The sequence below is a fragment of the Aureimonas sp. AU40 genome, from assembly GCF_001463785.1.
Classification (GTDB): Bacteria; Pseudomonadota; Alphaproteobacteria; order Rhizobiales; family Rhizobiaceae; genus Aureimonas.
The window spans coordinates 109,055-151,124 of the sequence record NZ_BBWL01000029.1 but is presented as its reverse complement, the minus strand read 5'-3'; the positions used below and the strand labels follow the sequence as shown (position 1 = coordinate 151,124).

Here is a 42,070-nt window from a genome sequence, read left to right as displayed (position 1 = left end):
CTTTCTACCTTGCGGAGCCTGTGAGAACCGGGCCGCGACATAACGAGTGCGATCGGGAAACACAAGCACCGGCCGAATCGCGACCCGAGGCGAAAGGTAAAAACTCCGTTGAGAACGACTGCGAAAACTGCGCAGAGCCGACCGCGACGTCGGCCCCGGCGATCAAGCGTCGGATAAACCGTGAGATCACGCTTTGCGACCGCCATGCTTCACTGAAGACGCAATGACTGCGACCCGGTCGGACAGCTTGATCGGATAGATCAGATTTGTCGAAGCGGAAGAAAAGGTTCTGGAGCGGGTAGCGGGAATCGAACCCGCATATTCAGCTTGGAAGGCTGCTGCTCTACCACTGAGCTATACCCGCGTCAGAAATTCCCTGGAAAACATATGGTGGAGGGAGTTGGATTTGAACCAACGTAGGCTAAGCCAACGGATTTACAGTCCGTCCCCTTTAACCGCTCGGGCATCCCTCCATACTGCTTTCAGGGTCTGGAAGCAGGAAGCAATCGGCTAGCCGTCGCTTCGTGGGGGCCTTATGCAGCGGGTCGGCGCGCCTGTCAACACGCCATCACAAACATCCCCTATCGTTCCTGCGGCCTCTCTTTTCGGCTCCCATTCGTTGCCCTCCGCCCCGCCAAATCCGGCCTTTCCGCGGTTTCTCAAGGCGTGTTGCGCGAGGCTTTTCGTGAAATGCCGCTATCCCTCGCTCGGCCGGATGCTCTAGAAAGCGGCATGACCGACGAGAAAAATCCGACCCACACCCCCAAGGACGCGCATTACGCCAACCTGCGGCGCGCCCATCGCGAGCGCACGCGGGGGCCTGCAGCGCCCGAGCCGCACAAGAAGCCGCCCGTTCGCCCGGGCAAGCCCGGCCCGGCCGACCGCGTGCGCCTTTATGGCCTGCACACGGTCGAGGCTGCCCTGCGCAACCCCGAGCGCAAGCTCCATCGCCTCTTCGCCACGCGCAACGCGCTGAACCGACTGGAGTTGAGCGAATCGGACCTGCCCTGCCCGTTCGAACTCGTCGAGCCGCGCTTTCTCGACACGGAGCTCGGCAGCGACGCGGTTCACCAGGGCGTCATGCTGGAAGCCGATCCGCTGGGCACCAAGCGCCTGTCAGATCTTGGGGCGAGCGATCTGATTCTGGTGCTCGATCAGGTGACCGATCCGCACAATGTCGGCGCGCTTCTGCGCTCGGCCGTCGCGTTCGGCGCCGGCGCTGTCGTGACGACGAGCCGCCACTCGCCGCAAGAATCGGGCGTGCTCGCCAAATCCGCGTCCGGCGCGCTGGAGCTGATTCCCTATGTCCAGATCACCAACCTCTCGGACGCATTGAGCGAAATCGCCTCGCTCGGCTTCCAGACGATCGGCCTCGATTCGGACGGCGAAGGCGAGTTGGAAACCTCCTTCGACGGTCCGCGAATCGCCCTCGTTCTCGGCTCGGAAGGCAAGGGCCTGCGGCAGAAGACGCGCGAGACCGTTTCGATTCTCGCCCGCCTGGAAGTTCCCGGCGCGATCCGCTCGCTCAACGTCTCCAACGCGGCGGCCGTCGCGCTCTATGCCGCGCGCCGCTTCATGAAGGCCCCTTGTTCGGCCTGACGCCAACCCCTACCGGGCGGCCCGTGATCGGGCCGCCCGGTAGACATCCCCGATCGAGACAAGCGAGCCGACGGGCTCCCGCTTCGCACCTTGGGAGTTCGCCTCCCCGGCGCCTCGCGCCTCCAATCGACCCAGCACCAATCTCTCGAAGACGAGTCGCCGTTCGAGCGTCTCGACCAAATGGCGCTGGCGCTCGATCCGTTTTTCCAGTCGCATGTCACTTCCACGTCAGATCCGGCCAGCCCAGCTTCTTGCGCACCCGCGCATGGGAAAAGGACTGGCTTTGTCCAGTGCTTATGTCATAGGCGAAGAGTGAACGCAGCGAGCGAGGCGCGGCGGATCGTTTCGCCTCCCGCGTGTCGCTTCGTCCTTTGCGTCGTTGGGGGAGACGATGAACGCATTTCTGCTCGTCAGTCGCGGCATAGACCGCCTTTCCGCGGGCTTCGCCGTGATCGCGGACTATCTCGTTCTCATCGCGGTTCTGGTCAGCGCCGGCAATGCGCTTCTGCGCTACACGCTGAACATCAGCACCAACGGGCTGCTCGAAGTGCAGTGGTACATGTTCGCCGCGATCGTCTTGCTGGGCGCGTCCTACACGCTGCGCATGAACGAGCATGTCCGGGTCGATCTCGTTTATTCCATGATGTCGGCGCGTGGGCGGATACTGATCGACATCTTCGGCTTCGTGGTTCTGTTCCTGCCGGTGATCGGCTTTCTGTTCTACCTGACCTTTCCGTTCTTCTGGCGATCCTTCGTCATGGGCGAGGCTTCGATGAACGCGGGCGGCCTCATCCTCTGGCCGGCCAAGCTGACCCTGCCGCTCGGCTTCGGGCTTCTGTTCCTGCAGGGCCTGTCGGAGCTCATCAAGCGTGTGGCCGCTCTGAACGGGCTGCTGACGCTCGAGACCAAATACGAAAAGCCGCTTCAGTAATCCGGCGTCCGGGGGGACTTCTTCATGTTCGAATACGGTCCGATGCCGCCGATGATGTTCGGCGCGATGATCGTCTTTCTGCTGCTGGGCTTTCCGGTGGCCTTCACCCTCGCCGCCGTCGGAATGCTGTTCGGCGTTCTCGGCATCGTGTTCGAGCATTTCAACCCGTCTCTGCTGAACGCCCTGCCGCTGCGTTTCTACGGCGTGATCTCGAACGACCTCCTGCTCGCCATCCCTTTCTTCACCTTCATGGGCGCGATTCTGGAGCGCTGCGGCCTGGCGGAAGATCTATTGGAGGGGTCCGGCCAGCTCTTCGGGCCGATCCCTGGTGGCCTCGCCTATGCCGTGGTGATCGTCGGCGCGGTGCTCGGCGCCATCACCGGCACGGTCGCCGCCTCGGTCATCGCGATGGGCGTCGTCTCGCTGCCCGTCATGATGCGCTATGGCTACGACATGCGCATCGCGACCGGCGTCATCGCGGCCTCGGGCACGATCACGCAGGTCATTCCGCCCTCGCTCGTGCTCATCATCCTGGCCGACCAGCTCGGCCGCTCGGTGGGCGACATGTATGCCGGCGCGATCGGCCCTTCGCTCCTGCAGATCGCGCTGTTCCTCGCCTTCATCTTCGTGGTCTCGAAGCTGCAGCCGCACCGCATGCCGCCGCTGCCGCCCGAGGCGCGCACCAAGAGCGGGCGCGAGCTTCTCTGGCAGGTCGCCAAGGGCATGGTGCCTTCGCTGGCGCTGATCTTCCTCGTGCTCGGCACCATGTTCATGGGCCTCGCGACGCCGACGGAAGCGGGCGCCATGGGCTCGGTCGGCGCCATCGTTCTGGCCGCCCTGCACCGCCGCCTGTCCTGGTCGCTGACCCGGCAGGCCATGGCCATGACCATGCGTCTCACCGCCATGGTGGTGTTCATCCTTATCGGCTCCACCGTCTTCAGCCTCGTGTTCCAAGGCATGGATGGCGGTCACTGGATCGAATATCTTCTGTCCCACATTCCCGGCGGGGTCGTGGGCTTCCTGATCTTCGTCAACATCTTCATCTTCTTCGTGGCGTTCTTCCTCGACTTCTTCGAGATCGCCTTCATCATCGTGCCGTTGCTGGCCCCCGTGGCGAACTCGCTGGGCATCGACCTCGTCTGGTTCGGCGTCCTTCTCTGCGTGAACATGCAGACGGCCTTCATGCACCCGCCCTTCGGCTTCGCGCTGTTCTACCTGCGCGGTATCGCGCCGCCCAACGTGAAGACCTCCGACATCTATCTCGGCGCCATTCCCTGGCTCGGCCTCCAGCTCATCCTGGTTCTGGTGCTGATCCTCTGGCCGCAGTCGGTGACCTACTTCATCAAGAAGGAAGCGGTGGTGGATCCCAGCACGATCCAGCTCAACATCCCGATGCCGGGCATGCAGAGCGCGCCGGGCGGCGCGCCCTCGGCCGGAGCTGCGCCGAGCTTCGGCCAGCCCGCCGCCCCCTCCTTCGGGCAGCCGGCGGCTCCAAGCTTCGGCGCGCCCGCTGCGCCCAGCTTCGGCCAGCCGTCGGCCCCGGCAGCGCCGTCCTTCGGCCAGCAGCCATCGCCCGCCCCCACACCGGCGGCGCCCAGCTTCGGCGCCCCGACCCAGCCCTGAACGCAGAAAGCCGGCGGTGTCCCGCCGGCTTTTCAATTCGAGGAGAGGCTACGAACCGTCTACTTGCCCGCTGCCTGCTGCGAATAGCCGTAGGTATCGTAGGAATATTCGGCGACACGGAACCACTCGTAGACCTGGGACCGGAAGGTCTTCCAAGGATCGTAGATCGCCTTCCACTTCGGATTGCTCTCCGACAGCGATGCGTACAGCTTCATCGCCGAATCGTAGGACGCGTCCAGAATGTCGCGCGGCAGCGGACGCAGTTGTACGCCCTTGCCGACGAGCGAGCGGATCGCCTGCAGGTTTTTCACGTCGTAGAGCGCCAACATGTTGATGTTGACGGCCTTGGCGGCCGTGTCGAGCGCGGCCTTGTAGCCGGCCGGCAGGGCCTCGTAGCGTTCCTTGTTGAAGAGGAAATGCACGGTCAGCCCGCCCTCCCAGAAGGCGGGGTAATAGTAGAACGGCGCGACCTGATAGAAGCCGAGCTTCTCGTCGTCATAGGGTCCGATCCATTCCGTCGCGTCGATCGTGCCGCGCTCCAGCGCGGGATAGATGTCGCCGCCGGCCAGCTGCTGAGGCACGACGCCGAGCGGCTCCAGCACCCGGCCGGCGAGACCCGCGATGCGCATTTTCAGTCCCTTGAGATCGGCGACCGAGTTGATTTCCTTGCGGAACCAGCCGCCCATCTGAACGCCGGTGTTGCCGCCCGGCAGCGCCTTGACGCCGTAGTCGGCAAGGAACGTGTCGAACAGCTCGTTGCCCCCGCCATGATAGAGCCAGGCGTTCTGCTGGCGGGCATTGAGGCCGAAGGGGATGGTGGCGCCGATGGCGAAGGTCGGGTCCTTGCCGACATAATAGTAGCAGGCGGTATGCGCCGCCTCGACCGTGCCGCCCTGCACGGCGTCGAGCGCCTGCAACCCGGGCACGAGTTCGCCGGCCGGAAACACGTCGATCTTGAACTTGCCGTCCGTGATGTCGGACACGGCCTTGGCCAGAACCTCGGCGCCGCCATAGATCGTGTCGAGCGTATTGGGAAAGCTGGAGGTCAGGCGCCAGCGAACCTCCGGCGCGCTCTGCGCCAGGGCCGGCGCCGCCAGACTCGACCCGGCTGCGGCGGCTCCCCCCGCCATGCTTGCTTGAAGAATGAATTTGCGACGATCCACGTCACGTCCTCCCTAGCTGCCCCCTCCTCGGGGTGCGGCATTCTGAGAGGACACAAGCGACGCGCGCAAGACGCGCGGCGCCTATCACGAAAGCGTGTGGAGGGGCGACCCGTCGAGCCGCTACTCCCAGTGCTCAGGCCTTACTTGCCGGCCGCCTGCTGCGAGTAGACATAGGTGTCGTTGGTGTATTCCGCGACGCGGAACCACTCGTAGACCTGCGTACGGAACTGGCTCCAGGGATCGTACATCGCCTTCCACTTCGGGTTCGAGGCGTCGAGCTGGGCATAAAGCGTTTTTGCCGAATCATAGGCGGCGTCGAGAACGTCGCGCGGCAGCGGGCGCAGCTGAACGCCCTTACCGACCAGCGAACGGATGGCGCGCATGTTCTTCACGTCATAATCGGCCAGCATCCGCGTGTTGCAGACGGTCGAGGCCGTCTCCAGCGCAGCGCGGTAGGTCGCGGGCAGTTCCTCCATCTTCGCCTTGTTGAAGATGTAGTGGACCGTCGGGCCGGCCTCCCAGAAAGCGGGGTAATAATAGAAGGGCGCAACCTGATAGAAGCCGAGCTTCTCGTCGTCATAGGGGCCGACGAACTCGGTGGCGTCCAGCGTGCCGCGCTCCAGCGCGGGATAGACGTCGCCGCCGGCCAGCTGCTGCGCCACGACGCCGAGCGGCGCCAGGACCTGACCGGCGATGCCGGCAATGCGCATCTTCAGGCCCTTGAGATCGGCCAGCGAATTGATTTCCTTGCGGAACCAGCCGCCCATCTGCGTGCCCGTGTTGCCACCGGGATGGGCGACCACGCCATAGTCGGCGAGGAACGCGTTCACCGCCTCGTTGCCGCCGCCATTGTAGAGCCAGGCGTTCTGCTGGCGGGCGTTGAGGCCGAAAGGAATGGCCGAGCCGATGGCGAAGGTCGGATCTTTGCCGACATAGTAATAGAGAACGGAATGGGCCGCCTCGACCGTGCCACCCTGCACGGCGTCGAGCGCCTGCAAGCCGGGCACCAGCTCACCGGCCGGGAACACGTCGATCTTGAACTTGCCGCCGGTGAGGTCCGACACGGTCTTGGCGAAGAGTTGCGAAGACCCGAACAGCGTGTCGAGCGTGTTCGGGAAGCTCGACGTCATGCGCCAGCGCAGGTCCGGCGTGCTTTGGGCCAGCGCGGGCGCCGCGAGCGTCAGGCTGGCGCCCGCCGACAAGCCGGCCGTTTGGATGAAACGACGACGATCCATGTAATTCCCCCCCAGGAGGCCTGCCTTCTCGCTCGAAGGCTTCGGCCGAATGCGATGCTGCTTAAGGCTTGAATGATGCGAAGGCTCGGCCGTGGACGCAAGGCACGAGACCGTCTCGGCCTCCCCCCGCCCCCGCGCTTCGAGACTTCCCTACACGAACTTACCCGAAACGAAAATTTAAAGGTGCAGCGCTCGCCGCAGCGTGATATCAACCGCCCCGGTCGCCGGCTTAGCTCAGCTGGTAGAGCACCTGATTTGTAATCAGGGGGTCGCGGGTTCGAGCCCTGCAGCCGGCACCATTCCTCCTTCCGATCCTCGATTTATGCGCTCATTGATAGCGCGCTCCGTCTCGTCTCAGGCGAGTTGCGGGCGCCGCGATGGCGCGAGAACGCGCTGTGCAGGAACCTCGACGAGGGCGCGGACGGCGAAAGCCAGGAGACCGACGACGAGCAGCGCCGCAAGAATCGAGAGAGAGGCTGAGACGCCCGCCTGTTGAAGCTGTCGGATCACGAAGAAGCCGATCGTCTCGTGGACGAGATAAAGGGCGTAGGACAGAGCGCCTAGACCGAGGCAGACGCGATTGTTCAGCGGACGAAGCATGCCTTTGGCGCAGGCGAAGACGAGAGCGGCATAAAGCAGCGTCTTCGCCGGGGCCGTAAGATCCAGCCGTTGCAGGACGAGCCATTCTGAAACGGCGGACGCCACGAAGGCAAGGCCGATGCCGAGGATGACCAGCGGTGTCCCCTGCCCGCGATAAAGCCGGCAGGCGAAGAGGCCGAGCGCGAAGAGATAGGAAAACTGAACGTTCAGGACGATCGAGAGAACGTCGATCGGCGTCTGCGGCGCATAGAAATTGCGCCCGGCGACACTGAGATTCGCCGCGACGGAGAAGAGCAGCCAAGCCACCACGAAGCGATCGAAATGCCGCGCCCCGAGCCCGAAGAAGGCGCAGCCCGCCAGGGCGTAGAAACAGATCTCGCGCGTCAGGGTCCAGTAGGCGGCCTCGACATGGCCGAAGCCGATCAGGGTCGGCGCCATGGTTAGGCTGGCCAGCGCGTCCTCACCGCTGACGGACCGTGGGTTGAAGCCCGTCGCGGCGATGAGGCCGAAGGTGAGAAGGAGGCAGGCTGCATAGGCGGGATAAAGGCGGGCGAAGCGAGCGCGCATGAAGGCGCCGAGACCGGCCGAGCGCTCCAGCGTCATGAGAATCACGAAGCCGCTGATGACGAAGAAGACGCGCACCGCGAAACCGCCCCAGGGCACGCTTAGCGCCGGCGGCGCGCCCAGCCAGTCGAATCGCAGGGGATAGCCGACGGTGAAGTGATAGAGCACCACGCTCGCCGCCGCGAGACCGCGCAAGGCATCGAGCTGCCGCAACCGAACCACCGCCATGGACCGAACGCTCCGTGCCGGCGGCGCGCATCGACGCGCCAACAGCCGGAAGCCGCGACAATGCCGCGCGGTACCGCTCCTGTCGATGACGGGGAGGCGAGAACCTCAGGTGGTTCTTCTCAGGGTTGCGCCGCTTGCGGAGGATTCAATTCGAGATAAATCGCGCGCCCTGTGGTTCCGAGGCTTTCACCATGCAGCGATGCAACCCGACCTCGGCAGGCCGGGACGTGCCGTATGGCCGCGAATGGTTCGCAGTTTAACGAGTTTCTCCATTCGTCCTGCACGCGGCCCGCCCATCCTCGCCCCATGTTCGAACCGCGAATGGAGCAGACGGTGGCGAAGAAGACGAAAGCGGCGACGGTGCAGACCGCAGAGGGCGGCAAGCCGGCCAAGCGCGGCCTGTCGCGCAAGGTCAAGATCATGGCGGGCGGCGCCCTCGCCTTCGCCCTCGTGTCGGCCGCCGGCGGCACCTACCTCCTGACGCAGGCCTCCAGCCACGCGACCGGCCGCACGGCCGAAGCCGAGGCTCCCGCAAACGAGGGCATCCCCGTTCCCATGCCGGTGGTCAGCGTCGCGTCCGTGGCTGATGCCAAGCCCAGCGACTACCAGATCGTCCAGATCTTCAAGGGCGAGGCTCTCCTGGCGACGCGCGACAATCTCGTTCGCGTCAAGGTCGGCTCCTCCGCGCCGGGGATCGGGACGGTGACCGACATCCAGACCGGAACCAACGGCGGCGGCGCGGTGATCGGAACCGACGCGACGCTTCGCAGCCTCTGACGAAACCGAACCCGCAACGTTCGGACAGGCCGGCCCTCGTGCCGGCCTTTTCTATTTGCGGGTGCGGGATTCTTCGCTGCCCAGCCGGACCCGTCTTTCCCGCCGAAAATTCCCGCTATATCCAGATCGACATATCGGGACGGGGAATCACGCATGTCGATTCGGGAATGGCTGGCGAAGGGTTTCGTCGCTTGTGGTCTTGAGGACGCGCGCGCCTGTCTGGCCTTCCTGAAGAGCGAGAAGCCGAAGGCCCTGTTCCGCCAGCAGGGCTTCAGCATCCTGCCGACGAACCGCTAGCGCACGCAGCGGCAAGCGCGCTCATGGAACCCTGGTGGGCCTTCAGCCCGGAAGAATGGACGGCCGTGCGGCTGAGCCTTCTGGTGGCCAGCGTCGCGACACTGGCCAGCTTGCCCTTCGGCTTGCTGGTTGCCTGGCTTCTGGCGCGGGTACGCTTCCCCGGCAAGACGGTGCTCAACGGGATCGTCCATCTGCCGCTGGTTCTGCCGCCAGTGGTCACCGGCTATCTGCTGCTGATCCTCTTCGGTCGGCGCGGCCCGCTCGGCGCTTTCTTCGAATCCTGGTTCGGCCTCGTCTTCTCGTTTCGCTGGACCGGGGCGGCGCTGGCCTCGGCCATCATGGGCTTCCCGCTCATGGTGCGCGCGATGCGCCTGTCGCTGGAGGCGGTGGACCGCAAGCTGGAGGACGCGGGCGCAACGCTTGGCGCGAGCCCCGCTTTTGTGTTCCTCACCGTCACCCTGCCGTTGGTCGCGCCGGGAATCCTTGCGGGCATGATCCTCGCCTTCGCCAAGGCGATGGGCGAGTTCGGCGCGACGATCACCTTCGTCTCCAACATTCCCGGCCAGACGCAGACCCTGCCCGCCGCCATCTACACGCTGACCCAGGTTCCCGGCGGCGACGGCGCCGCGCTGCGCCTGACGGCGCTGTCGGTGGCCCTGTCCATGGGCGCGCTCATCGCGTCGGAATGGCTGGCGACGCGGCTCGGCCGCCGGGTCGCCGCCGCATGAGCCTCGACATCGACGTTCAGCAGAGGCTCGGCGCCTTCGATTTCGACATCCGCTTTCGCGCCGAGGGGCGGCTGACCGTTCTGTTCGGCCAATCGGGCTCGGGCAAGACCTCGCTGGTCAATCTCGTCGCCGGTCTCGCCAAGCCTGACGCGGGACGGATCGCGATCGACGAGCGCGTTCTCTGCGACACGGCGAGTGGGCTTTTCGTGCCCGCCCATCGCCGCCGCATCGGCTACGTGTTTCAGGACGCCCGGCTCTTTCCGCATCTCAGCGTGCGCCAGAATCTCCTGTTCGGGCGCTGGTTCGCGCCGCGCGCCGAGCGCCGGACGGAGCTCGACGCCGTGGTGGATCTCCTAGGCCTGTCGGTCCTGCTCGGGCGGCGGCCCGCCGGCCTCTCGGGCGGGGAAAAGCAGCGGGTGGCGATCGGCCGGGCGCTCCTCGCCAGCCCTCGGCTTCTCCTGATGGACGAGCCGCTGGCCGCGCTGGATGAAGCGCGCAAGGCCGAGATCATCCCCTATATCGAGCGGCTGCGGGACGAGGCCGGCGTGCCGATTCTCTATGTCAGTCACTCCGTGACCGAAGTGCGCCGGCTCGCCTCGCATCTCGTCATGCTGGCGAATGGCCGAGTCGTGACCGAAGGGCCTGCGCGCAGCGTCATGGACCGGCTCGATCTCTTCCCTTTGGCAGCGGATCAGGAGCCCGGCAGCGAACTCGCCGGAAGGGTCCTGTCGCAAGACCGCCCCTATGGGCTGACGGCCGTCGCGCTTGCGGGAGCGGTGTTCCAGCTTCCGAGCCTCGATGCCCCGATCGGCGCGTCGCTTCGCCTGCGCATCCGGGCGCGGGACGTGATGATCGCAACACGGCCGCCGGCGGGCTTAAGCGCGCTCAACATCGCGCCGGGCCGCATCCTTTCCATCGACGCGGCGGACCCGACGAGCGCGGATCTGCGGTTGGACTGCTCGGGCGACATCGTCCTCGCCCGCATCACCCGTCGCTCCGTGGAAGAGCTGAACCTCGCCGTCGGGCGCACCGTTTTCGCCATCGTCAAAGCGGTGTCGTTTCGCCGCCTCCCCCCGAGCGAACCGGAGAGGCCGCATTAGCCGCGAAGCGTCCGCGCGAACGGTGCCAACGAGGCTTCGTACCGGATTTGCTCATCGGCGTGCAGACGCTTCGTTCCGCGAAGCGCGACGACGCAGCAGGCAAGTTCCGGCACCAAGCCGAGAAGCGTTGCGAGGCGATCTAGCGCCAAAGCCGTCGGCGGGGGCGCGATGGACCAAGGCGCGGTGATTTGAGCGGGCCCCGGCTCGGCGAGCAGGCGGGCCAGCCTTTCCGGCGGCAGAGCGATCAAGGCGGCGGGCGTGAGAAGCCGCCCCGCAAAGCCGGCCGGGCGCGCGCCTTCCGCGACGAGGAGATCGACGGCGCCGACCCCGAAGCCATCGCCGGCCAGCAAGGGGGCGGCCTGCGCCAGCGCCGCCTCCGCCGAAACAGGACCCGCCGTCTCCAGGGTCAGAACCAGCCGACCTCTCGCGCCCTCCAGCGCGCTCGCTCCCACGCCCGTCGCGCCGATAAGGCCCGCCCCCGCCAGGGCAAGGCCGCCGGCGAGAACGTCCCGCCGGGTCGGTTGAAACCGGCGATCCCGCTTCGTCTCCGGCATCACGCCCCCCCTTCCTCGACATGGACGACCTGCCGCAGGAGCTGCGCCCGGTCCGCCGAAGGCCCGACGAGGATTTCATAGTCTCCAGGCTCGACAGCGGGCCGAAGGTCCGGGCCGGGAAAGGCCAGCGCCGAAACGGGCAGCGCCATCACGGTGCGCGCCCGCTCGCCGGGAGCAAGGCTGAGCCGGCTGAAGCCTTTCAGTTCGAGCAGCGGCCGGGCGACGCGCGCCACGGGCTTGCGAATGAAGAGAAAGATTGTTTCCTCGGCCGGGTGCTCGCCGTCGTTGAAGAGGTCCACCGCCACCGTGATCGTGTCCCCTCGCCTCGGTCTCGGCGGCTCGACGCCGAGCGCGGAATAGGAGACGCGGCCATAGGTCAGGCCGTAGCCGAAGGCGAAGAGCGGCGTCGTCGGCAGGTCGATATATTTGCTGGTGTAGTGCCCGTCCGATGCTGGGCGCCCGGAGGGACGCTCGCCGAAGAAGATCGGCACCTGACCGACCGAGCGCGGCCAGGTGATCGGCAGTCGGCCGGAGGGCGAGGCGCGACCGGTCAGGAGGTCGGCGACGGCATGGCCGGCCTCGCTGCCGAGAAACCAGGTGGCGAGCACCGCGCCCGCCCGCTCGAATAGCCACGGCACCGCGAGCGGCCGGCCGGAGGACAGGAGGACAACGGTCGGCCGGCCGAGGTCCAGCACCGTGCGGGCGAAATTGGCTTGATCCCCCGGCAGGTCGAGCCCGGTCCGGCTCGCCGCCTCGCCGCTCATGTCGCGCGCTTCGCCAATGGCGAGAATCACCAGATCGGCCTCGCGCGCCAGGGCCAGAGCGGCGTCGGGGCCTGATTCGTCCGCTTCGTCCACGCCGACGCCGCGCGCATGGCCGATGTCGCAATCGGGCCGCGCCGCACGCAGACCCTCGAGAAAGGTGACGCTGTCCCGTGCCTCGCCCGCGCCCGACCAGCTGCCCATCATGTCGGTCGGCGCATCGGCCAGCGGGCCGATCAGAGCGATGCGCTGGGGCAGCTCCGATAGGGGAAGAATGTCGCCGCGATTGCGCAGGAGAACGGCGGAGCGCCGCGCGGCCTCGCGCGCCAGCTCGCGATGCGCCGCCATCAAGGACGCCGCCCCGTCCGAGCCCAACCCGCGCATGGGATCGTCGAACAGGCCGAGCCGCTCCTTGAGCTCCAGCACGCGCCGCACGCTCGCCTCGATCTCACCGAGCGTCACCAACCCGCGCTCCAGCGCCAGCGGCAGGCCCTGCTCGTAGGCGCCACTCATCATGTCGATGTCGACGCCCGCCCGCAGCGCCAGCGCGGCCGCTTCCGCCAGATCGGTGGCGACGCCATGCGCGACGAGTTCGGCCACGGCGTTGTAGTCGCTGATCACGACGCCCCGGAAGCCCACCTCGCCCCGCAGCCAGCCGTTGAGAAGCGGCCCGTTGGCGGTCATCGGCACGCCGGACAGATCGGAAAAGGCGGGCATGACGGCGGCGCAGCCGGCCGCGATCGCGGCTTGGAAGGGCGGCAGGTAGGTTTCCCGTAGCGTGCGCTCGGACATGTCGGTGGAGGCATAGTCGCGGCCCGCCGACGCCGCGCCATAGGCGACGAAATGCTTGACCGTCGCGGCCACGGTGCCGCTTTCGCCAAGGCTCTCGCCCTCGAAGCCGCGCACCTTGGCCGCGCCGAACAGGGACTGGACGAACGCGTCCTCGCCCGCCCCTTCCACGACCCGGCCCCAGCGCGGATCGCGCGACACGTCGAGCATGGGCGCGAAGGTCAGGGCGACGCCGTCCGCCGCTGCCTCCCGCGCGCTGGCCCGCGCAGTCTGTTCCCAGAGCGTGGGGTCGAAGGCCGCCGCCTCGCCGAGCGGCACGGGAAACACCGTGCGATGCCCATGCACCACGTCGAAACCGAGGATCAGCGGGATCTTGAGGCGCGACTGCTCGATCGCGACGCGCTGAATGTCGCGCACGGCGCCGGGGCCGAAAACGTTGAGCAGGCTCCCCGCCCGCCCCTCGCGCACCGCGCCGGACGCATCACCGCCGATGATCGGGCCGGTCACGGAAAAGCCGGCGGCCAGCATGACGAGCTGGCCGATCTTCTCGCTCAGCGTCATCTGCGACAAGAGCGCTTCGATGCGCGGTCCCGACATGGCGAGGTCTCCGACAGGGGCATGGGGCCTGCGGCGATTGTGCAATCGCGAAGGCGATGGTGGCAACGCCTATCGGCCGAGGCTGCGACGAGAATGAGGCTGGCGCCCCCCGCTCTTGCGGGCCGCCGGCTTGCCGGGCCGGCCTCGCAACCGCTAAGCAAGGTCTTTCGACTTCATGGAAGGAGCTGGAATGACCGTCTTCTCGGTTCGCCACAAGACGGTGTTCTATTATGCCCGCCCGGTGTCCTTCGGCGAGCATCGGCTTCTGTTTCGCCCGCGCGACAGCTACGACCAGCGTCTGATTTCCTCCACGCTGGAAATCGAGCCAAAGCCGAGCGACACGAGGTGGATTCACGACGCCTTCGGCAATTGCGTCGCGCTCTACAGCTTCGAGGGTACGGCCAAGCGCCTGTCCTTCGACGCCCGGCTGACGGTGGACCATTCCCCGCAGGCCGCGCCGGACTTCCGCATCGACCCAGAGGTGCTGACCTATCCGTTCGAATACGGCGCGGACGACCGGATCGATCTCGGCCGCACGATCGAGCGCCATTATCCCGATCCCGGCGACGAGATCGGCAAATGGGCGCGCCGCTTCCTCGCCCCGGGCGAGCGGCACACCGACACGGGCAAGCTCCTGATGACGCTGTGCTATGCGATCCGCGAAAGCTTTTCCTACGCGCGGCGGCACGAGAAGGGCACGCAGACCCCGCTCGAGACACTGATGACGCGCAAGGGGACCTGCCGGGACTTCGCGCTCTTCATGATGGAGGCGGTGCGGGTGCTGGGCTTCGCCGCGCGTTTTGTCACCGGCTATATCTACGTTCCCGACCGCGACGGTTCGGACACGCTGGGCGGCGGCGCCACCCATGCCTGGGCGCAGGTCTTTCTGCCAGGCGCCGGCTGGATCGAGTTCGACCCGACCAACGGCATCGTCGGCAACAGGGATTTGATCCGTGTCGCCGTGGTGCGCGATCCCTCGCAGGCGACGCCCCTGTCGGGCACGTTCTCGGGCGCCTCGACCGACAGTCTCGGCATGAAGGTGCAGGTGAACGTCACGACGGAAGACGAAGCGCCTCCCTCCTTGCTCCCGGCTCATCTGCCCAACAAGGATGCAAATTTCTAAAAGACTGGAACCTGTGCAGTTTTGATGGCTTCATAGCGAAACGGCGATCCTTGCCGTAGAACCAGGAGTATCGAATGCAGATCAGGGCCGGCTTCACGCTTGGGTATGAGTGTGCTCAGTCCACGCCCATGCTGCTCATGTTGGACATCCACCCCTCGCGGCGGCACGACCTCCTGACCGATCAGGTCCTGCAGTTCGACCAATATGTCCAGCCGCGCAAGTACACCGACGGGTTCGGAAACAGCTGCACGCGCATCGTCGCGCCGCCGGGCCTCACGCATATCACCACCAGTTTCGACATTCAGGACACGGGCGAGCCGGACGAGGTCAACTGGGGCGCGATCCAACACGAGGTGCAGGACCTGCCGGACGAGGTGCTGGTCTATCTCCTGGGCAGCCGGTACTGCGACACGGACAAGCTCGCCAGCTTCGCTTGGAGCCAGTTCGGCTACACCGCACCGGGTTGGGGCCGGGTGCAGGCGATCTGCGACTACGTGCACAACCACATCACGTTCAACTACCAGAACGCCGATTCCACCCGCTCGGCCTATGGCGGTTGGATCGACCGGACGGGCGTGTGCCGCGACTTCGCGCATCTGGCGGTGACGCTCTGCCGCTGCATGAACGTACCGGCGCGCTACTGCACGGGCTATCTCGGCGATATCGGCGTGAGCTTCGTTCCCTCGCCCATGGATTTCAGCGCCTGGTTCCAGGTCTATCTCGGTGGCCGCTGGTACACGTTCGACGCGCGGCACAATTTCCCGCGCATCGGCCGCATCCTCATGGCCACGGGCCGGGACGCGACGGACGTCGCCCTCTCCACCAATTTCGGCTCGGCCATCCTGTCGCGTTTCGAAGTGGTGACGGACGAGCTGGTCGGCGTTTCCTGAGCCGCCCATCGAAAGTCGTCAGCCGCCTCACGAGGCGGGAACGGCCTCATCCGCTTCGGATTGCTGCTGGGACGGCGCCCGCTCGGGCGCCCCGAAGCCTCAAAGCGAGACGGTTGGACCATGGCGGACAGCACGCACATCCAAGAGCATATGGAGATCCTGGGCTCCGACGGCGATCATGTCGGGACGGTGGACCGCGTCGAGGGCGCGCGCATCAAGCTGACGCGCACCGACCCGGCGGCGGGCGGCGAGCATCACTTCATCCATGTGGATAGCGTGGACGCGGTCGAGGACGGGAAGGTTCGGCTCAACCGGACGGGCGCCGAGGCGCGGGACGAATGGGGCGTCGAAAGCGTCGGCGGCCCGGCCAGCACCACCTTGAAGGACGAACACGGCGCGGAAGCGGGCTCGGCGAGGGTCGGCCCATGAGACAGGCTTTCCACGCTCGCCGCGCGAGCCTCGCTTCCACCTTGCTGGCCGCGACGCTCCTCTCCGCCGCCCCCGCAGCCCTGGCGCAGACAGCGGCGCCGGCCGCCGCACCCAAGCTGGAAAAGCTCGCCGACTTTCCGCATCAGGTGACCGGCGTGACGGTGGCCGAGGACGGTCGCGTCTTCGTCAACTTCCCCCGCTGGACGGAGGATTCGCCGGTTTCCGTCGCCGAGCTGACCAAAGCCGGTACACTGAAACCCTATCCCAGCGACGATTGGAACGCCTGGCGCAACGCCAAGAAGGATGAGATGGACCCGGCCAACCATTGGGTCTGCGTCCAAAGCGTCGTTGCGGACGGGCGCGGCCATGTCTGGGTGCTGGATGCCGCCGCGCCCGCGCAGGCGCTGCTCGTGCCGGGCGGGCCGAAGCTGGTGCGGGTCGATCTCGCCACCAACACGGTCGGTCAGACCATCGCCTTCGACGAGACGGCGGCGCCCCAGGGCTCCTATCTCAACGACGTTCGTTTCTCGCCGGACGGACGCCACGCCTTCATCACCGATTCGGGCGCCAAGGGTGCGCTTCTCGTGGTCGACCTCGAAAGCGGCAAGACAAAGCGTGTGCTCGACGGACACCCTTCGACGCAGGTCGAGAAGGGCCTCACCGTCAAGGCCGACGGCAAGCCGCTGCGCCGGCCGGACGGACGCGGCGTCGAGTTCTCGGCGGACGGCATCGCCCTTTCGAAGGACGGGAAGCATCTCTACTGGCAGGCGATCAAGGGCAAGACGCTCTATCGCATCCCGACCGAAACGCTGGTCGGAGCAGGTCTCAAGGGCGAGGACGTGTCCAGCGCGGTCGAGCCCTTCGGCGAGAACGGCGTCGCCGACGGCCTTCTGATCGGGCGCGAAAGCGGCGCGATGTATGTCACCGCGCCGGAAGAGGACGCGGTGAAGCGGCGCGACCTCGCCGCCGGCCCGACCGGAAAGCCGGAGATCCTGGTGAAGGACGACCGTCTGCGCTGGCCCGACACGTTCAGCGAAGCGCCGGACGGTTCGATCTACGTCACGACCTCGCACATTCAGGACTCCGCCTTCTTCAAGCCGGACGCGCCCGCCAGCCTACCGACGCAGCTCTGGCGCATCAGCTTCGGCAAGTAGACATGACATGCGAGGGGCCGGTCAAACGCCGGCCTCTCGCCCTCCAGGCCTCTTCTCACGCCTTTGTAGGCGCAAGAGAAAAGCGCCGCCGCGCTTGCAGCTAGGGCGCGCAAGCGGCATGGAGACGGCACGAGTGATTTTCGGCCGCGCTGTGATCGCGGCCCTTGAGACCACAGAGGCTGAATTCATGAGCGCCGCAACGGACCTGACGCAGGCTGCGTCCGCCGTGCCGACCGGCTATGCCGCCCGTCGCACCTTCGCCATCATCTCCCACCCCGACGCCGGCAAGACCACGCTGACCGAGAAGCTGCTCCTGGCCGGCGGCGCCATCAACATGGCGGGCGCCGTGAAGGCGCGCGGCGAGAACCGGCGTGCCCGGTCCGACTGGATGGAAATCGAGCAGTCGCGCGGCATCTCCGTCACCTCCTCGGTGATGACGTTCGAGCGCGAGGGCATCACCTTCAACCTGCTCGACACGCCGGGCCACAGCGACTTCTCGGAAGACACCTATCGCACGCTTACCGCCGTCGACAGCGCCATTATGGTGGTGGACGCGGCCAAGGGCATCGAGTCGCAGACGCGCAAGCTCTTCGAGATCTGCCGCCTGCGCGACATTCCCATCATCACCTTCGTCAACAAGGTGGACCGCGAGGGCCGCAGCCCGTTCGAAGTCTTGGACGAGATCGAGGAGGCGCTGGCGCTTACCGTCTCGCCGCAGGTCTGGCCGGTCGGCATGGGGACCGACTTCCAGGGTTGCTACGACTTCGCCCATGACGAGTTCATCTATTCCAAGACACGCGCCAACGGCCCTTGTGACAGCTTGAAGAAGGTCGAGGGGCTCACCGACCCGGCCTTCACCTCGATGATCGCGCCCCATGTGCTGGAGCGCTTCGCGGAAGAAGCGGAGCTGGCGCGCGAGGGTTATGCGAGCTTCGACGTCGAGGCCTATCGGCAGGGCCACCTGACGCCCGTCGTGTTCGGCAGCGCCCTACGCGACTTCTCGGTGGACCAGCTCCTGCGCATCGTGGCGCGCTTCGCCCCGCCGCCGCGCCCGCAGCCCTCCGACAAGGGGCCGGTGGCGCCGACCACCGACGAGGTCTCGGCCTTCGTGTTCAAGGTCCAGGCTAATATGGACCCGAACCACCGCGACCGCGTCGCGTTCGTTCGCTTCTGCTCCGGCCATTTCAAACGCGGCATGAAGCTGAACCATGTTCGCTCGGGCAAGCCGCTGGCGGTCAATAATCCCATCTACTTCTTCGCGCAGGAGCGCGCGCTGACGGAGGAAGCCTTTGCCGGCGACGTGATCGGCATTCCCAACCACGGCACGCTACGCGTCGGCGACACCCTGACCGAGGGCGCCGCCTTTCGCTTCACGGGCCTGCCCTCCTTCGCGCCCGAGGTCATGCGCCGTGTGCGGCTGGAAGACACGATGCGCATGAAGCAGCTGCGCCGCGCGCTGGAGGATCTGGCGGAAGAGGGTCTGGTGCAGGTCTTCAAACCGATGTTCGGCTCGAACTGGATCGTCGGCGTCGTCGGCCCGCTGCAGCTCGACGTTCTCGCCTCGCGCATCCGGGGCGAATACAAGACCGACATCGGCTTCGAGACCGTGCCCTATGCCACGGCGCGTTGGATCTCCTCGCCCGACGAGCGCAAGCTCAAGGACTTCATGAAGGACAACACGATGAGCATCGCGCTCGACCGCGACGAGCGGCCCGTGTTCCTGCCCAAAAGCGACTGGGAGCTGCGCTACGCCCGAGAGCGCAACCCCGACATCTCGTTCGACGAGACGCGCGAGCTGGTCTCCGTCTGATCCAGCCGATCGGTGCCGCCGGGGGTGACGGATTGTTTCCTCCCGGCGGCGTTGACCGATCGCTGCTGCGTCGCGACATTCCGCGCAACCAAACCCCGTTCCCGGGTAGATCCAAGAGGCTCGAGATGAAACAGGTCGCCGTTCTCGTCGGCTCGCTCCGCAAGGACTCCATCAACCGCAAGTTCGCCGAGGCGCTTGGCAAGCTGGCCGCCGGGCGTCTGGAGTTCCGATTCGTCGAACTCGGCGACGTGCCGATGTACAATGACGACCTGTTCGAGAATCTGCCGGCCTCCATCACGCGGTTGAAGAACGACATCGCCTCGGCCGACGCGGTGCTCTTCGTTTCTCCGGAATACAACCGCTCCTTCCCGGCCGTGCTCAAGAACGCCATCGACTGGGGCACCCGCCCTTATGGGCAGAACTCGTTCGCGACCAAGCCCGGCGGTCTCGTCGGCACCTCACCCGGCGCGGCCGGCGGGGCGGCGGGCCAGAACCATCTGAAAAGCGTCCTCAACGTTGTGGACGTGGTGCTGATGGGCCAGCCCGAGGTCTATTTCCAGTACAAGCCCGAGCTGTTCGCGGACGACGGTTCGGTCAAGGACGAGGCCACCAAGGCGTTCCTGGAAGCCTACATCTCCCGCTTCGTGCAATGGATCGAGCGCACGTCCGAGCCTAAGACTTCGGCCCAGGCCGACGCGGCCTGAGCTTGGTTCTCGGCCGGTCTCTTAGCCGAGATCGGCCGATGTGCTTCGCATGATGCCGCGTGCGTCCATCTCGGCATGGGCGCGCGCCAACGATCCACCCAGATCGATGCCGCGGCAGGCATCCTCGACCAGAACCACGTCCAGCCCCGCCTCGCGCGCGTCGTAGCTCGTCCAGGCGACGCAGAAATCCGTGGCGAGGCCGCAAAGAAAGACGCGGCCGACGCCGAGATCCCGGAGATAGCCGGCAAGGCCGGTGGGCGTCGTGCGATCCGCTTCGCGAAAGCCGGAATAGCTGTCCACCGCAGGGTTCAGGCCCTTGCGGATGACGGCGCGTGCGTGGGGGATGTCGAGGCCGGGATGGAAGGCCGCGCCATCCGTGCCCTGGACGCAATGGTCGGGCCAGAGAACCTGCGTGCCGTAGCTCAGCTCCACCGTCTCGAAGGGCGCCTTGCCATGCGTCGAGGCGAAGGAGGCGTGGCCGGCGGGGTGCCAGTCCTGCGTCAGCACCACATTCCGGAAGCGCCGCGCCAGCGCATTGGCAAGCGGCACCACCGCGTCGCCCTCCACGACAGCCAGCGCGCCGCCGGGGCAGAAATCGTTCTGCACATCCACCACCACCAGCGCGTCCTGGTCGCGTACCGTCAGGCCCATGGAATCGTCCCCTTGATCGTTGTGCCGAGCTAATCGCCTCGCCCCTCGCCTGCCAAGGGACTTGTCGGCGGGGTTCAGGAACGATCTCTCGCCTTCGTCGGTTCGAATCCGACAAGCGCTGCAAAGGTGGCCCCGATGAAATGGACCCTTCTCATGGCGTCGATGACCTTGGTGGCGGGTCTTTCCGCGGCCTCCGCCCAAAGCGATCTCGACGCGCTTCGATGGAAGAACCGCATCCTGGTTCTTTTCGCGCCCTCGGCCGACGATCCCGCCTTCGTTCGCCAGAGCCGCACGCTCCTGGCCGATCGGAAGGCGCTGGCCGAGCGCGAGCTTGTGGTTCTCGGCGTTGCCGGCGACCGGGTGGAGACGCTGTACGGAGACCCGAAGGTTCGGCACGAGGCCGGCGCGCTGCGCCGCCATTTCGGCCGAGCCGCCACGTCGCCCTTCGAGGCGATCCTGATCGGCAAGGACGGCGGCGTGAAATGGCGGCGGGACGCGCTCTTCGACATTGGCGATCTCAATGCGGTGATCGACGCGATGCCGATGCGGCGCGCCCTGCGCTGAGGTTCATCCCTTCCGCTTCTTCTTCTCCCGCTCCACCATGCGCTCGTACTGCTCGACCAGCTTCGGGTCGGCGGGCTTGGGCGAGAGATCGACGCCCTCAGACAGGCGGTCGGCGATCGTGCCGAGCGCCTCGATCCGGGCGAAGCGCTTGTCGTTGGCCGGCACCACCAGCCAGGGCGCGGAGCGGCTGGAGGTGCGCTCCAGCATCTCGTTGGCGGCGTCCTCGTACTCGCCCCATTTGTCGCGATTGCGGAAATCCTCGTAGGAGAGCTTCCAGCGCTTCAGCGGGTCCTCCATCCGATCCTCGAAGCGCTTCATCTGCTCGTCCTCGGTGATGAACAGAAAGAGCTTCACCACCCGCGTTCCCGCGTCGGTCAGCAGCCGCTCGAACTCGTTGATCTCGTCATAGGCCCGGCCCCATTCGGCGGGCTTGGCAAAGCCCTCCACGCGCTCCACCAGAACGCGCCCGTACCACGAGCGGTCGAACACGCAGATCTCGCCCTTGGCCGGCAGCCGCGCCCAGAAGCGCGAGAGATAGTGGTGCTGCAGATCCTGCGGCGTCGGCGCGGCGATCGGCCAGACCTTGAAGCCGCGCGGGTCCATCACGGCCGACATGCGGCGGATCGTTCCACCCTTGCCGCCCGCGTCCCAGCCTTCGAACACGACCACGGCGCTGTCGCCCGTGTGGAGATAGGCCTGCTGGATCTCGCGGAACTTCAGCTGGATGGCCTCCAGGCGGCTCTCGTAAACGTCCTTTTCGAGGCTCGAATCCATGTCGAGCCGGTTCAGCGGCCGGTTTGCCGACACCTCGGCGCTCTTCTCGTCCTTCGCCATCGCAGCCTTTTTCCCCTTGCTTTTGCCCGTCACTACCTAGCGCCGGCCGCCCCGCGTCCAGGGGCCTGAATCGAACCAGTCGGCAAACGAAGAGGGATCGTTGCGCACCAACATACGTTGGTAGGAAAGGCCGCGTGAGGCGGCTAGGAATTCAGGGGAACCATGCTGCAATCCGTGACGGTCGAAACGCAGGCCTCGAATGTCGATGCCCTGACGCCCCTCCATCCGCTCGGCGCGACGGCCGCCCTGATCCGCGACCGGGCGGCCGAGATCAAGACCCGCCCCCTTGTCTATGTCGCGCAGACCGTGCGCCGGGCGAAGGAGCTGATGGCGATCCTCGAGGCCTTCGATCCCGGCCGACCCATGGCTTTCTTCCCGCCCTGGGACTGCCTGCCCTATGACGGAAGCTCGCCGTCACGCTCGGTCATGGGGCAGCGCATGGGCGTTCTGCGCTGGCTGACCAATCGCGACAACAAGCCGGATATCGTTCTGACAACGGGCGAGGCGCTGCTTCATCGCGTGCCACCCGCGCGCATCTGGTCCGGCCTGCACCGCGAGTTCCGGGTGGGCGATCCCATCGACATCGGCGAGGTCGAAGCGTTCCTGCGCGGTGTCGGCTATGTCTTCGACGACCGGGTGGACGAGCCGGGCGAGGCCGCGATCCGGGGTCGTGTGATCGACTTTTTTCCCGCCGCCTCGCCGCTGCCCTGCCGGATCGAGCATGAAGAGGGCCGCGTCACGGCCATCCGCTCCTACGACCCGGTGACCCAGCGAACGCTGGCCAGCAGTGACATGCTGATCGTCGATCCCGCGAGCGAGGTCCCCGGCGCGGCGCCCCCGCCGGGTGGCGAATCGGTGGGCCGTGAGCATTGGCTCTGCCAGCACTACGAGGGCGGGCTGGAAACGGTGTTCGACTATGTCGGCGACGCCGCGATCCTTTTGGAAGACGGGGTCGATCTGCGTGTCTCGTCCTTTCTGGAGACCGTCGCCACCGGCTTCGAGGAAGCCAGCCAGAGCAAGAACCGCCACCGGCCGCCCAAGCCCGAGCGCATGTATCTCGGTGCCGACGAATGGCAGGCGATGGTGGGGGGGCGGCTGGACGCCACCATCAACGAAGACGCGGGCGACGACGATTTCGAGCTTCCTCGCTTCGCCGCCGAAGACGCGCCTTGGCGCGCGCTGGACGGTCTTCTGTCAGAGGAAGCTGCGGGTTCGACGGTCATTCTCGCGGCTCCGAACGCCGCCCTCCTGGCCGAATGGTCGCGCCGCTTCCGGCGCAATCTCGGCCGGCCCGTAAAGCTCGGCGCGACCTGGGACGGCGCGATGAAGGCAAAGCCGGGCGCGTCGCTCGGTCTCGTCCTGCCCGTCTCGCAAGGGTTCCGCGTCCCCGGCCACAAGGCCTTGGTCGTGACCGTGCAGGACATCGGCGGGTTGGCGGCGGTCGCCAGTCGAGCCGATCGCGCTTCGCCGCTCGTGCCGGCGGACGCGATGTTTTCGATCGGCGATGCGCTGGTGCACCTCGACCACGGGATCGGCCTGTTGGAGGGATTGTCGGAGGTCGAGCAGGACGGCACCAAGCGCGACACGATCCGCCTTCGCTATGCCGACGATGCCACGCTTCTGGTTCCCGTCCGCGAGGTCGGCGCGCTCTGGCGCTATGGCGGCGCGGGAACGGGTGTCACGCTCGATAAGCTGAAGGGCGGCAACTGGATCGAGCGGCGCAACAAGCTGCTGCAGGCCGTTCATGCCACGGCCGAAGGGCTGGTCGCGATGGCGCGCGAAAAGGCCGAGCGCCGCTGCGCGCCCTCCAAGCCGGATCGGCGGGACTTCGAGCGCTTCTGCGGTCGTTTCCCGCACGAGCTTTCCGACGACCAGGCCTTGGCGGTCGATACCGTTCTGTCCGATCTCGCCAGCGGCAAGCCGATGGACCGGCTGGTCTGCGGCGATGTCGGCTTCGGCAAGACCGAAGTGGCGCTGCGGGCCGCCGCCGCCGTCGCGTTCAGTGGACGGCAGGTGGCGATCGTCGCGCCGACCACGGTTCTGGCGCAGCAGCACGCCCGCACCGTCGCCCGGCGCTTCGCCAATTTCGGCATCGAGGTCGCGCAACTCTCCCGCCTTTCGACGCCGGCTGAGGCCAAACGCGTCAAGGCCGGGTTGGCGGACGGCTCGATCCGTGTGGTGGTCGGCACCCATGCCGTGGGCGGCAAGGGCGTCCGCTTTGCCGATCTCGGACTGATGGTGATCGACGAGGAGCAGCGCTTCGGCGCCAAGCAGAAGGCCACCCTACGCGCGCTCGGTGAGGACGCCCATCTCCTGACGCTGACGGCGACGCCCATCCCGCGCACGCTCCAGGCGAGCTTCGTCGGGCTCAACGATCTCAGCATCGTCGCAACCCCGCCGGTTCTGCGCCAGCCGATCCAGACCGTCGTGGCGCCCTTCGAGGACGACCGGGTGCGGGACGCGCTCTATCGTGAGAAGCGGCGCGGCGGCCAGAGCTTCGTCGTCTGCCCGCGCGTCGAGGACATCGAGCCCATGCGCGCCCGTCTCCAGCGCATCGCGCCGGACCTGCAGTTCGCCGTGGTGCATGGCCAGTTGCCAGCCGACGAGGTGGACGAGACCATGCTGGGCTTCACGGAAGGACAAGGCGACGTTCTTCTTGCCACCAACATCATTGAGAGCGGGCTGGATGTGCCGGCCGCCAACACGATGATCGTCTGGCATCCCGACCGGTTCGGCCTCGCCCAGCTTCACCAGCTGCGCGGGCGTGTAGGCCGGGGTAGCCGGCGCGGTGTCGCCTATCTCCTGACCGAGCCGGGCCGGCCGCTGCCGCCCGAGACCGACCGCCGCCTGCGCACCCTGGAGGCGCTGAACCGCCTTGGGGCCGGTTTTGAGATCTCGGCGCGCGACATGGACCTTCGCGGCGCCGGCGAGTTGCTGGGTGAGGAGCAGGCGGGCCATCTCCAGTTCGTCGGCCTCGCGCTTTATCGCCATGTGTTGCAGCGCGCGCTGGCCGTGGCGAAGGGCGCTTCGGTGATCGACGAATGGATGCCGGAGGTGGCGCTGGGCGTCGCCGGTCGCATCCCGGACGATTACGTGCCGGACGAGGAAACCCGCATCAATCTCTATGCCGAGATCGACCGGGCGCGCGATCGCGCCAGCCTCGGGGCGCTGGCGAGCGATATAGAGGACCGGTTCGGCAAGCCGCCTGCTCCCGCCCGCACGCTTCTTATGCTGGCGGAAGCGCGGGTGCGCTGCGCGGAACTCGGGATCGCCAAGCTCGCGGCCGGGCCGAAGGGCGTCGCCGCGACATTCCGCACCAAGCCCGATGCCGAGGGCGCCCGAACCCGAAAGCTGCCGGCCGATTGGAAATGGACCGACATGAAGCTGGTCTACCCCGTCGCGACGGCCAGCGTGGCGGAGCGCTTCGAGGCGGCGACCGCGCTGTTCGACAGGGTGGACCCCGCAGAAGAATGAACCCAGCGCCCTGCCCGCCCGTGACCCGCCACCACGCGATCCCCAACGCAATCGAGCGGATCGTCGCGATCGGCGACGTGCATGGGCGGGCGGACTGCCTCTCGGCGCTTCTGCGGCACGTGGAGGCGACCGATCGGGAGAGGGAAAAGACCGCGATCGTCTTTCTCGGCGATCTCGTGGACCGGGGTCCGGCGAGCCGGGAGGTTCTGGCGCTTGCGGCCGGCGCGCTCGCGCGCTGGCCGGACAGCGTCCTGTGCCTTGGCAATCACGACGACTGGTTTCGTCGCTTCCTGCTCGGCGATCCAGAGTTCGCGGACGGCATCGATCTCTGGCTGATGCAGGGCGGCGAGGAAACGCTGCTTTCCTTCGGGGTGGATACCCAGGCTCTCGGTCGGGCCAGGGACACGATCCGGCAGGACCATCCTGAAATTCTCGACCTTCTGGCCGCCAGCGCCATGCTCGCGACCTTTGGCCCATTCGTCTTCGTTCATGCCGGGATCGATCCCAAACGCTCGATCGAAGCGCAGCGAAACCGCGACTGCCTGTGGATTCGCTCGCCCTTCCTCGACCATCGCGGCCCCTTGCCAGGACTCGTCCTGCACGGCCACACGCCGCAGACGCCGTCGCTTGCGCATATCACGGAAAACCGGGTCTCGCTCGACACTAGCGCGTTCGCGACCGGAGTTCTGACCGCCGTCGATATCGACGTGCGCGGAGGCGAGGCGCGCTTCTGGGCGACGCAACCGGGAAGTCTGGAGATTACGAGCGTCGAGCCGCGTCTTCTGGAGCGCGGCTTCGGAACGGCCGTGGTGGCGAAGCCGGGTTCGCCCGGCGTCTATGCCCTCCGCCCCGCTTCGTAGCGGAAGCGATCGTCCGACGCCTGAAGCCCAAGACGCCGTTCCGCGCCAAAATCTGAGCAAAAAAAGGGGCGGCCGGAGCCGCCCAGTTTTGGCTGGAGTATCAGGCCATGAAAGAAACCTGATGCCTGTAAAGTGGTTGACCGCCGCGAAGGTTGCCAGAATCGTTACGAATCTTTCACGATCTCCCTTCGGCATTTTCCCACCGCGCCGCAACCAAGCGGGAGGCGCGACGTTATTGCACCGCTGGCAGGCTCGGCTTGCTAGGCGTGTGTCTGTCTGGCGATCGCACAGCGATACGCTCCAGCGAAGTTGAGGAGAACGACATGTTCCGCGACAAGCCTTCGACCTACGAGCGCGTGACGGACGCCTTGAGCGATATCGGCGAGCGCATCGGAGAACTCGAATCCCAGGTTGCGGACCGTCTCCATCTCCGTCCCTCCCGGACCGAGCGCGTCCGCCGCGCGGTGGAGCATGAGATCGATCGTCTCTACGGCAACACCGGCTATTCCCGCTACATTCCCGCCTTCCTGAGTGGCTGGTCTCTGCCTTCGGCGAGCGAAGCCAAGTCCCAGCTCTACAAGGCTCGCCGCTCGGTTGCCGACAGCGCATCCGACGCGGGCCGCAGTCTAGCGGACGGTGCGTCCGACGCGCGCGATCGCCTTTCTTCCTACTCGCTGCCCTCGTTCTTCAGCGAGCGCGCCAGCCTCAAGGGCGGGCGTGGCTATCAGCGCGGCGTCGATTTCTTCCGCGAGCGGCCCAACACGTCGGCCGTCTTGATCGCCGGCGGCGCGATCGTCGCGCTCGGCGCGGCGTTCTACGTGTCGAAGAAGATCGCTGACCATGCCGAGGAGCCAGACTACGAGGTCGTGCGCCGCGATGGCGATCTGGAAGTTCGCGACTATGACGCGATGATCGTCGCCGAGACCGTCAAGACCGGCTACCACGAGAAGGCGCGCCGTCGCGGGTTCGAAACGCTTTACGACTTCATCTCGTCCAACAACCGGTCGGGCAAGAAGATCGCCATGACGGTTCCTGTGCTGCAGCAGCTTTCGGAAAGCGAAGGCCGTACCAAGGGTTGGGCCGTCCGCTTCATCATGCCGAAGAAGTATACCAAGGCCAGCCTGCCGACCCCGAACTCGCACGACGTGGCGATCAAGGAAGTCGATGCCAAGCGTCTGGTCTCCATCCGCTTCAGCGGCAACTTCACGGCCTCGACCGCATCGAAGAAGCTCATGACGCTCTATAACTACCTCGCGGACGAGAACCTCAAGCAGAAGGGCGACCCGATCTACGCGTTCTACAACGCGCCCTGGACGCCGGGCTTCATGCGTCGCAACGAGATCCTGATCGAAGTCGAGCGCTGAGCGCCCATCTCCTCTCATGACAAAAACGCCCGCCTTTCCCGGCGGGCGTTTTTCGTTCAAGCTGCCCCTGCCGCCCTGATCCGTCCCCGTGCCGCCGAAGTCGTAATGCTCGATTCCCCCGCCGCCTCCGCACTGCCCCCGTCGTTTCGCATAGAGGAAGATGGGCGCTCCTTTCGGCTCGATCCGCGCGATCCCCATTTCTTCGCCGATCCCTATCCGACCTATGCCGCGCTCCACCGGACTGCCCCTCTGGCCTTCTGGCATGAGGCGGGATGTCTTGCGGTCGTGTCGCAACCGCTCGTGGAGCGGGTTCTAAAGTCGCGCGATTTCGGCCGCGTCCTGTCGGAGGACGGCAGCGGCCGCGCCCCAGCGAGGGAGATCGCCGACCATCTCCGGCATTTCCAAGAGGTGGAAGCGCATTCGCTGCTCGATCTCGAAGCGCCCGCCCATACGCGGCTGCGCACGCTGCTGACACGCGCTTTCGTATCTCGCCGGGTCGAGGCGCTGGCCCCTACGATCACGACCATTGCCCATGAGTTGATCGACCGTTTCGATCCGTCCGGCCCCGTGGAACTCGTCTCCGCCTTCGCCGAGCCGCTGCCCGTCGCCGTCATCGCCGGGTTGATCGGCGTTCCCCGCGAGGATGCCGGCCATCTCCTGCGCTGGTCGCACGCCATGGTCGCCATGTACCAGATGGGGCGCACGCCCGAAGTGGAACTGGCAGCGGATGCGGCGGCGCGCGAGTTCCGCGACTATCTCGTGGCGCTGATCGCCGAGAAGCGCCGTAAGCCGGGCGACGATCTCGTCTCGGCCCTAGCGGAGGCCGAGACTGACAAGGGCAAGCTGAGCGATGCCGAACTCGTCTCGCTCATAGTGCTGCTTCTCAACGCCGGGCATGAGGCGACGGTCCACCAGATCGGCAATGCCCTGGTCGCCTTCGCCCGGTCCGGCGTGTCGCTGGGGCCGCTCGCCGAGAGCGAGCCGCTGCTGGAGCGTACGGTGGAAGAGGCCCTTCGCTTCGACACGCCGCTCCATCTCTTCCGCCGCTTCGCCCTTCGCGACGTGGAGCTTGGCGGAACGACGCTCAAGCCCGGCGAGGAGGTCGCCCTGCTCCTGGCTGCCGCCAATCACGATCCGACGGTGTTTCCAGAGCCCGACCGGTTCGATCCGTCGCGACCGCGCATCCCGCATGTCTCCTTTGGCGCAGGCGTGCATTTCTGCATCGGCGCGCCGCTGGCCCGGTTGGAACTGAAGCTCGCTTTTCGCTCGCTCGCGGAGCGTTATCCCGATCTCCAGCCGATCGCGCCGCCGCGCTTTCGCGACAGCTACCATTTTCGCGGTGTCGAGCGGTTCGACGTCGCTCTTCAGCCTAAAGCCGGATGACGTAGCGCTTACGCGTGGTTTCCTCCACGCGCCAATGCCCCTTGAAGCCGGGGCGGAGGACGAAGGCATCGCCGGCCTGGACCCGGTGCTCCGCGCCCCCTTCCTCGATCAGCACCGAGACGCCGGCTAGGATCTCGCAATATTCCCATTCCGTATAGTCGATTTGCCATTCGCCCGGCGTCGATTCCCAGACCCCGGCATAGAGCCCATCGGTCTCCTCGACATTCCAGGTCCGATGCACGGGCTCGCCCGCCACCATCTTTTCCGGCGCAGGGCGGCTTTCCTCCGGCTCGATTCCGTCGATGTCGACAGCGAGAAAATGGGACATTGGCGAAACTCCGAAGCGCGTTGGACGAGGCGCAATCTATCAGTTCGATCCGGCGCCGACAGAAAGGAACGCCGATAGCAGGTCGGATAAACGGGCTGACAACGCGACATCCAAATCAACCAGCATTACGGTTCCTAGATACCAAATTTGCGGTATCATAAAACCCCATCCTTAAGCCCCTGATCTAAATATCCTTTCAGATCGAAAGCCCAGTCGTCTCGCACCATCCCGCCCTTGATCTTTCCATCCGACACCGTTATGGAACCGTCATCAAGAGCGGCGCGAGCCGCCTTTTTCGTATGGCCGGGGTCAAGTCCGCGGCTGACGCGTGACTGACCCAAAGGGTAGATTTATGAAGACCTTCTCGCAGAAGTCCGAGACGGTGGTGAAGAAGTGGATCGTCATCGACGCCGAAGGGCTCGTTGTCGGCCGTCTCGCCTCTCTCGTGGCGCTTCGCCTTCGCGGCAAGCACAAGCCCACTTTCACCCCGCATGTCGATGATGGCGACAACGTCATCATCGTCAACGCGGACAAGGTCGTGTTCACGGGCAAGAAGTACCAGGACAAGACCTACTACTGGCACACCGGTTATGCCGGCGGCATCAAGGAGCGCAAGGCGCGCGACATTCTCGAGGGCCGCTTCCCGGAGCGCGTCGTCGAGAAGGCCGTAGAGCGTATGTTGCCCCGCGGCCCGCTCGGCCGTCGCCAGTTGAAGAACCTGCGCGTTTATGCCGGTGCGGCGCATCCGCATGAAGCCCAGATGCCTGAGGCGTTCGACGTCAAGGCGCTGAACTCCAAGAACTCGAGGGCTGCATAATGGCCGACCTGACCTCGCTGCAGGGCCTCGCCGCCTCCGGCGCCACGGAAGTGGCCGCTCCGGTCCATGTCCAGAAGCTCGACGCCCACGGCCGCGCCTACGCGACCGGCAAGCGCAAGGACGCGGTCGCCCGCGTCTGGGTGAAGCCCGGCTCCGGCAAGATCGTCGTCAACAACAAGGACTTCGCGGACTACTTCGCCCGCCCCGTCCTGCAGATGGTGCTTCAGCAGCCGATCGTCGCGGCCTCGCGCGATGGCCAGTTCGACATCGTCGTCACGGTTGCCGGCGGTGGTCTGTCCGGTCAGGCCGGCGCGGTGCGTCACGGCATCTCGCGCGCCCTTACCTATTACGAGCCGGGCCTTCGCGCCGTGCTCAAGAAGGGCGGCTTCCTGACCCGCGACTCGCGTACCGTCGAGCGTAAGAAGTACGGCAAGGCCAAGGCCCGCCGCTCCTTCCAGTTCTCGAAGCGTTAATCGTCTTACCGCTTCACGATCGAACGAATGGGAAAGGGCTTCGGGAAACCGGAGCCCTTTTCGTTTGTCTAATGCTGGGCAATCGAGCGACTTCAAGCTGTCGCCGACTTGTTCTATCTCTGCGCCACACGCCGAAGCAGGAATTCCATGGCCAGCCAGTCGATCGACAACGCCTTCACCGCCCCCGCCACGCTGGGGGCCGCGAGCGATCCGACCTATGCGGGCGCCCTATCCTTCATGCGGCGGCGCTTTTCCAAGGACGTGTCGGGCTCGGACGTCACCGTCTGGGGCATTCCTTTCGATTCCGCCGTTTCGAACCGGCCGGGCGCGCGCTTCGGGCCGCAGGCGCTGCGGCGCGCCTCGGCGATCTTCGACAACGACCCGCAATATCCCTTCCATGCCGACTTCTTCGAGACGCTTTCGGTCGTCGATTATGGCGACTGCCTGCTCGACTATCGGCTGCCGGAGCGGGCGCATCTCGCCATGCGCGAGCAGGCCTCGGCGCTCTTGGAGAAGACCGGCTTCCTGCTGACGCTGGGGGGCGACCATTCCATCACCTTCCCGCTTCTGCAGGCTCATGCCGCCCGGCACGGCAAGCTCAGCCTCGTGCATTTCGACGCGCATCAGGACACCTGGCCGCTGGCCACCGACACCCATGGCCGGCCGCGTGTCGACCACGGCTCCTTCGTCTCGGCCGCTCTGCGTGAGGGGTTGATCGATCCCGACAGCTCGATCCAGATCGGCATCCGCACCCATGCGCCGGAAACCGGCGGGGTGGAAATCCTGTTCGGCCATGAGGTCGAGGACCTCACCTCCGCCGAGATCGCCAAGCGGATCTACGAGCGCACCGGCGGGACAAATTGCTATCTCAGCTTCGACATCGATTGCCTCGACGTCGCCTTCGCGCCCGGCACGGGCACCCCGGTCGCGGGCGGACCGTCCAGCGCCAAGATGCTCGCGGTTCTCCATCACCTGAAGAACCTTCAGCTCGTCGGCGCCGACGTGGTGGAAGTCTCGCCGCCCTACGACCACGCCGACATCACCGCCGTCGCGGGCGCGACCGTCGCAATGTATCTCCTCGGCATTCTCGCCGACAAGAAAGCCGCCGACGCGCGCTGACCGGCGCGCCGATCCGTTCTTCGCTTCCAACATTCAACAGGTCCAGACGCTCATGAAACCGCGCATCTTCATCGACGGCGAACACGGCACCACGGGTCTCCAGATCCGCGCCCGCATGGCGGATCGCGGCGACGTGGAACTCCTGTCGATCCCAGAAGCGGAGCGGCGCAACGCCTCGCTGCGCGAAGAGCTTCTGAAGGCTGCCGACATCGCCATCCTATGCCTGCCGGACGATGCCGCGCGGGAGGCCGTGGCCTTTCTCGGTCCGGACGCCTCGACACGGGTGATCGACACCTCGACGGCGCACCGAGTCGATCCGAACTGGGCCTATGGTTTTGCCGAACTCGCCAAGGGCCAGGGCGAGGCCATCGCCAAGGCGCGGCTGGTCGCCAATCCCGGCTGCTACCCCACGGGCGCCATCGCCCTGCTGCGCCCTTTGAGGGACGCGGGGCTCCTGCCCGAGGGCCAGCCGGCGACGGTCAATGCCGTGTCGGGCTATACCGGCGGCGGCAAGCAGATGATCGCGCAGATGGAGGACGCCGCGCGCGAGGATCACATCGCCTCGCCGCATTTCCTCTACGGACTCGACCTCGCCCACAAGCACCTGCCTGAGATGCGCGTCTTTGGCCGGCTCGATCGCGACCCGATCTTCGCCCCCTCGGTTGGCCGCTTCGCGCAAGGCATGATCGTGCAGGTTCCCTTCCATGCCGACGCCCTGAACGGCGCCAGCGCAGAGCGGCTGCGCGAAGCGCTGGCCGACCATTATGCCGGCCAGTCGATCGTGGAAGTCGCGAGTGCGGAGGAAACGGCTGGTCTCAAGCGTCTCGATCCGACGGAACTCGCAGGAACCGACGGCATGAAGCTTTTCGTCTTCGGCTCGAAGGACGGCTCGCGCTTCAATCTGGTCGCCCTGCTCGACAATCTCGGCAAGGGCGCTTCGGGCGCGGCGGTTCAGAACATGGACCTGATGCTGCGGGGCTGACCCGTCAGGCGAGGGCTGGAAGGGGGTACGCCCCCTTCAGCTCCCGCGCATGGAACACGGCACTGCCAAGCACGATGAGCGCACCGGCCTGATGCAGCAGCGCCCAGCCGATCGGCACCTGCAGCAGCAGCGTGGTGATGCCGAGCGCGGCCTGCAGCGTCACCATGCCCGCCAGATGCGTTGCCATCTTGGCATGGCGCGAGCCGGGCGAAAGCCGCCGCGCGGCAATCGCGTGAAGCACGGCGACGGTGAACAAGAGATAGGCGCCGCAGCGATGCGTGAACTGCACCGTCATCACGTTCTCGAAGAAATTGCGCCAAGCCGGTGTCATCGCTAGGAGATTGGCCGGCACGATCTGCCCGTCCATCAGCGGCCAGGTGTTGAAGCTCATGCCCGCATCGAGGCCGGCCACTAGTCCGCCGAGATAGATCTGGAGAAGCGCGAGCACCACAAGCAGCGCCCCGACCTTGGCCGAATGGCCCGTCGGCGGCGGCGCGATGCGGCGGGGCGACAAGCCCTTGGCGATCCAGAGCGTCGCCGAGAAGATTATGCAGGCCATGGTGAGATGGACGGCAAGCCGATACTGGCTGACCTCCGTGCGCTCCACGAGGCCCGAGGCCACCATCCACCAGCCGATGGCGCCCTGCAGGCCGCCAAGCGCCAGAAGACCGACGAGACGGGGCTTCAGCCAGGGCTCGACGCGGCCCGCGATCCAGAAGAAGGCCAGCGGCAGTGCGAAGGCGAAGCCGACGCTGCGCGCGAGAAAGCGGTGCGCCCATTCCCACCAGAAGATGGTCTGGAACTCCGACAGGCTCATGCCCTTGTTGAGGATCTGATATTGCGGGATCTGGCGGTAGAGGTCGAACTCCTCCTGCCATTCCGCCTGCGACAAGGGCGGGATCATGCCGTGGATCGGCTTCCATTCGGTGATGGACAGGCCGGATTCGGTGAGGCGCGTCGCGCCGCCGACGACGACCAACGCCAGGATCATCGCCGCCACACAATAGAGCCAAAGCCGGATCGCGCGGCGCGATCGCACCCGGCGGTCGTGCTCGCTGGACAGGGCTTGGAGGGGGGCCTGCGTCGATACGCTCATATCAGTCTTGAAGCGCTTGGCGAAGAAGCCGCTTCATCCCCTTGTTTTCGGCCGATCTGCTCGGCAATCTGGCCTGAGGACGCGATGGGTTCGCGCGACCTTGGCCCGGTGGGGCGGAGGTTTGGTCCCAAGCGCCCCACTTGGCAAGAGCCATCGGGTCGCGGCATGGTCACGCTTTGGCGCGCCCGGGGCGCGAACGGCAGGGAGAGTGGTCATGCCCATCAGATTGAAGAAGCTCGTCGGCACGCTGCTTCTGGTCGTCTTCGTCGCAGTCTATGCCGTGCTCGCGACGGCCTATGCCACGCTTTATCTCTCGGCGTCAGCGACTTACGTGCATCTGCTCTACTTCTTCGCGACCGGCATTCTATGGATCGTCCCGGCCATGTTCGTGATCCGCTGGATGGAAGGCGGCCGGGTGCAGCGGAACAGCTAATTCGGCCGCTGGTCGCGAACCAGAATCATGTCGGCGAAGCCCTTGGCTTTGAGCTGGCTGGTCGCCGCTTCGATTTCCCGCTCCGAGCACCCCTCCACCCAGACGAGAAGCGCCGCTTCGGGGTCGAGAATGGCGCCCAGGAACGGCGCGTCGATGCGGCCGCAGTCGATCACCAGCGTCTCGTAGCTGCGCTCCATGAAGTCGAGCGCATGGCGTCGCTCGCTCCAGAGGCCGGGGCGGCTTTCGTCGTCCAGCCGACGGCCGCTGGCGACGATCTCGGCACCGGTCGCAAAGTCGCGCCGGGCGATCTCGGCGAAATTGGCGTCGCCTCGTGCGAGGTCGAAGAGCCCGCGCGTGTCGGACGGCAGGCCCATGGCGCGCGCGCCATCCTGCGTTTCGGAAAGATCGACCACTAGAACGGAGCGGCCGCGAAGCGCCAGACGCCGCCCGATATCGACGCCGAGCGTGCGCGTATCGGCGCTCGCGGCCGAGACCACCACCGCGCGCGCGACCGCGCTGAACTTCAGCGCTTCGATCACGTCATCCACCATCGCGACGTCGGGATGGCCGGGTATCTCGGGTGCGGGCATTGGCTCCAGCGGAAGGCCGACCGGCCCAGTCGCATCCTTCCCCTTCATCCGCCGCAACGGCATCGCCAGCGCGACGAAAAAGGCCGAGCCGAGAAATCCGACGACGCCGCCGGCAAGGGCAGCGGGCCAGAGCGACAGGGAGCGCGTCGTGAGCGGCAGAACCTTCTGCCGAATGGCCGGCGCCCCTGCCGAGGCAGGCTCGGGCGGAGGCTGGAAGGCCGGCGTCGCCAGGGCGGAGAGAACCTCAGCCTCGTCTCGCAGGCGCGCGAGATCGGCGCGGGCCGAAACCAGCCCACTAAAAAGGTCGGCTCGCTCCCGAGCGCGCTCGGCGGCCGTCTGTTGCGGGGTCGTGGGCTGCGCGACTGGCGCAGGCTTTTGTTCCGTCAACAGGCGCAGGGCCGCCGCGTTGGCGTCGCGCTGCGCCTCCAGCTGCGTTAGGAGCGTGTCGTGCCGCGTGGCGATCTCGCTATCGAGCTGTTGCAGACGCAGGCGGACGATGCGAACCCGGGGATGATCCGCGTTCAGGCTCGCGGCCAGTTCGTCGGCTCGGGGGCGAAGGCCGCGACGCTCGCGCATCAAGGCGCGCCAAGCGTCCCATCCACCCCAGCTTCCCGGCATGTCCTTCTGTTCGTCATCGCCCTCGACGGCGGCGATGGCGGCGTCCAATTCCGCGCGCCGGCTTTCGAGCGCTGCCTTCTGGCTGGGGTCCAGCAGCACGGGCGGGCTCGCACTGACGACCGGCTCCGCGGAAGGCGCAGGCTTGGCGTCGAAATCGGCGAGCTGCCGCTCCGCATCAGTCACCCGCGCCTCGGCCCGCGCCAAGCGCCCGTTCATGTCGGCGTCCGCAACCGGGGGTGTGGGCGGCGGGCTCGAGGGCTCGACCTGTCGCGCAGGCTTGGGAGCTCTCGCCAGAAGCTGATCGGCAATGAACTGAACGCGGACCCGTGCCTGATCCGCGCTGGGCGCCTCGGCCCAAATCACGCTCTTCGTTCCCGACAGGACCTGAATGCCGGTTCGCCGGCTCGCCGCCCCTTCCAGCGGCCCGCGCGGCTGGCCGACGAGGTCGAGAAGCGATCGCGACCCGTCCGCGCCGCGCTCCAGCGTCAGGTCGGGTCCCGCGTCGAGACCGGGCTCGCGATCGGCGATCACCTGGATCTCGGCGGCCGTCCAGCTCGGCAGCGGTCCTCCCTCGGCGCTGAGTTCGATTCGCGCCCGGTGAACGGGGGGAACGAGCGACACCGCGAACGAGGCCGCCGCGCCGGAGAGCAAGGTCGCTGACGCGACGATGGCAAGCCGCCGTCCGATGGGCATCGGCCGCTTGTCTTCGCTCTGCGCTGGCATGACCCATTCCGGAGACATGGCTCGTTCTTCTTCTCAAGACTCGGCGCCCGAGGGCGCACCTGTTTCCTGCGGTTGCGAGGAAAGGATACGGGGTTGGGCCGGCAGCACAAGGCACGGGCACATTTACGAGTGTTTAACCCTAATTCGAGATTGTGGGCGGCAGAGTTCGGCCTGCTTCAGGCAATGGAAACGTCTTGCGGAGTGGGAACGAATGCGCGCCGGGTTTGTGACACTCGCTTTGGTCGGTGCGGTCCTGTCCGGCTGCGTCACGGCTGCCCCGCCCGCGCCCGCCTTTCATGCCATGTTGAACCAGCCCTACAAGCTGGATGCGGGCGACCGGCTGCGCGTCACCGTGTTCGAGCAGGACAATCTCTCCGGCACGTATGCCGTCGACAAGTCGGGCTATCTCTCCCTGCCGCTGGTCGGCGCCGTCCCGGCGCGCGGCAAGACGACGCAGGAGATCGAGGCGGCGGTCACCGCCGCGCTGCGCAACGGCTATCTGCGCTCGCCCGACGTGTCCGTGCAGGTCGAGCAATATCGCCCCTTCTTCATCATGGGCGAAGTCTCGAGCGGCGGCCAGTACTCCTACGTTCCCGGCATGACGGCGCAGAACGCCATCGCCATCGCCGGCGGCTTCTCATCGCGCGCAGACCAGCGCACGGTGGACATCACGCGCCAGGTCAACGGGCAGGTCATCACCGGCCGCGTCCTGATCTCCGACCCTGTTCTTCCCGGCGACACGATCTCGGTTCGCGAGCGCCTGTTCTGATCCGAGCCCGTTCCAATCGAAGCCGAACCGCTCAGTCTCCTTTAGCCTTTTCCTGCTAACCCTTGGAATTAAGCGTTCGGGGCTGGCTGTCGAGATGAAAAGCAAGAAGCGGAAGGCCAATCTTTTCGAGCGCGAAACGGTTCGCGTCTACCGGCTCGCGGACGCGCCTGCGGGCGTCGCCGGCCGGACGGCCGAACTCCCCGTCAATGCCCGCCGCATGGCGCAGATGCTGGAGCGGCGCGGTCTATCGCCGGGCCTCGCTTGCGGGCTGGTGCGCCTGTTCGAGATCGCGGTGCTGGTGATCGGCGGCATCCTTTGCCTGCGCGTTGGGTCGGCCGGCTGGCTCCCTCTTGCGCTGTTCAGTACGCTTCTGGCGCTGGTGACGGTCGTCACCGTCAACATCCTGAACGGCTACGATTCGCTTCTTCTGCGCTCCCGCCGCGCGCAGTTCCCCCGTCTGGCCGGCGCCTTCGCCTTCGCCACGTTCGTGGCGATCTGCGCGGCCGAACTGGCGGACCAGCTGGACCGGCCATTTCTGGAAAGTCTGGCGCTTTGGGGCGCGAGCGGTTTCGCGATCCTCGGCGTGACGCGCGTCTGCCTTGGCGCGCGAATGCGCCTTTGGGTGCGCAACGGCTTCATGGAGCGGCGGGCGGTCGTGGTCGGCGGCGGCGGAGCGGCGGAGGCCTTCATCCGCCGGCTCGAAACCAATCCCGACAACGACGTGCGCATCTGCGGCATTTTCGACGATCGCAACGACGATCGCTCACCCGCCATCGTGGCCGGCTATCCCAAGCTCGGCTCGGTCTCGCAGTTGACGGAGTTCGCGCGCAAGGCGCGGATCGACATGCTGATCGTGACGCTGCCGGTCAGCGCGCAGGCGCGTCTTCTCACCATCATGCGCGAGCTTTGGGTTCTGCCGCTGGACATCCGCGTGGCGGCCTCCTCGCCGGATCTGCGCTTTCGCGCCCGGTCGCATTCCTTCCTCGGCGACATTCCGCTTCTCAACGCCTTCGACCGGCCGCTGGCGGAATGGGACATGGTGTCGAAGCGCTGCCTCGACCTCGTGGTCGGCCTCTTCGCCCTGGTGGCCCTGAGCCCCCTGATGGTGGCGACCGCCATCGCCATCAAGCTCGACAGCCCCGGCCCGGTCTTCTTTCGTCAGAAGCGCCACGGCTTCAACAACCAGATCATCAATGTCTGGAAGTTCCGTTCGCTGCGACACGAGATGTCCGACCCCACCGCGCGCAGGATCGTCACCCACAACGACCCTCGCGTCACCCGCGTCGGCCGCTTCATCCGCCGCAGTTCGATCGACGAACTGCCGCAGCTCTTCAATGTTCTGACGGGCGAGTTGTCGCTGGTCGGCCCCCGGCCCCACGCCGTGCACGCACGCTCCAGCTTCGACCAGAACTTCACGGAGATCGTGGACGGCTATTTCGGGCGACACAAGGTCAAGCCGGGAATCACCGGCTGGGCCCAGGTCAATGGGTGGCGAGGCGAGATCGACGAAGGTGACAAGCTGCAGAAACGCTTCGAATACGATCTCTACTATATCGAGAACTGGTCGCTGCTTTTGGACCTTCGCATCCTCGCCTTGACGCCGATCAGCCTCTTTCGAAGCAGCGGCGCGTACTGAAACGAAGACCGGCGCCCGAACTTAGGCGCCGGCAAAGCGGAGTCAGACCGCCGCGACGACGATGATCTCGACGAGATACTCGGGCGCCGCCAGCTTGGATTCGCCGGTCGCGCGCGCGGGCGTGTTGTCCGGGTCGACCCAGGCGTCCCACACCGCGTTCATCGCGCCGAAATCCTTCATGTCGGCGAGCCAGATCGTCGCCTGAAGGAGCTTCGACTTGTCGGTGCCGGCCTCGGCCAGCAGCCGGTCGATCTCGGACAGGACCGTCTTCGTCTGGGCCGTCACGTCCTCGCCGGGATTGCCGACCTGACCTGCCAGATAGACCGTGTTGCCGTGAACCACCGCACCGCTCATGCGACGGCCGGGCTGGATGCGACGAATGCTCATGCGTAATCCTTCCGGGTTCGGCTTGCTGCCGAGCGCGTTCTAAAGGCGAACGCATCGGGGCAGCAAGCCTTGTCGGCCTTGAGAAAGAAAGGTGTCGTGATGAAAATGACGGACGGATCGGTCCGTCTTAGCGTGTGGCAAGCCCAGCCGCGCGCACGCCTTGCGCACGTTGCGAGCGCCAACGCGGCGAACTCGACTGGTGCTCGTAGAGATCGGCAAGCCGATCGACCATGGCCTGTTCCATAGCTTCGTTTTCGGTGATCAGACCCGCTTCGAGAGCGGTGACGATATCAGACGCGGTCATGAAAGTCCCCATTTCAAAAGGATCGCGAATCACCCGAACCGCCCGATTCGGCCTTCGTTCCGCCAATCCTTAAAAATTTATGGTGATCCCTTTGGGTGCCCAAACGATCGGGAGGGAGAACGGAGAGAAGGAGCCTCAGGAGGTCCGGGCTGTGGAGAAGAACCGGAGGTCCCCGCCCGCGCACTGGCGAAGGCTTCGCGCTGCTCCAATTTGCACCGTGAGATCAAACCTGCCCGGCCTCGCAATGGTCCGGATCGCTCGACCAGGAGACATTCGATGCGCCTTCCTCTTTTCGCAGCCGCCCTGCTGCTGGCTTCGTCGCTTGCGTCCGGCGCCTTGGCGGCCCCCGTGGTCGTGTCCAGCAAGATCGACACGGAGGGCGGCGTGCTCGGCAACATGATCATGCTCGCCCTGCAGCATGGCGGGATTGAGACGACCGACCGCATCCAGCTCGGCGGCACGCCGGTGGTGCGCAAGGCGATCACGGCGGGCGAGATCGACATCTATCCCGAATATACCGGCAACGCGGCCTTCTTCTTCAACCGTGCCGAAGACCCGCTCTGGAAGGATGCGGCCAAGGCCTATGAGGAAGCCAAGAAGCTCGATCTCGACGCCAACAAGATCGTGTGGCTGACGCCCTCGCCGGCCAACAACACCTGGGGCATCGCGCTGCGCGGCGACGTGGCCGACGCGGACAAGCTCGCAACACTCAGCCAGTTCGGCCAATGGGTGGCCGGCGGCGGTGCGGTGAAGCTCGCGGCGTCCGCCGAGTTCGTCAATTCGGCCTCCGCCCTACCCTCGTTCCAGACGACCTATGGCTTCACCTTGAAGCCGGACCAGCTCCTCACCCTGTCGGGCGGCGACACGGCAGCAACGATCGCGGCCGCGGCGCAGAACACCAACGGCGTCAACGCCGCCATGGTCTACGGCACGGACGGCGGCATCTCGGCGGCGGGGCTCAAGGTGCTGGAAGACGACAAGGGCGTGCAGCCCGTCTACCAGCCCGCACCGATCGTGCGTCAGGCGGTGCTGGAGGCCAATCCGAAGATCGCCGACGTTCTGAAGCCGATCTTCGAAAGCCTCGACCTCGTGACGCTGCAGGAGCTGAACGGGCGCGTGCAGCTGGGCGGTGAGCCGGCCCGCGCCGTGGCGCAGGACTATCTTCAGACCAAGGGCTTCCTGAAGTAGGCTTGGCAGACAGTCTCTAAGAACAAGAAAGGCCCGGACGCGTCATGCGGCCGGGCCTTCGATTTTTGCGTGATGGAGGATGAATCCTACTGCTTCGTCTCGCTCTTGCGGGCCTGCGCTTCGCAGACCTCGACATGCTTGCGAAGCGCCTCGGTCGACAGGATCGACGCGATGGAGCGGATGTTGCGACCCTGCATCTGCGGAAGGTTCTGCACCTCCTGCAAACGGAGAAGAAGCTCGGCTCGGCTCATGGCTCTCCCCTTTTCCCTCTGGTTGGAACGGCCGTCACCAACCGGACCGCGAAGGCCCGGCTGGCGTCAGTGGGCCGTCAGGAGTCCCGCTTGCTGCGGGAGTTCGATATCGACCTCGAGGGTCGACATCTGATCTCGCTTGTCCATCTTGACCTTCACCTTGTCCCGATTGATCGGAACGTGGCGGGCGATCACGGCCAGGATCTCCTCGCGAAGCACGGCGACGAGGTCGGACTGGCCGATCTCGGCCCGCTCGTGCGCGAGCAGGATCTGAAGGCGTTCCCGCGCGGCGGGGGCGGTGGTGCGCTGTTTCTGGAAGAAGCTGAAAAGGCTCATGCAGCCCTCCGGCTGAAGAACTTGCCGAGGAGACCGCGCTTGTCCGACGGCACGTTCATGGGGACGGTCTGACCCATGAGCCGCTTCGCGGCGTCGGCATAGGCCCGGGCCGGGGCGCTCGATGCGTCCGACAGAGTGACCGGCGTGCCGAGATTGGAGGCGCGCAGCACTTCCGGGCTTTCCGGCACGATGCCGAGCAGCGGGATCGACAGGATTTCGAGAACGTCGTCGACCTTGAGCATGTCGCCGCGCTCGGCGCGAATGGGGTCGTAGCGGGTCAGAAGCAGGTGCTTCTCGATGCGCCCGCCATTTTCGGCGCGCAGCGTCTTGGAGTCGAGAAGGCCGATGATACGATCGGAATCGCGCACCGAGGAGACTTCCGGATTGGTGACGACGACGGCGAGGTCGGCATGGCGCATGGCGAGCGTCGCGCCGCGCTCGATGCCGGCCGGGCTGTCGCAGATCACCCAGTCGAACTGCGCGCGGAGCTGGTCCATGACGCGGTCGACGCCGTCCTGGGTCAGGTTGTCCTTGTCGCGGGTCTGCGACGCCGGCAGCAGGCAGAGCGTATCGACCCGCTTGTCGCGGATGAGCGCCTGGTTCAGGTTCGCGTCGCCCTGCACCACGTTGATGAGGTCGTAGACGACGCGCCGCTCGGCGCCCATCACGAGGTCGAGATTGCGCAGGCCGACGTCAAAATCGACCACGACGACCTTCTGGCCGCTCTGTGCGAGCGCTGCGCCCAACGCGGCGGTCGAGGTGGTCTTTCCGACGCCCCCTTTGCCCGATGTCACCACCATAACCTCAGCCATGTCAGGCCTTTCCTCGTTGTTTCGTTTCGTGCGGCCGTCGGACACTGCCGACCGCCGGGCTCAGTTCGAAAGCAGGACGGTCTTGAGAACCGTGTCGTCGAGCCAGATGTGAACGGGCTGGCCCAGAGTCTTGGGGTCGAGATCCTCGGCGGTCTTGTAGAGACCGTCGATGGCGATGAGTTCGGCTTCGAGCTTGCGGCAGAAGATGCGGGCGTTGGCATTGCCCGCCGAGCCGGCCAGCGCGCGCCCCCGCAGCGCGCCGTAGACATGGATCGAGCCGCCGGCGATGACCTCGGACCCGGACGCAACATGCCCGAGCACGGTGACGTCGCCTTCCGGGAAGATGATCGACTGGCCCGAGCGAACCGGCGTTTCGATCAGGAGCGAAGGCGTGACGGGCGGCGGCACGAGGCGCGCTCCGG

The 42,070-nt window shown here is 66.2% G+C and carries 42 protein-coding genes, 3 tRNA genes and 1 pseudogene (1 of these 46 only partly in view); 28 read left to right on the top strand and 18 right to left on the bottom strand.

The genetic code is table 11. From position 1 onward, the window contains the following. Positions 1 to 227 (top strand): hypothetical protein (locus AUL32_RS25815; protein ID WP_210177811.1); only part of this gene is annotated, 227 nt, incomplete at its 5' end. 63 nt (positions 228 to 290) lie between these two features. Here AUL32_RS25815 and AUL32_RS09865 read toward each other — a convergent pair. Together AUL32_RS09865 and AUL32_RS09860 are read right to left on the bottom strand one after the other, a co-directional pair. Further along, a tRNA-Gly gene (locus tag AUL32_RS09865) sits at positions 291 to 364 on the bottom strand. A 24-nt stretch (positions 365 to 388) separates the two neighbouring features. Next, positions 389 to 473 (bottom strand) — tRNA-Tyr (locus tag AUL32_RS09860). Between the two features lie 259 nt (positions 474 to 732). Here AUL32_RS09860 and AUL32_RS09855 point away from each other — a divergent pair. The 3 genes from AUL32_RS09855 to AUL32_RS09840 all read left to right on the top strand — a co-directional run bounded on the left by AUL32_RS09855 (position 733) and on the right by AUL32_RS09840 (position 4,153). Then, positions 733 to 1,599 (top strand): TrmH family RNA methyltransferase, encoded by an 867-nt coding sequence (locus AUL32_RS09855; protein WP_062114282.1) that lies wholly within the window; start codon positions 733 to 735, stop codon positions 1,597 to 1,599. A gap of 391 nt (positions 1,600 to 1,990) precedes the next feature. Then, a complete protein-coding gene (locus tag AUL32_RS09845; RefSeq protein WP_062114276.1) occupies positions 1,991 to 2,530 on the top strand; it encodes a TRAP transporter small permease subunit in 540 nt (179 codons plus the stop codon). A 24-nt stretch (positions 2,531 to 2,554) separates the two neighbouring features. After that, on the top strand, positions 2,555 to 4,153 hold the full coding sequence (locus AUL32_RS09840; protein ID WP_062114273.1) for a TRAP transporter large permease subunit: 1,599 nt from the start codon (positions 2,555 to 2,557) through the stop codon (positions 4,151 to 4,153). Between the two features lie 59 nt (positions 4,154 to 4,212). On the opposite strand, the gene AUL32_RS09835 is transcribed toward AUL32_RS09840, so the two are convergent. After that, positions 4,213 to 5,283 (bottom strand): TRAP transporter substrate-binding protein, encoded by a 1,071-nt coding sequence (locus AUL32_RS09835; RefSeq protein WP_062114312.1) that lies wholly within the window; start codon positions 5,281 to 5,283, stop codon positions 4,213 to 4,215. Between the two features lie 173 nt (positions 5,284 to 5,456). Continuing rightward, entirely contained in the window at positions 5,457 to 6,551 is a 1,095-nt protein-coding gene (locus AUL32_RS09830; RefSeq protein WP_062114270.1) for a TRAP transporter substrate-binding protein, read from the bottom strand. A gap of 223 nt (positions 6,552 to 6,774) precedes the next feature. Between AUL32_RS09830 and AUL32_RS09825 the strand changes: the two genes are divergently transcribed. Next, a tRNA-Thr gene (locus AUL32_RS09825) sits at positions 6,775 to 6,850 on the top strand. A 55-nt stretch (positions 6,851 to 6,905) separates the two neighbouring features. Here AUL32_RS09825 and AUL32_RS09820 read toward each other — a convergent pair. Continuing rightward, positions 6,906 to 7,943: an acyltransferase family protein gene (locus AUL32_RS09820; protein WP_062114268.1), complete on the bottom strand. Its 1,038-nt coding sequence runs from the start codon at positions 7,941 to 7,943 to the stop codon at positions 6,906 to 6,908. A gap of 333 nt (positions 7,944 to 8,276) precedes the next feature. On the opposite strand from AUL32_RS09820, the gene AUL32_RS09815 reads away from it, so the two are divergent. The 4 genes from AUL32_RS09815 to modC all read left to right on the top strand — a co-directional run bounded on the left by AUL32_RS09815 (position 8,277) and on the right by modC (position 10,845). Next, positions 8,277 to 8,720, top strand: a complete 444-nt coding sequence (locus tag AUL32_RS09815; protein WP_156421408.1) for a hypothetical protein — start codon at positions 8,277 to 8,279, stop codon at positions 8,718 to 8,720. Between the two features lie 153 nt (positions 8,721 to 8,873). Next, positions 8,874 to 9,017 carry a hypothetical protein gene (locus tag AUL32_RS25170; protein ID WP_156421407.1) on the top strand — a complete coding sequence of 48 codons (144 nt, stop codon included), beginning with the start codon at positions 8,874 to 8,876 and terminating at the stop codon, positions 9,015 to 9,017. A 23-nt stretch (positions 9,018 to 9,040) separates the two neighbouring features. Beyond that, positions 9,041 to 9,745: a molybdate ABC transporter permease subunit gene (gene modB / locus AUL32_RS09810; RefSeq protein WP_062114247.1), complete on the top strand. Its 705-nt coding sequence runs from the start codon at positions 9,041 to 9,043 to the stop codon at positions 9,743 to 9,745. Next, positions 9,742 to 10,845 (top strand): molybdenum ABC transporter ATP-binding protein, encoded by a 1,104-nt coding sequence (gene modC / locus AUL32_RS09805; RefSeq protein ID WP_062114309.1) that lies wholly within the window; start codon positions 9,742 to 9,744, stop codon positions 10,843 to 10,845. Before modB ends, modC begins: the two co-directional genes overlap by 4 nt. On the opposite strand, the gene AUL32_RS09800 is transcribed toward modC, so the two are convergent. Both AUL32_RS09800 and AUL32_RS09795 read right to left on the bottom strand, forming a co-directional pair. Continuing rightward, positions 10,842 to 11,399 carry a hypothetical protein gene (locus tag AUL32_RS09800; RefSeq protein ID WP_062114244.1) on the bottom strand — a complete coding sequence of 186 codons (558 nt, stop codon included), beginning with the start codon at positions 11,397 to 11,399 and terminating at the stop codon, positions 10,842 to 10,844. The two genes, modC and AUL32_RS09800, sit on opposite strands and share 4 nt — an antisense overlap. Next, a complete protein-coding gene (locus tag AUL32_RS09795; protein ID WP_062114241.1) occupies positions 11,399 to 13,546 on the bottom strand; it encodes a glycoside hydrolase family 3 N-terminal domain-containing protein in 2,148 nt (715 codons plus the stop codon). The genes AUL32_RS09800 and AUL32_RS09795 overlap by 1 nt, the downstream gene beginning before the upstream one ends. A gap of 190 nt (positions 13,547 to 13,736) precedes the next feature. On the opposite strand from AUL32_RS09795, the gene AUL32_RS09790 reads away from it, so the two are divergent. From AUL32_RS09790 to AUL32_RS09765, 6 genes and pseudogenes are all read left to right on the top strand, one after another. Continuing rightward, positions 13,737 to 14,669 (top strand): transglutaminase family protein, encoded by a 933-nt coding sequence (locus tag AUL32_RS09790; protein WP_062114238.1) that lies wholly within the window; start codon positions 13,737 to 13,739, stop codon positions 14,667 to 14,669. Between the two features lie 74 nt (positions 14,670 to 14,743). Beyond that, entirely contained in the window at positions 14,744 to 15,559 is an 816-nt protein-coding gene (locus AUL32_RS09785; RefSeq protein ID WP_062114235.1) for a transglutaminase-like domain-containing protein, read from the top strand. 120 nt (positions 15,560 to 15,679) lie between these two features. Then, positions 15,680 to 15,901 (top strand): annotated as a pseudogene (locus AUL32_RS09780) (DUF2171 domain-containing protein); the annotation flags it as partial. A gap of 83 nt (positions 15,902 to 15,984) precedes the next feature. Next, positions 15,985 to 17,142 carry an SMP-30/gluconolactonase/LRE family protein gene (locus AUL32_RS09775; protein ID WP_062114232.1) on the top strand — a complete coding sequence of 386 codons (1,158 nt, stop codon included), beginning with the start codon at positions 15,985 to 15,987 and terminating at the stop codon, positions 17,140 to 17,142. Between the two features lie 187 nt (positions 17,143 to 17,329). After that, positions 17,330 to 18,952 (top strand): peptide chain release factor 3, encoded by a 1,623-nt coding sequence (locus AUL32_RS09770; RefSeq protein ID WP_062114306.1) that lies wholly within the window; start codon positions 17,330 to 17,332, stop codon positions 18,950 to 18,952. A gap of 125 nt (positions 18,953 to 19,077) precedes the next feature. Then, complete coding sequence (locus AUL32_RS09765) at positions 19,078 to 19,656, top strand: NADPH-dependent FMN reductase (protein ID WP_062114230.1); 579 nt, start codon at positions 19,078 to 19,080, stop codon at positions 19,654 to 19,656. 21 nt (positions 19,657 to 19,677) lie between these two features. On the opposite strand, the gene pncA is transcribed toward AUL32_RS09765, so the two are convergent. Continuing rightward, positions 19,678 to 20,307, bottom strand: a complete 630-nt coding sequence (gene pncA, locus AUL32_RS09760) for a bifunctional nicotinamidase/pyrazinamidase (RefSeq protein ID WP_062114227.1) — start codon at positions 20,305 to 20,307, stop codon at positions 19,678 to 19,680. Between the two features lie 135 nt (positions 20,308 to 20,442). Here pncA and AUL32_RS09755 point away from each other — a divergent pair, with 135 nt between their 5' ends. Beyond that, positions 20,443 to 20,871, top strand: coding sequence for a DUF4174 domain-containing protein (locus AUL32_RS09755; protein ID WP_062114225.1), 429 nt, complete (start codon positions 20,443 to 20,445; stop codon positions 20,869 to 20,871). Between the two features lie 3 nt (positions 20,872 to 20,874). Here the strand turns inward: AUL32_RS09755 and AUL32_RS09750 are convergent, their stop codons facing one another. After that, a complete protein-coding gene (locus tag AUL32_RS09750; protein WP_062114222.1) occupies positions 20,875 to 21,705 on the bottom strand; it encodes a polyphosphate kinase 2 family protein in 831 nt (276 codons plus the stop codon). A 162-nt stretch (positions 21,706 to 21,867) separates the two neighbouring features. On the opposite strand from AUL32_RS09750, the gene AUL32_RS09745 reads away from it, so the two are divergent. From AUL32_RS09745 to AUL32_RS09730, 4 genes are all read left to right on the top strand, one after another. Then, the gene (locus AUL32_RS09745; RefSeq protein ID WP_062114219.1) at positions 21,868 to 25,179 is read left to right on the top strand and encodes a transcription-repair coupling factor; all 3,312 of its coding nucleotides are present in this window, start codon (positions 21,868 to 21,870) and stop codon (positions 25,177 to 25,179) included. After that, positions 25,176 to 26,039, top strand: a complete 864-nt coding sequence (locus AUL32_RS09740; protein ID WP_082659479.1) for a metallophosphoesterase — start codon at positions 25,176 to 25,178, stop codon at positions 26,037 to 26,039. Before AUL32_RS09745 ends, AUL32_RS09740 begins: the two co-directional genes overlap by 4 nt. Positions 26,040 to 26,362: 323 nt before the next feature. Next, positions 26,363 to 27,403, top strand: a complete 1,041-nt coding sequence (locus AUL32_RS09735) for an SOUL family heme-binding protein (protein ID WP_244493232.1) — start codon at positions 26,363 to 26,365, stop codon at positions 27,401 to 27,403. A 105-nt stretch (positions 27,404 to 27,508) separates the two neighbouring features. Next, positions 27,509 to 28,786 carry a cytochrome P450 gene (locus AUL32_RS09730; RefSeq protein WP_082659475.1) on the top strand — a complete coding sequence of 426 codons (1,278 nt, stop codon included), beginning with the start codon at positions 27,509 to 27,511 and terminating at the stop codon, positions 28,784 to 28,786. Here AUL32_RS09730 and AUL32_RS09725 read toward each other — a convergent pair. Beyond that, positions 28,773 to 29,114 carry a cupin domain-containing protein gene (locus tag AUL32_RS09725; protein ID WP_062114213.1) on the bottom strand — a complete coding sequence of 114 codons (342 nt, stop codon included), beginning with the start codon at positions 29,112 to 29,114 and terminating at the stop codon, positions 28,773 to 28,775. The two genes, AUL32_RS09730 and AUL32_RS09725, sit on opposite strands and share 14 nt — an antisense overlap. A gap of 352 nt (positions 29,115 to 29,466) precedes the next feature. On the opposite strand from AUL32_RS09725, the gene rplM reads away from it, so the two are divergent. From rplM to argC, 4 genes are all read left to right on the top strand, one after another. Continuing rightward, positions 29,467 to 29,931, top strand: coding sequence for a 50S ribosomal protein L13 (gene rplM / locus AUL32_RS09720; RefSeq protein WP_061976532.1), 465 nt, complete (start codon positions 29,467 to 29,469; stop codon positions 29,929 to 29,931). Next, positions 29,931 to 30,404 carry a 30S ribosomal protein S9 gene (gene rpsI, locus AUL32_RS09715; protein WP_061976533.1) on the top strand — a complete coding sequence of 158 codons (474 nt, stop codon included), beginning with the start codon at positions 29,931 to 29,933 and terminating at the stop codon, positions 30,402 to 30,404. The genes rplM and rpsI overlap by 1 nt, the downstream gene beginning before the upstream one ends. A gap of 147 nt (positions 30,405 to 30,551) precedes the next feature. Next, on the top strand, positions 30,552 to 31,523 hold the full coding sequence (gene speB / locus AUL32_RS09710; RefSeq protein WP_062114210.1) for an agmatinase: 972 nt from the start codon (positions 30,552 to 30,554) through the stop codon (positions 31,521 to 31,523). Positions 31,524 to 31,575: 52 nt separating this feature from the next. Beyond that, complete coding sequence (gene argC, locus AUL32_RS09705) at positions 31,576 to 32,505, top strand: N-acetyl-gamma-glutamyl-phosphate reductase (RefSeq protein WP_062114207.1); 930 nt, start codon at positions 31,576 to 31,578, stop codon at positions 32,503 to 32,505. Between the two features lie 4 nt (positions 32,506 to 32,509). Here argC and AUL32_RS09700 read toward each other — a convergent pair whose 3' ends face one another. Continuing rightward, positions 32,510 to 33,601, bottom strand: a complete 1,092-nt coding sequence (locus AUL32_RS09700) for a COX15/CtaA family protein (RefSeq protein WP_062114205.1) — start codon at positions 33,599 to 33,601, stop codon at positions 32,510 to 32,512. A 214-nt stretch (positions 33,602 to 33,815) separates the two neighbouring features. Here AUL32_RS09700 and AUL32_RS09695 point away from each other — a divergent pair, with 214 nt between their 5' ends. Continuing rightward, a complete protein-coding gene (locus AUL32_RS09695; RefSeq protein WP_062114202.1) occupies positions 33,816 to 34,034 on the top strand; it encodes a DUF2842 domain-containing protein in 219 nt (72 codons plus the stop codon). Here AUL32_RS09695 and AUL32_RS09690 read toward each other — a convergent pair. Further along, positions 34,031 to 35,965 carry a hypothetical protein gene (locus AUL32_RS09690; protein WP_156421405.1) on the bottom strand — a complete coding sequence of 645 codons (1,935 nt, stop codon included), beginning with the start codon at positions 35,963 to 35,965 and terminating at the stop codon, positions 34,031 to 34,033. The genes AUL32_RS09695 and AUL32_RS09690 overlap by 4 nt on opposite strands. A 211-nt stretch (positions 35,966 to 36,176) precedes the next feature. Here AUL32_RS09690 and AUL32_RS09685 point away from each other — a divergent pair, with 211 nt between their 5' ends. Further along, entirely contained in the window at positions 36,177 to 36,734 is a 558-nt protein-coding gene (locus AUL32_RS09685) for a polysaccharide biosynthesis/export family protein (RefSeq protein ID WP_061976539.1), read from the top strand. Between the two features lie 94 nt (positions 36,735 to 36,828). Further along, the gene (locus AUL32_RS09680) at positions 36,829 to 38,370 is read left to right on the top strand and encodes an undecaprenyl-phosphate glucose phosphotransferase (RefSeq protein WP_062114196.1); all 1,542 of its coding nucleotides are present in this window, start codon (positions 36,829 to 36,831) and stop codon (positions 38,368 to 38,370) included. A gap of 42 nt (positions 38,371 to 38,412) precedes the next feature. Here the strand turns inward: AUL32_RS09680 and AUL32_RS09675 are convergent, their stop codons facing one another. Beyond that, the gene (locus tag AUL32_RS09675) at positions 38,413 to 38,757 is read right to left on the bottom strand and encodes a RidA family protein (protein ID WP_061976541.1); all 345 of its coding nucleotides are present in this window, start codon (positions 38,755 to 38,757) and stop codon (positions 38,413 to 38,415) included. Between the two features lie 127 nt (positions 38,758 to 38,884). After that, on the bottom strand, positions 38,885 to 39,061 hold the full coding sequence (locus AUL32_RS09670) for a hypothetical protein (RefSeq protein WP_156421404.1): 177 nt from the start codon (positions 39,059 to 39,061) through the stop codon (positions 38,885 to 38,887). A 276-nt stretch (positions 39,062 to 39,337) separates the two neighbouring features. Here AUL32_RS09670 and osmF point away from each other — a divergent pair, with 276 nt between their 5' ends. Next, positions 39,338 to 40,249, top strand: coding sequence for a glycine betaine ABC transporter substrate-binding protein OsmF (gene osmF, locus AUL32_RS09665; protein ID WP_062114189.1), 912 nt, complete (start codon positions 39,338 to 39,340; stop codon positions 40,247 to 40,249). Positions 40,250 to 40,335: 86 nt separating this feature from the next. Here the strand turns inward: osmF and AUL32_RS25600 are convergent, their stop codons facing one another. The 4 genes from AUL32_RS25600 to minC form a co-directional block, all read right to left on the bottom strand. Continuing rightward, positions 40,336 to 40,500 (bottom strand): hypothetical protein, encoded by a 165-nt coding sequence (locus tag AUL32_RS25600; protein ID WP_187301267.1) that lies wholly within the window; start codon positions 40,498 to 40,500, stop codon positions 40,336 to 40,338. A gap of 66 nt (positions 40,501 to 40,566) precedes the next feature. Beyond that, positions 40,567 to 40,836, bottom strand: a complete 270-nt coding sequence (gene minE / locus AUL32_RS09660; RefSeq protein WP_061976543.1) for a cell division topological specificity factor MinE — start codon at positions 40,834 to 40,836, stop codon at positions 40,567 to 40,569. Beyond that, positions 40,833 to 41,648 (bottom strand): septum site-determining protein MinD, encoded by an 816-nt coding sequence (gene minD, locus AUL32_RS09655; RefSeq protein ID WP_061976544.1) that lies wholly within the window; start codon positions 41,646 to 41,648, stop codon positions 40,833 to 40,835. The genes minE and minD overlap by 4 nt, the downstream gene beginning before the upstream one ends. Before the next feature lie 60 nt (positions 41,649 to 41,708). Continuing rightward, positions 41,709 to 42,070 carry the 3' end of a septum site-determining protein MinC gene (gene minC / locus AUL32_RS09650; RefSeq protein WP_061977849.1) on the bottom strand. It continues 388 nt past the right edge of the window, so 362 of the gene's 750 nt are visible here — the last part of the coding sequence; the start codon falls outside the window, past its right edge; the stop codon is at positions 41,709 to 41,711.

Bases quoted from the DNA above. Each gene is read 5' to 3' on its own strand.
- AUL32_RS09855 (WP_062114282.1), top strand. From the start codon at position 733: ATGACCGACGAGAAAAATCCGACCCACACCCCCAAGGACGCGCATTAC.
- rpsI (WP_061976533.1), top strand. From the start codon at position 29,931: ATGGCCGACCTGACCTCGCTGCAGGGCCTCGCCGCCTCCGGCGCCACG.
- AUL32_RS09785 (WP_062114235.1), top strand. From the start codon at position 14,744: ATGCAGATCAGGGCCGGCTTCACGCTTGGGTATGAGTGTGCTCAGTCC.
- osmF (WP_062114189.1), top strand. From the start codon at position 39,338: ATGCGCCTTCCTCTTTTCGCAGCCGCCCTGCTGCTGGCTTCGTCGCTT.
- AUL32_RS09770 (WP_062114306.1), top strand. From the start codon at position 17,330: ATGAGCGCCGCAACGGACCTGACGCAGGCTGCGTCCGCCGTGCCGACC.
- AUL32_RS09690 (WP_156421405.1), bottom strand. From the start codon at position 35,965: ATGCCAGCGCAGAGCGAAGACAAGCGGCCGATGCCCATCGGACGGCGG.
- modB (WP_062114247.1), top strand. From the start codon at position 9,041: ATGGAACCCTGGTGGGCCTTCAGCCCGGAAGAATGGACGGCCGTGCGG.
- AUL32_RS09680 (WP_062114196.1), top strand. From the start codon at position 36,829: ATGAAAAGCAAGAAGCGGAAGGCCAATCTTTTCGAGCGCGAAACGGTT.
- AUL32_RS09790 (WP_062114238.1), top strand. From the start codon at position 13,737: ATGACCGTCTTCTCGGTTCGCCACAAGACGGTGTTCTATTATGCCCGC.
- AUL32_RS09675 (WP_061976541.1), bottom strand. From the start codon at position 38,757: ATGAGCATTCGTCGCATCCAGCCCGGCCGTCGCATGAGCGGTGCGGTG.
- AUL32_RS09740 (WP_082659479.1), top strand. From the start codon at position 25,176: ATGAACCCAGCGCCCTGCCCGCCCGTGACCCGCCACCACGCGATCCCC.
- argC (WP_062114207.1), top strand. From the start codon at position 31,576: ATGAAACCGCGCATCTTCATCGACGGCGAACACGGCACCACGGGTCTC.
- AUL32_RS09840 (WP_062114273.1), top strand. From the start codon at position 2,555: ATGTTCGAATACGGTCCGATGCCGCCGATGATGTTCGGCGCGATGATC.
- AUL32_RS25600 (WP_187301267.1), bottom strand. From the start codon at position 40,500: ATGAGCCGAGCCGAGCTTCTTCTCCGTTTGCAGGAGGTGCAGAACCTT.
- AUL32_RS09750 (WP_062114222.1), bottom strand. From the start codon at position 21,705: ATGGCGAAGGACGAGAAGAGCGCCGAGGTGTCGGCAAACCGGCCGCTG.
- AUL32_RS09755 (WP_062114225.1), top strand. From the start codon at position 20,443: ATGAAATGGACCCTTCTCATGGCGTCGATGACCTTGGTGGCGGGTCTT.
- AUL32_RS09800 (WP_062114244.1), bottom strand. From the start codon at position 11,399: ATGCCGGAGACGAAGCGGGATCGCCGGTTTCAACCGACCCGGCGGGAC.
- AUL32_RS09830 (WP_062114270.1), bottom strand. From the start codon at position 6,551: ATGGATCGTCGTCGTTTCATCCAAACGGCCGGCTTGTCGGCGGGCGCC.
- AUL32_RS09685 (WP_061976539.1), top strand. From the start codon at position 36,177: ATGCGCGCCGGGTTTGTGACACTCGCTTTGGTCGGTGCGGTCCTGTCC.
- AUL32_RS09820 (WP_062114268.1), bottom strand. From the start codon at position 7,943: ATGGCGGTGGTTCGGTTGCGGCAGCTCGATGCCTTGCGCGGTCTCGCG.
- AUL32_RS09695 (WP_062114202.1), top strand. From the start codon at position 33,816: ATGCCCATCAGATTGAAGAAGCTCGTCGGCACGCTGCTTCTGGTCGTC.
- AUL32_RS09730 (WP_082659475.1), top strand. From the start codon at position 27,509: ATGCTCGATTCCCCCGCCGCCTCCGCACTGCCCCCGTCGTTTCGCATA.
- rplM (WP_061976532.1), top strand. From the start codon at position 29,467: ATGAAGACCTTCTCGCAGAAGTCCGAGACGGTGGTGAAGAAGTGGATC.
- AUL32_RS09725 (WP_062114213.1), bottom strand. From the start codon at position 29,114: ATGTCCCATTTTCTCGCTGTCGACATCGACGGAATCGAGCCGGAGGAA.
- AUL32_RS09700 (WP_062114205.1), bottom strand. From the start codon at position 33,601: ATGAGCGTATCGACGCAGGCCCCCCTCCAAGCCCTGTCCAGCGAGCAC.
- AUL32_RS09795 (WP_062114241.1), bottom strand. From the start codon at position 13,546: ATGTCGGGACCGCGCATCGAAGCGCTCTTGTCGCAGATGACGCTGAGC.
- AUL32_RS09835 (WP_062114312.1), bottom strand. From the start codon at position 5,283: ATGGCGGGGGGAGCCGCCGCAGCCGGGTCGAGTCTGGCGGCGCCGGCC.
- AUL32_RS09775 (WP_062114232.1), top strand. From the start codon at position 15,985: ATGAGACAGGCTTTCCACGCTCGCCGCGCGAGCCTCGCTTCCACCTTG.
- pncA (WP_062114227.1), bottom strand. From the start codon at position 20,307: ATGGGCCTGACGGTACGCGACCAGGACGCGCTGGTGGTGGTGGATGTG.
- speB (WP_062114210.1), top strand. From the start codon at position 30,552: ATGGCCAGCCAGTCGATCGACAACGCCTTCACCGCCCCCGCCACGCTG.
- AUL32_RS09745 (WP_062114219.1), top strand. From the start codon at position 21,868: ATGCTGCAATCCGTGACGGTCGAAACGCAGGCCTCGAATGTCGATGCC.
- AUL32_RS09735 (WP_244493232.1), top strand. From the start codon at position 26,363: ATGTTCCGCGACAAGCCTTCGACCTACGAGCGCGTGACGGACGCCTTG.
- AUL32_RS09670 (WP_156421404.1), bottom strand. From the start codon at position 39,061: ATGACCGCGTCTGATATCGTCACCGCTCTCGAAGCGGGTCTGATCACC.
- AUL32_RS09765 (WP_062114230.1), top strand. From the start codon at position 19,078: ATGAAACAGGTCGCCGTTCTCGTCGGCTCGCTCCGCAAGGACTCCATC.
- modC (WP_062114309.1), top strand. From the start codon at position 9,742: ATGAGCCTCGACATCGACGTTCAGCAGAGGCTCGGCGCCTTCGATTTC.
- AUL32_RS25170 (WP_156421407.1), top strand. From the start codon at position 8,874: ATGTCGATTCGGGAATGGCTGGCGAAGGGTTTCGTCGCTTGTGGTCTT.
- AUL32_RS09845 (WP_062114276.1), top strand. From the start codon at position 1,991: ATGAACGCATTTCTGCTCGTCAGTCGCGGCATAGACCGCCTTTCCGCG.
- minE (WP_061976543.1), bottom strand. From the start codon at position 40,836: ATGAGCCTTTTCAGCTTCTTCCAGAAACAGCGCACCACCGCCCCCGCC.
- minD (WP_061976544.1), bottom strand. From the start codon at position 41,648: ATGGCTGAGGTTATGGTGGTGACATCGGGCAAAGGGGGCGTCGGAAAG.